Consider the following 46,641-nt stretch of genomic DNA (forward strand, 5'->3'; position numbering starts at 1 on the left):
ACGCTGTGAAACGCCAGCAAGCCCTTCAGGTCATGCTCCATCAACGCATACATGACGCCCAACAGCGCCGACACCGTGCCGGCGATCAGAATCGTCACGCCCCACCACCAGGGGAATTCTCCTCCCATGAAATCGAAGTAGACCCGGATCAACCCATAGATGGCAGTTTTGATCATGACGCCGGACATCACCCCCGAGATGTGAGAGGGTGCAGCGGGATGCGCGTAGGGCAGCCAGACATGCAGCGGCACAATACCGGCCTTCGCGCCGAATCCGATCAAGGCTGCGAAGAAGGCCATCGATCGTACTCCGTCCGGAATCGCCCGGGCCGGGTGGCGAAACGCCTCGAACGAGAAGGACGCAGCTTCTCGCGCAAAGATTAAAAAGGTCAGCATGATGAAGGCGGTGCCGACGTGCGTCATGATCAAATAGAACAGCCCGGCCTCGCGGACGCCAGGCTTCTCATGCTCGGTGACCACCAAGAGGTAGGACAACAGGGACATGATTTCCCAGAGAATCAGGAAGAAGAACCCGTTGTCGGCCAGGACCACCAACGTCATGGACAGCAAGAAGCCGTTGAGGAGGGAGCCCAACACTCCCACCGAGATCCGGCCGGAGAACTCTTCCATGTAGCCGAAGGCATAGATCGACGCGGGAAGTGCCACCAGTGAAATCGTGAGGACGAAGAAGGCCGCGAGCGGATCGAGACGCAACGCACAGGTCAGATGTGGAATGTTGGAGGAGAGCGACAAGGACAGAGGGGCCGTGGCCAAGAGTCCGGCCAGGCCCAGAGCAATGCCCATCACGCTCGCAGCGGCCGCGAAGCCATGAGCGAGAAGATTCTGACGATGCGGAACGGTGGTGCAGAGGGGCAGCAGCCCCCCCAGGAGGTAACAGGCGAGAAGAACGGTCAAGAGGGCGGTCATCACGACACTACCCTCTCCTCACGCGCAGCATCGCGATGCTCACCACTCACTCAAGAGACAACTCTTGCGTTTGTCAAAGTACGAGAGAAATCCGGCGTCTTATTTATTCATCTACCACCTTCCGTCGTTCGACGCAACTCGCGGCCAACAGCAGGGTCCGCGCGATCATTCGCACGCATCACGCGTTGTAGGAGAATGAGCAGAGGCAGGAGCACGGAATGAAACGGGACAGGATCGAGACAGCAGCCTCGCTATTGCGGCGCCTCGCCCAGCACGCACCACAAGCGCCTGGTGCCGGACTTCTGGTCAGTGACGGCCTGGCCGGAAAAGAAACTCTGTTGCCAGGCGACGATGTCGTCTTTGGGATGGGCTGTGGCGGTCCAGTAGATACCGGAGCGGATATTCCGAAACGGATGCCCCGGGGGAAGGGAAGGATCCTGCTGATCAGGATCGACCAGCGTCTGGATTTCCTCGATGCTCGGCGCTCGCCAGCCTTTGCGCCCGCCAACGGTTTTCGTTGCGCATCGTGCGACGGAGCGATCCCAGACATCGAAGACGTAATCCGGTTCACGCTCCCAGACCAAACCGGTCTTCTGGTCTTTCACCACGTCGCCCTCGAACTGCAAGACGAACCGTGACGCCCCCTCTTCCGCCAGCACGGCACCGGACGAAGAGCCGACCAGCAGCAGGATCGACACCATCATGGGATAGCGACAGACACGCATCAGGGCGCCAGTGTGCCTCATGTGCCAAACCTTTGCAACGGGTTCGGAGCCAATGATCGCCTGAGGAGGGATACACCTACCAATCAAGCCGCCGATACTGCCGGTGCAAGAGCCAGCCTCCCCACAGCAACGAGGCCAGCATCAACAGCGTCCCGATGCCATAGGAGAGATGCGCCAGGCGATGGTCGTAGTCGAGCCATCCCAACATGGTCAGCAAATTGTTCCAATCATGCGCGTCGACTTCCTTGCCGGTAAACCCGCCCAGCAGGATGAGATCCATCGCCCGGGCATCGTTGATATACGGCGCCACGTCCATGAAGTTTTCCGCCGTCCACCAGAGCGCCACCGAACCACCGAACGGATCACGCGTCTTGATGAGGAATGTGCCTAGACAGATCACCGGCATGAGAATCTGGCCAAGACTGCCGCCAAGGATGGTCATGAATCGTCCGAAGGGCATGAAGATCAGGTGCCCGGCCTCATGAAACGGCAGGTTGATCAGGTGGAGGAAGGATTCGCCGGTGTAATTGGTGTCGAGCGGCGTGGTGATCAACCGCCAGCCCCACCAGGCCAGTAACAGGAATACCAGCGCCCGGCCTGCGAAGTGGAAGGGATTCACCGACTCTTCGGTGACGAGCAGCCATTCCTCAAGCAGCCGTGCCCCGACCGATTCTCGAACCTGCGGACGCGGCACCGCAACCGGACGTGGGGAGCGGTGCATTTTGGCGAAAATGATGCCGCAGCGGGCGCAGTCCACCCGCTCCTCGTCCTGTTCCCATCCGCATTTCACGCAATGCATGGGTCAGCGCAGAATAAACGGCTCCCAGGTGAACGTCAGCACAAAGATGAGCACGGCAATCCATCCAATGAACAGGCGCAGGCCGCCCAGCTCACGACCTGGATTCCGCACGGGTGGATGCGCCAGACCCATCAGGCCGGCAAGCCCCACCCACAAGAACCATCCCTTCCACCCCAGCCAGCCGAACAGCATCAGGATCGGTACGAGGGCGACGGCCACGCTACGTTGTCGCTCACCCAGAAGAGCATAGGCGACATGTCCGCCGTCTAGTTGCCCGATCGGCAAGAGATTGAGCGACGTAATGAAGAGCCCGAACCAGGCAGCAAACCCGATGGGATGGAGGATCACATCTGCGTTCGGCGACAACGGTCCGATGACGATCCAGGAAGCAAACTGCAGCAACAATGGCTCCCCGAGGTGCATGCCGTAGCTGCCTTGGATCGGCACCACGGTTGAAAGCCGAAGCCCGATCACCAAAGCAACCACCGCCACGACAAACCCAGCGATCGGACCGGCCACTCCGATATCAAACAGCGCCCGCCGATCGGTCAACGGCGCGCGCATGCGGATAATCGCCCCGAAGGTCCCCACAAAATGCGGCAGCCCCGGCACGAACAGGGGCAACGAGGTCGCCACCCCATGCAGACGCGACAGGACATAGTGACCCAATTCATGCGTGACGAGAATGCCCAGCAATGTCGCGGCAAAGGGAATGCCCTTCCATAACGAACCGGGGTCGTCGACAAGAAAATTCCACGGCCCCACCAGAGGATTGGTGTTCGTTTGGTAGGCGCCGGCCCAGAGAACGGTAAACACGGTCAGCGTGAACAGAATCGCCGGAAGCACGAAGGCGGAAAAGGGCGGGCGCTCATCCTCCTCCCACTCCTCATCCTCCTCCTGATCACGCTCGACAGGAATCAGATCATCCTGTACAGGCGGCCGCCCCGCGTCATCACGATCCATGTGCACGCTCCGGCCTCACAAGACACACCCAACGGTTCGTTCGAAAGCGAGAACATATTCGCCGGAGGTTCCGGCTTCTGCGCACAAGACCGGCGGCATGATTCGGCATCCGTCTGCCAGGTTGCGGGAAAACTCACGTCTTGCATCATAACGCGCGCTGGGCTCCACGTGCCGTCCCGCGTCTACACACACTGCCGGATGCGCAAAAAGGCCGGCCAGCCAGACGGTAGCGAGATCCGCCACGCGAAGAAGAATGCACGTCACGTCTGCGGACGCCACCGACGGACTTTTTCCGCACCCTGTTACGTGGAAAAGGGATTGTGCAGCAGTTCTTCCCTCACCGTCGTGGCCGGCCCATGTCCTGGAAAGAGCACCGTGTCCGGAGCCAGGGTCAGCACGCGCTCGCGGACCGATTGTAAATGAGTCTGATATAAGCCCGCCGGATTGGATCGGCCGATGGAGCCGGCGAACAGCGTATCGCCTACGAAGCAGATCGGGAAGCCGTTCTGGTCGATCTGATAACAGATCCCGCCAGGCGTATGGCCGGGGGTCGGCACGAACCGAAGGGTAAGTGCGCCGACCTGCAGTGCCCCACCTTGCTGCGGCACGTGCAACGACTCCGGTGCCGGACGCCAACTCAGAAGATCGAGATCCTCAGCCCCGAGATAGACCGGCACGGGATGGGCTTTCAGAATCGCTTCGATGCCGTCGGCATGGTCGGAATGTCCGTGCGTCAGGCAAATCGCCCGCAGCCGCAGCCTTCGTTCGGCCAGCGTCTTCAACATGGCCTCGGCGTTGTATGCGGTATCCACGATCACCGCTTCGCCACGATCATGAATGATATAGCCCTTCACTTCATATCCGCCGATCGACCCCAACAGAGTTTCCACATGGGATATCGACGAAGGCCTTGCCTGAGGCATCCATCCGTCAACCGCCTGCGTGAGTGGTTCGGCCCTCAGTCCAAGCGCCCTGGCAACCGCGCGCACCTGTTCGCAGCTCCGCGGCGATTGCCCCCGCTCCAGCCCACTCAGTTCGACTTCAGACAGGCCGCTCGCACGCGCCACCTCGGCCACCGACCGCTGTTGCCCGTTGCGCGCCTTCTTCAGAATATCGCTCAGTTCGTCTTCAAGCGGCATTGTCACCAATCCCCATCGGATAGCCAAAATTCCTGAACTGCAGACTGACTCTTCCGAACAGCGCGCATCGAGTAAATGTCTCTTCTCTACTCATCTGGCAAGCAGGTTGAGATGGCTCTACTGCGCGCGTCCAACGAGGGCCTTCCGAGGCCGCGCGTTGCGCGAGCAAAGAGCCACTCGACTGTTTGCCCTTTCCCCTAACTCTCCGGGGCCAGCGTAATTTCCTGCACTTCGCCGAAACTCGCCAGCACTTTCGAGAGGGCGTCGCCGGAGCCGACCGCGAGAATCCGCAACCGCTCAGGATTAAAGTGCGCCTTGGCCGCCCGTTGGATATCGTCCTTCGTCAGATTGACGACTTTGTCGCGGATCTGTTGGAGCCAGTCTTTCGGCAACCCGTCGTACTCCAGATCCATCAACCGCCCCACGATGCTGGACGCACTCGTGAACGAGAAGACGAACGAGTTGACGTAGGCCTCCTTGGCCTCCTCCAGTTCGCTGTCCGTCACCGGCTCATTACGCATACGCTCCATGTTCGCCACGAACCGGTTCACGACCTCCTGCGTCGAGGCCAGCTTGGTCTCGGCGCGCATCAGCCACACGCCCTCATCATAGACACTGGCCCGCAGGCCGCTACCCACCGAATAGGCCAGCCCACGCTTGGTGCGCACGTCATTGAAGAGCCGGCTGCGGAACGAACTCCCGCCCAGAATATCGTTGGCGATGGCCACCGCCACATAGTCCGGATCGGTTTCTTTCACGGTCAGGTGCCCCACGCGCAAATGGGTCTGCGACGTGTCCTTACTGATGAACCGCACGAGGCCGGTCTTGCGATCAGACTCCGCCACCGGAGGGATCTTTACCTCGGGCACGGTTCCCTTCGCCCAATCACCAAACGTCTCGCGCAACAGCGCCAACATCTCGCCCTTGTCGAAGTCGCCGGTCACGCCCAACATGATGCCGTTGGGGTGCACGGTCTGCCGATGAAAGGCCACGAGATCCTCGCGAGTCATGGATTCGATGGACCGCACGGAAGTTTCGCGCGCGCTTGGGTGAGCCGCGCCATAGAGCAACTTGGCAAATTCACGCCCGACGATGGAGCCCGGACTGTCCTGCCGACGGCGAATGCCCTCCAGCGCTTGCAACTTCGCCAACTCCACACGACCCTGCTCAAACGCCGGACGCCGCAACAGATCGGCGAAAATGTGCAGGCCGCGTTTCAGATCTTTCTTCAAGACGTCGAGGGAGGCAGAACCGGACTCTTTGGAAAATCCGATCGAGATCGTGGCCGCCAACTGCTCGAGCTCTTCATCGACTTCATCGGGCGACATCCCCGCCGAGCCGCCTGTCCGCATCACGGCGCCGGTCATTCCTGCCAGACCGACTTTGTCCGCCGGGTCCAGCCAGCTGCCCGTCTTGAGCGTGGCATTGATCGTGACCAGCGGGAGTTCATGATCTTCGAGGAGGTAGACCACCATGCCGTTGTCAAGCACGAGGCGTTCCGCATCCGGTGGATTGAACTCCACCGTCGGGAATCGCATCGTGCGCGGATTGTCCGTCGCCAGGTCCCCCGCCCATCCCACCGTCACGTGCATCAGGAGTATGAGCACCACGGCACACCACGCCATCCGTCCCCTCGGTTTCCTCATGAGAATTCCTCTCTCCGCTTCACGCTTCACGAGATACGCTTCACGAACAACGCGCCTCATCGAGCCACCTCACCCGCAGCGGCCATCTTCTTGTCTGCCGACTTTTTCACCAACACTCCCACCGTACGGTTAGCTTTCGTCAGGTACTGGGATGCCACTCGCTGCACATCGGCCGGAGTCACCGCCGCGATCCGATCACGCGCGCTCAGCACATAGCGCCAGGTGCCGGCCACCGTTTGATAAAACGCCAGCTGCGACGCGAGCCCGCTGTTCGAGCGCAATGACCGCACCAGATCCGCATCCAATCCGTTGAGCACACGTTCGAACTCCTTGGTCGAAATCGGCTCTGATTTCAGCCGATCAAGTTCGTCATAGATAGCCGCCTCTACTTCTGCAGTGGTATGGGGAGCCAGCGGCGTCGCCGCAATCACGAACAAATTGGGAGCACGCACCCCGGGATAGTTGGTATCCGACAACACCGATGCAGCCAGTCGCTTGTCCCGCACCAGCGTCCCATACAGTCGCGAGGTGACGCCTTCGGTCAGCACTTCGTCGATCACGTCAAACACGAAATCGTCCGGATGCCCGATGGTCGGCTTGTGGTAACCGATGGCCAGCGCCGGTTCCGCGTCGAACTCGATTTCGACCCGCCGTTCTCCGCGTTGCGGCGGCTCTTCCGTCACCAGCGACGGAATGGGCGGCGCAGCCGGAATTTTCCCGAACGTCTGTTCGATTAGCGCGATGACCTCCTTCGGCTTGATATCGCCGACAATGGCCACCGTCGCATTGTTCGGTCCGTAGTAGGTCTTGAAGAAGGCCTCCGTCGCAGCAGGCGTGAGCGCCATGATGTCCGACCCCCAGCCGATCGTGGGCACACCGTACTGATGCGCCTGGAACGCGGTGGACGTGAACGTTTCATAGAGCAGACCGTTGGGACTGTCGTCCGTCCGAAGCCGGCGCTCTTCCATGACCACTCCCCGTTCCTTGTAAAACTCGCGCAACACGGGATGCGCCATCCGGTCGGACTCCAGCGCGGCCCAGAGCGGGAGCCGATTGGCGGGTAAGCTGATCACGTACCGGGTAATGTCCTTGCCGGTCGAGGCATTCAGTCCGACCCCGCCGTGGCGTTGATACAACAGCGCCATCTCGTTGCCCACCACGAACTCGCCGGCTTTGTCCTGCAGTTCCTTAAACCGCCGCTGCAGCTGCTGCACCTCCTGGGAGGGAACGTAGGGCTTCCCTTCCATCTCCGCGCGCGTCGATTCCGCTCGCTCCCGCCCGTCCAATTCGTTCCCGACCAACGTCAGGTCGTCGAGCACCGCCTGTTCCCGCTCATAATCTCGGGTGCCGACCGTGCGCGTGCCTTTGAAGGCCATGTGTTCGTACAGATGCGCCAAACCGGTCAGGCCGACCTGTTCATTCACACCACCGACGCCGAAGGTCATGTTGATGCTGACGATCGGGGCTTGATGCCGTTCGACCATCAGCACGGTCATGCCGTTGGCCAGTTTGTGCTCGATGACCCGGTCGGCCAGACTCGGCGAGTTCGCATAAACCGGGACGGCCGCCGTCACCAGGCCGGCGAGGATCAGAACACCCATGGTGCACGCACGCTCGAGGCTGATCATATGAAGAGCTCCATCAATTCTTCCGGTCGTTCAATAAACCAATCAGGCTGGCAGGCCGCCATTCGTTGGCGGTTGCCCATGCCGTACCCCACTGCACAGACCCGAATGCCCGCATTGTGCCCACCGTTGATATCGTTCGTGCTGTCGCCGATGAGGACCGTGCGATCCTTCTCGACGCCGAGTTGTTCCATCACATGCACCAACATGCCCGGCTCGGGCTTCAGGCCGAATCCGTTGTCGCCGCCGACCACGTAGACGAAATGTGCCGGGGCCAATCCATTCAAAATCACGTTGGTATATTCGATCGACTTATTCGTCGCCACGGCCTTGGGCTTGGCGGAGAAATGCGTCAGGACCTTGTCGATACCAGGATAAAACACCGTGCGGTCGAGACAATGGGCCAGATAATGTCCGCGAAAGACCCGCAGCGCTTCATCGTATAAATCGGTCTTGCCCTCGCCCACCGCCAAGCGCAAGAGCTTCTTCACGCCGTCGCCGACGAACCCGAAAATTTCCTCCTGCGGGCGCTCGGGCACGCCCAAATCGCGCAGCGTCAAATTGACGCTCTCGGCAATGTCCCACTTCGACTCGATGAGGGTCCCGTCGAGGTCGAAGATGAGCAAATCGACTTCCGCTTTCTTCGTCATTCCTTCGCCTTTCGCAACTCCGCCTGCAACGCGGCCAGGGACGCCTGCCTCGTCCCGTCTTTTTCATCCAGCATGGCCTGCCGCACCACGTTCAGCATCCGTTTCTGGCCGACGTGCGGAGGCAGGATCGGCTCCATGATTTTCCATCGCCCATTCTGAACCTTGAGCCGGACACGAGCCTGCTCCGTGCCGGGCTCCGGCACGAAACCGGCCGTATCTAAATACATGACGCCCAGCACGTGAAACTCCACGGGCACGACGACTTCCAACCGGTTCACGATCTCCCACTGCCGGAAATCATCCGGGACCCTAAAACCGTTGATGACGATGACCTTGCCCCACGCCGGCTCTTCCTTCCAATCAACATACCCCGCCACCGACTCAAAAGAAGCGGCATCGAGCCGAACGCCTTTATTGTCCAGCGCGAAATATTTCTCGACGACTTTGGCCGGCGAGTGCGACACCGCATTGGTTTGCGCCAGGCTGGGCGAGGTGCAGGCCGCCAGCCAAACCAGTCCCGCCATTAATCCGATGATCCGCCGTCGCATCCCTGTCATGCCCTATCCTACCTCATGCAGCTTCATAAGATTCGTTCCGCCGGGCTGCCCGACTCTGGTCCCGGACAGAATGACAATACGCTGCCCCAGCTCCACCAGGCCTTCTGCCTTCAATCGACGCTCCGCTTCGTTGACCCGCTCGTCGGTGGTCGAAATCTGCGCCATCGTGTGAGGCAGCACTCCCCAGTATAAGGCCATTTGCCTCCGAACCGACGCGAAGGGTGTAAAACTAATGATCGGGGCGGCCGGACGGTGCTTCGACACCAGCCTGGCCGTCATGCCGCGCACGCTGAATGCGACGATGGCACTCGCACCGGTCGCGGCCGCCGCCGATGAAGCGGACAGACAGACGGCCTCCTCGAAACTCAGACGTCGATCGTCAGCCGCGGCCCTCCTGACGAAGGCCGGCCCCGTTTCGACTTCCGCCGCCCGGACGATTCGATCCATCACTTGCACCACTTCAACCGGATAGTGCCCGACAGCCGTTTCCGCCGAGAGCATCACGGCATCGGTCCCGTCAAACACAGCATTGGCCACGTCCGAGGCCTCCGCCCGTGTGGGCCGCGTATGTTGCGTCATCGATTCCAACATTTGCGTCGCGGTGATAACCAGACGCCGATGGCGGTTGGCGGTCGCGATGATGCGCTTCTGCAACACCGGCACCGCCTCAGGCCCCAGCTCAACTCCCAGATCGCCTCGCGCCACCATCACCCCGTCGGCATGCGTCAGAATCGCGTCCAAATCCGTCACGGCTTCCTGCCGCTCGATTTTCGCAATGACCGGCACATCGCCGCCACATTCGGCGATCAACCGCTTCGCGGCAATGACATCCTCCGCCCCGCGCACGAACGAAAGCGCGATATAGTCCACACCCTGCGCCACACCGAACCGCAGATCGTCCCGATCCTTGTCCGTCAAGGTCGGGGCGCTGACCACGGTACCGGGCAGATTCATGCCCTTATGGGAGGTCACGCGACCACCCACCACGACGGTACATTCCACCATACCATCAACGACACGATCGGCCGTCAACTCCACGAGCCCGTCATCGATGAGTATTTTGGCCCCTGGCCGAATGTCTCTGGTCAGTGCCTGATAGGTGACCGGGATCTCCTGCATGGTATCGGAAGGATGCACCGTCCTGGCGCCGATCTGTCCGCCGGATCGCAAGGCCATCGTTCGCAACCGCACCCGGCCACCGGCCGCCAACTCCAAGGCGCCGTCGATGTCGCCGACGCGAATGCGCGGGCCCTGCAGGTCTTGAATGATCGCGACGGCGACGCCCTGACGGTCGGCCGACTCACGAACGACTTTGATGGCCTGCCCATGAGAGGCATGGGTGCCATGGGAAAAGTTCAAGCGAGCCGCGTTCATCCCGCTCTGGATGAGCTGATCGAGCACGCCCGCGCCATCGCTCGCCGGGCCGATGGTGCAGACGATTTTCGCTTTCCGCATGGTGCTGAGCTTCTATCTTGACAAGATTGTCCGGACACACCATCTTGTACGTAGACGGTGAGACCCGATGCGCGTGTGATTCGATCGGGTCATTCTAACAAACCCGTCCCCATGCCGCAAAAGAACATCGCCCTGCCGGCCGGAGAAGAGACGCGCCGAACGGTATGAGCTGATCAGACCAACTCGAACCCCACGAGGCCTGCCATGAGCGGAGCGGAGAAGCCATCCACCGATCAGTTGGATTTCGTCACGATGGACGGTTTGCTGGCCTATGGCGAATCACTCGCCCGGCGCGTCTCGAGCGGGCGATTCCAGTTGCCGCCGCCCCCTCCTCCGTCCACCGACAGACCGGAGCGCGCACAGGCCGCACTCGACCGCATCAGAACCTTCGTCCAGCGGACGCAATCCGGCTTGCCCAGCGCCGAAGCCTATCGCGCCGCGCGGCAGGAACTGCTGACCGAAGCCTGCGACGGGGACCCGGTGGTGTTCTTTGCTGCGTGGAACCTCTTGCTCGCGCGCGGCGAACTCGCGCCGTTGTATCGGGCGCCGATCGGCACCACGCAAAAGCCCACCCATCGCCGCCCAGTGGCAATCGTCCCGCGAACCCAACTGACCCCGCAGCTCGCCGAAGGGCGAATCGTACTCGATTTGGGCGACGACCGCTTCTGGCTGCTGCCGCGCGACCTCGGCGACCGCACATTGTTTCTCACGATGCGGCACGGGGTGTCAGAGGTGGAGAGCAAGACGCATCGCGTCGGCCGGCGACTGGCGAACGTGCTGGATCCCGCACGCGGCGTGCCCAGAGCCGATGCCGTCGGTGCGGCCCTGGCCCGCATGGTGGGCGTGGTCGGCCAGCAATTGGGATACCTGCAGCTGCGCAACTATCTGGATCCTCGTACCTTCCTGCATCTCATCAGCCATAGCCCGAATACCGAACAACTCTGCCGGCGCATCACCCAGGCGCTCCTACCGGACCGGGCAGACGCCGTGCATCCCCATGTCGAGTCGACCTTGGAATCGCAGGATTTCGGCTGGGTCACGGGCATGGAGAAACAGGCAGAACTCGACGCGGCTGCGCAGGCGTTCGGGGTGGATACGAAAACCGCCAAGCGACTGATCAAACATCCCTTCTACTGTTACCCCGGTGGGCATTCATTTTTTGACCTCTACGTCGATGTGATCGACGGGTTGCACCGGTTGGGCCGTGCGCACCCCGGAGAAGTGCTCTGTCTGTACACCCATAGTTCGACCTTACGCGCCCTGCGCATCTATCTCGATCCACGCCCCTTCCGCGAGGCCTTTTCCGAGTTCGGCGAATATAAGGAGGGCCAGGATAATGTGGTGTTGCTCACATTGGAGAACGGCAAACTGTCCGGCTACTCCACCGCCGTGGGATTGATTGAAAGCGATCGGGTCGCCCGGGAAGCCTGGGTGACCGTAGAACGGGAACGCAGCCAGCGCGTCACGCTCAAGCCGGGACGGATCAAGCGCCTCCTGGCCCTGGTGTCCGGTGGCGATTTCGGCGGCGGCGGCGCAGCCCTGAAGGAACTGCGCGTCACCGGGAATCGTTTCGGGTTGGACGTGTTGTTCGTCCGGCATGGATTCCTCGGTCTGGCCAACAACTGGATCGATGCCGTCACCGAAGAAGATACGCGGGGCATGAGCAGCCATGCCAGCAGCCCCATCGGCAGCAGCCGTTTCGAAGACTTCAAGGACGAACAGGTGCAGCGCGCGGCCATGCGCTCTCTCGCGCCCTATCTCGAGGACTCCGCGCTGGTCGTCCTGGGAGGCGACGGAAGCTTGCGGGGGGCGCGGGCCATCCATGAAACCTACGGCGTGCAGGTGGTAGGCATTCCCGGCACCATCGACAACAATATCGCCGGCACGACCTCGTTGGGATTCCATTCGGCTGTCGCGCTCGCGAATCAATCCATCGAATCACTGAAGGCTACCAGCGCCGCCATGGGGAGCATCTTTTTTGTCGAAGTCATGGGCGCCGGATCCGGACACCTGGCGCTGGCCTGTGCCTATCAAGCCAGGGCGGAGGGCATCCTGGTGAATGAGCATCCGGACCCAGACGCGTACATCGAGGACGTGGTGCTCGGTACCCTCACACGCACATTAGGGGTGCCCAATAAGAGCCACATCTTCATCGTGGCGGAACGCACCCCTCACCGTCATCACAAGGAGGGCGGAGTCCACGGACTGGTCGATTATGTGGCCCACACCATTGCCTCCTGGCCGCCGCGCAGAGAACCCTCAGGTCAGTATTCGCTCGCCTCGGCGACGAAGGCCACGATTCTCGGACACACCTTGCGAGGCGCGCCACCAACGCCGGAAGACAAAATGATCGCACAACACCTGGCCTATGAAACGGTCCGCCGTCTCGTGGAACAGCCGGACAGCATCGTCGGGTGCATGGTCGCCTATCATGATCCCCACCGGATGGAAACGATTCCACTGCATGCTGTATCGCCCAAACCGTTCGACTGGGAATTGTTTACACGCATGCATGGAGCCGAGTTGCCGCACCAATCGGTCTAACGCGACTCGCACCGCTCTGAAGGGCCGGCCCACGGCGTTGACCCCTCCCATGTGACATGTTAGGGTCTGACTCTGTTGATGCCACCGGTTGCGAATGGCCATGTCTCTTCGGCGTCTCACAGGTCTTCTGCTTTGGCTCTGCGCGGCCGTCGTGCTGCACCTGGGAGCCTCCGTCGCCGGTGAACCACACAGCACCCTGCAGGAGGCGCCGCCCTCCACACTCGCACCCGTTTCCGACCAGGCACTCATCACTCAGGGTGGATCCGTTCGCGCCGGGCCCTCGGCCACACGCCAAGACGTTCGAGACACCATCCCGCCGGCCGCCCGGGAAACGCTCAAAGCGATCGAGGGACGACGTGGGGAGCCGTTGCCGGGGTATGTGGGAGGGCGCACGTTCCAAAATCGCGAGCGTGTTCTACCCCGCGGCCACTATCGTGAATATGACGTCCATCCGAAAGTGCCGGGGAAAAATCGCGGGGCCGAACGGATCGTCATCGACCAACGTAGCGGCAAGGCCTATTACACCGCCGATCACTATCGCTCTTTTGTGCCGATGAATTGAGGAGATATGTCGATTACCGCACTCCAGTCGATCAAAAAGCCCTGGGCGCATCTCCTGGTGCACGCCGAAGGAGAGGCCCTCGATAAACTGCTCTCTGTCCCGTCACATTTTGTCACCAAAATCATCTCCGGCAAGAAATGCAAAACCAAGGCGGGACTGCTGGACGAGTTCAGCCGGGTCTTCTCCTTTCCGGACTATTTCGGCCACAACTGGGATGCGCTCGAAGAATGTCTGGCCGACCTCGACTGGGTACCGGCCAAGGGCTATCTCATCCTGGTGACGGATGCCGATCAGGTGCTGACGAAACCGGACGAGGAGGACGATTTTGAAACGTTTGTCGAGATTCTGAGCGAGGCCGGAGAAGCCTGGAGTCTGAAAGAATCCGATGATGCCACCGGCAACGGCCTGCCATTCCATGCGGTGCTGGCCGTGTCCGAGCGGCATAAACGAAGCCGCCACAATTGGTTCGCCCCACCGTTGGCCATGGAACGGAAGTCGGCCAAACCCGCAGGAACCAAGGGAGCCAAACCAAGCGGTCGGTAGACCGCACAAACGCACGCGTATCGAAGGAGGTTACAATGGGACTGCTCGATCAACTCGGCCAGGCTGCAGCAGGTATGATGGGACAAGGAAAAGACCAGAATCCGTTGATGCAAGCCGTGGTCGGCCTGCTGGGGCAACAGAGCGCCGTCGGCGGACTGAGCGGGCTCATTGCGGCCTTCCAGAAGAACGGGCTGGGCGACATCGTCAATTCGTGGGTCAGCACGGGAAAGAACCTGCCGATCTCTCCGCAACAAATCCAGCAGGGTTTGGGTGGGGACCTCCTAAAGCAACTGGCCGCTCAAGCGGGGGTAAGTTCGGATGCGGCCGGCAACCAGCTTGCGAACCTGCTTCCCGGCCTTATCGACAAGCTGACCCCGGACGGCAAACTGCCTGATTCACACCTGATTGAACAGGGACTGAATTTGTTACGGGGAAAACTTGGCTAGTCTGAGACTGAGGGAGGGTTGCCGCCCAAGATCATCCGAGCGGCCCTGAGTTAACAGAGGGAGAACAACCGTCCTCTCATTCGTTGACCGTAGCGGATCAGCCCCCAACACAGGTCGTGCACCCGAGACAGGAACCACACCTTGGGCGTGACCACCTGATTCACACTCGCACTCAGCGACGTGAAGTGGTCGCCACAAAGCCCATGCGTTTCACTGGGATCGTCGAACGGCCATTTCTCCCGCAGGAAGGCCGGTCTCCCGTCTCGGACACACCAGGCGCAGAGCACTTTCACGTTGTCACCCCATTCCTTGCCGCTGGAGAATCGTCTCTGGGGGCGCAAGACGCGCACCAGCCGGAGGCGACGCATCGGCCTATAGTCTTTTCATGGGGTTAGACGAGCCTGATTGGGAAAACTCGTCGTGGCAGAGCGAAAAATGGCGTGGCATTCCTGCACTGACTGACAGTTTTTGTCGCTGGAGGGGAAGCCCATGGGGGCAGCATTCATAACAAGGCAGGGGAAGAGACATATCTGCGGCGAGTGAGGACTGGCTCGGAGCGGGGCAGTATGCCCTCTTCATAGCTGGGAACCAGCGGGTCTCTCCCCGCCCCCATTTGTTGGAGGTGGTCGGAACAGATTCCGTGGGTTTCCCGATCATCGGTCAACGGAGCCTTTTCTCGTACCAACGCGGGCCGGCCCTCGTGTTCACACCATGAACAGATCACTCGCATTGTGTTCTCCTACGCAGTGGTACCCAGTGATCAGCAAGACTTGCGCCATTGGGATGGCTCGGTTTAAGCCGCTATTTTTCTTGATGAAACAGGCCAATATCGACCATCAAGCCTTTGGCGGTGTATCTCTTCGGATACCATGTCGTATCCAATCGTTGCGGCATCTAGGTTGATATGTCCACAGCAAGGCCGCGCTGGAATTGACCGTTTTGAATTTCTCATGGTAGGTTGCGCGCCTACTCACCCCCCGATGAAAGAGGCCCATGAAAACACTACGCTCAGAGCAGCTCTTCGCAGAGGCACAGCAGGTTATTCCCGGTGGCGTGAATAGTCCGGTTCGCGCGTTTCGCTCGGTGGGCGGGCAACCTCGATTCATTGAGCACGCCAAGGGCGCACGCCTCTATGATGTCGACGGAAACAGCTACCTTGATTACGTCCTCTCTTGGGGACCGATGATCCTCGGTCATGCACCGGCCACGGTGACGAAAGCCATTCAGCTGGCCGCCACGAAGGGCACCAGCTACGGCGCCCCCACCGAATTGGAAATCCGGCTGGCCACCATGATTCGCGAAGCCCTCCCTTCCATGGAGCAGGTGCGGCTCGTGAGCTCAGGCACCGAGGCGGTGATGAGCGCGATCCGGGTCGCCCGCGCCTATACCAAACGCGACGGCATCCTGAAGTTCGAAGGCTGCTACCACGGGCACAGCGACTACCTCCTGGCGAAGGCCGGCTCAGGGCTCACCACCCTCGGCATTCCCGACTGTCCCGGCGTGCCGGAAGATTTCACGAAACACACGTTGACCGCCCCCTATAACGACCTCGCGGCCACGGAAAAATTGATCAAGAAACACTATCGGCAACTCGCCTGCATCATCGTCGAGCCGATCGCCGGGAACATGGGCGTCATCCCCCCTTCGCCTGAGTTCTTAGAAGGCCTGCGCAAACTCACCGATGCCCACGGCATGCTCCTGATTTTTGACGAAGTCATCTCAGGGTTCCGTGTTCAATACGGAGGAGCGCAGACGCTCTACGGAATCAAGCCGGATCTGACGATTTTGGGCAAGATCATCGGTGGGGGATTACCGGTCGGAGCCTACGGCGGAGCGAAGGACATTATGAAGATGATTGCGCCCTCGGGCCCTGTGTACCAAGCCGGCACCTTGTCAGGCAACCCCTTGGCCGTCACCGCCGGCATCGAGACACTCAAGCGCCTCAGCAAACCGGGAACCTATGATCAGTTGGAACAGCGATCGGCCGCGCTAGCCGATGGCCTGGGAGAGGCCGCGCGGAAAGCCGGCGTGGCCCTGGCGCAGACCCGCATCGCATCCATGATGTGTGCATTCTTTACGCAGGGACCGGTCGTGGATTGGGCAACAGCCAAGAAATCGGATACAAAAGCCTACGCCAAGTTCTTTCACCAGATGCTGGAGGCGGGAGTCTATCTAGCCCCGTCGCAGTTTGAAGCCGCCTTTATGTCCTTGGCCCACACGCCCCGGGACATCGATCGCACGATCAACGCCGCGCACACGGCATTCAAGAACCTCTGACCTGAGATACAACGGCGGGCGCCGCTCGTCTTTCCCGAAGAATCGTTCCTGGATGCATTTCGTATCAAAACTGATACGAAATGCATCCATTCAGATACAGATCGCGCTCTATTCCCATCATACTCACCCTGCGACTTCAGGGTGATCAAAACAGTTTCCCAGCAAGGCCGCAGCGAACGAGACCCCGAGGCGACATCACATTCTTACCCACCTCCCGAGCCTGCCGAGCCAGGCTCTTGTCCCATGGCGGTACGTTGAGGGGCCAAGCGATGCGAGTACGATGCTGGGGACCGTTTTCAGCATCCTGGGCTATTCGTCGTCGTCCTCGTCGTCCATTTCCAACGCTTCCTGCCGCTTCTGTTCTTCCATGGCGTTGTGCAGGAGCATGCGGACAAACATCGAATAGAGCGAGCCTTTTTCCAACGTCCCGCCGGGTGGAATGGCGATCTTCCCTTCCTTGATCATGCGATCCATCCAGGCCTTCTGATCCGGCGCGATCAAGATGGGCACCTCGACCAGTCCAACCTTTCCAAACATATCCATGAGTTACTCTCCCGTGGTTCGTGTGTCCTTAAAGAGAAGAGCGAATGGCATACGCTCCGCATCCGAGCGGGCATTTGAGCACGCGGTTTTTCGGCTTGTCAACCGAGAGGCCGTTACCATCTGACCCTGGCATGGAGCATGCTCTATCTGGTCTGGAACAACGGAGGACTCTCAGCATGCTGCACCACTTTGTGCCCGACTCCCGCTTTTTGAGCCGGTTGACTCTCCTGTTGCTCGTCGCCTCACCCACCTCAACCGCATTCGCCTTGGAGGAAGAACGCCGCTCGACGCTGCATACCTATACCCCTGCCATCAGAAACGATCCAAGCCCATTCCACTGCACTGACTGCTGGGACCTGAAACCGGATCAACGCTCGTCGCTTCCTCAGCATCAGGCCCAACGATCTCGACGCGGGCATCATGATCGAGGCCTTCGCCCGCACAAAAACCCGTTCGCGAAAAAGTCACATTCGTTCAGTCGAGGATTGAGATCGCTTCCGCGGCATGCCTTGTCGATGGGTGGATTCGAGCGAACCGTGGAACCCTGGCAAGTCCGCACCGTCGACGGCGACACGATCCGCTACGGCACCGATCGTATCCGCATTCGCGGCTACAACGCGCCGGAACTGTCGGAACCGGGCGGACGAGACGCCGCCATTCGGCTGGAGCAGCTGATGCAGGAGAGCACGATCAGCATTGTCCCTCACGGCCACGACGTCTACGGCCGCACCCTGGCCGATGTCTTTGTGAACGGACAAAACGTGGCGGACGTGATGACGGGGGAAGGATTTGGGAAAAAAGGCTAGCAATGGATCACATCTGAAACGCCAAGCAGCACCTATGCCATCGCCCTGGCCCCTTTCTCCCACTGGTAGCTTTGCCTATTGGTGGCAAAGATTCGGTGCAGCACTCGGAGCCGGTGGGCTCATCTATACGGCTCGTGCAGCATATCTCGCTCAGCCCTGCTCTCCACCAAGCGAACTGATGGTCCTGACAGTCCTATGGGGTGTATTACCTCCTCTTTGGAGTTGACCGAGTTCTTCTTCATCTATCCCAGGCATCACTCCACAGAATAATTTGAGCTGCTCAAGCATGGAGCCAAGCCTCATTGGCGATCTGGGCTCCAGTCGCGATCGCCCTTGCTGCCTACTCAACGAATGACTATTTTAAGGTCCCCGGAAGCCCAAAGACATGTGTGTACCAGAAGCGGTAGCCTGGACCCGCGCTAGAATTCGGTTACAAAAACTCACACGTTTAAACATGCGTTCGAGCGGCTGCGGAAGGCGAACAGTATAGCCGTCGATCCCATGAACAGGCCATGCACGTGTTGCAATCGTGTAGAATCCGATTGTCGTCGATAAGAGGCCGACGCGCGAAGAGGAACAAACTCGCTGAAACACGCCACCTCTACTTCCGCGATATCTCGCCATGAAGACGCAATACTATACGGCCACCAGCCTCGACGGGTTCATTGCCACCGAAGACAACTCGCTAGAGTGGCTGTTTCCACTCGGCGACGTGAACGAGACGAGTTATCCCTCATTCATTGCGGATGTCGGAGCCTTGGCCATGGGATCAGCGACCTACGAATGGATGTTGCGTCATACCGACAACATTGCCGCCCAGACCGGCTCGCCATGGCCCTATTCCCAGCCGACATGGGTATTCTCCACCCGTGCACTTCCTCTCGTGCCGAAGGCCGACGTTCGCCTGGCTCGAGGAGATGTTCGACCCATTCATGCTGAAATGAGACAGGCTGCGGGCTCAAAGAATATCTGGATTGTGGGTGGTGGAGATCTCGCCGGGCAATTTTACGATGCCGGGCTACTGGACGAAGTGATCGTTCAAGTCGGTTCTGTCACACTGGGACGCGGCAAACCACTCTTTCCACGCCGCGTCACGAATCCGCCCCTCCGATTAGTATCCGTGCACAAGATCGGACCGGGCTTCGCCGAGTTGCGATATGAGATGCCGAAAGACACGCAAGCCGGTTCGACCTAGTGGTTCCACAGGCCTAGTGACGCTATTCAGTCACGCAGCAACTGCCCCCCAGGCGATGACTATCATCACTCTCATGACTTTTACCTGGAGACAGACATGAACGCGAAGGAGATTGCGAAATTGGCGCAGGCTACCCTCAATGGATCGATGCCCTTTCCTGAGATCGTCGGCAAACTAATCGCCAATGATGTCGAGTACTATCATGTGGACTATGCCCTCGGATCCTTTTCATTCTACAGCGCCACGGGAGCAGTCGTGACCGCACCCCTTGTCTTCGAAGGCCTGCCGCCAATCGCAGAGCACTTCGATGCGGCCGCACTTAAAGCCGCCATTCTCGACAGCCAGCAGCATGGGCAAAAATTTCGCGCTTTTTGTGAGCGCGCCGTCAAGGCAGGAGTGCAGAGTTACTTTGCGTTTCTTCGAGGCAAGCGCGTCATTTATTTCGGCCGCCAAGGCGATCAGCATACCGAGTGGTTTCCAGGCGCGAGGCCAAGCGAGGTAAGCCAGTGATCAAGTCGTCACCACTCTCCCAGGCCCCTATCCCAATGCTTATGAGACTTATGGTGTCATATCTGGTTCTCATCGCATTGCTCCTGGGAGTTGCTGATGCGGAAGCCGCCAGGAAACGCCCTCATGCCGTCCATCGTACCGGTATCGAGCCGCTCAAAAACGGCGAGTGTCCCGACGAACATCCGATCAAAGGCAATTTCACACCCCATAGCGGCGAACGTTGCATCTATCACATGATCGGACAGCGCTTGTATCTTCGCACCAAAGCCGAGCGTTGTTATGCAACCGAAGCCGAAGCAGTAGAGGACGGCTGCCGACGGTCGAAGGTCTGAGATGGGTGAAGAGCGGGGCAGGGTCAGGTATCGGCCACATATGGTCGGACCCGGTGCCGCGTGCGAGTAGCGTCTTTTAATCGCCCGCTCTGCCCCAACAGCTCCAATATGACTTAACGTAAGGTGGGCACACTGGCATGCTCTATCCCACTGAACTTTTCACTCCCCGTCTTATTATCCGACAGTGGCGACCATCCGATTTGGAACCCTTCGCGGCAATGAATGCCGACGCCGAGGTCATGCGTTACTACCCGGAGACCTGGACGAGGGAACAAAGCGATGCGTTTGCTCAACGAGTCATGCGGCTGATCGAGACGCGTGGCTGGGGTTTCTGGGCTGTCGAAGAACGAGCGTCGAACCAGTTCATCGGCTTCGTCGGCTTACATGTTCCATCGGATGATCTACCGTTCTCCCCCTGCGTAGAAGTCGGCTGGCGCCTCGCCAAACATGACTGGGGCTTGGGTTATGCCACGGAGGCCGCACAACGAGCCGTCGCATTCGCCTTTCAGCAACTTCACCTGATGGAACTCGTGGCCTTTACCGCCATCGCCAATCGGAAATCGCGTGCCGTGATGAAGCGTCTCGGGATGCGGCTTGACTCCGAATTCGATCATCCGCAGGTACCTGTCGAATCCGAGCTGCGCCGGCATGTGCTCTATCGCCTTCGCCCGCCGGTGTAACACATCATCTGTCCTTCGGATGGCACACAGTTCGAATTCATCGTACAATCCACCTCCATGAAAACGCCCTTGCTTCGTCTTTGTCCGACAGTTTGTACCCTGTGGCTGCTCACGGCTTGCGTCTCGACTCCTCCACCGGGCGAGATGAAACAGATCGCTGAGCGGAATCGCTGGGAGTTGGCGCACTGGGGTGATCGCTCAGTTCCCTACGGCGATGATGCACAGCCAGTGATCCTTTCGTTCAAGGATGGGCGAGTGTCAGGCCACGCGGGGTGCAATCGGTATGCGGCAGCCATTTCATTTGGCCCTCAAGCCGGCGAGGTCACCGTGTCACGTGGTATGACGACACGCATGGCCTGCGAAACCCGCCGTATGGAGTTTGAAGCGGCATTCATTAAGGCGTTTGAGGCCTCACGACGGTACCGGCTGGATGGCGAACGTCTCTCGTTTGAGAGCGAGGTCGCTCCACCGCTGGAGTTTTACCGCCGGCCATTGGCATGCCGGGAATCGCCTTTTTCTGCCTGCGGCGAGACACACGATCTCCCCGCGCCGCACTGACGCAACCGCTCCCTCGTAGAGGCAACGGCGCGGCCGCTTTTCACTGGCTCTTGCCCGATGAGAAGGTTGTCATCATCGACGGCGACGTCACGACCTGCGCCAACTGAAGGGTTGATCCAACACAGGTCCTTTTGTAAGACTTGCCGTACCATCCAGGAGGATCGTGATGTTCCACGTAGCCTGCCCTGCCTCTTTCCGGCTCGCCTGCTCGTTTGCCCTGTTGCTGCTCTCGCTTGACCCAACCGTTGCCGCTGCGGAACAGCTCAAAGCTGAAGTGCCTGCCCCACAGCGCCAGGCCTGGTGGACAGAACGACATGAACGGACCGTCTCCCGCATCCGCCAGGGTCAGGTCGATCTCTTGTTTATCGGAGATTCGATCACACAGGGCTGGGAGGAGGATGGGCGCCCGTTGTGGGACCAATACTATGCCGGTCGGCGGGCGGTGAACCTCGGCTATAACAGCGACCAGACAGAGAATGTCCTGTGGCGGCTCCAGCACGGGGAGTTGGAGGGGATCTCGCCGAAACTGGCCGTGGTGATGATCGGGACGAACAACAGCGCCATGCGCGAGGACCCTCCCGAGAATACCGCCGCCGGCATTCGGGCCATTCTCACCACCTTGCGAACTCGCTTGCCGGGGACAAAGATCCTGCTCCTGGCGATTTTCCCTCGAGGCCTGACAAATGACGACCCACTTCGCCGCGTCAACGAGGCCGTGAATGAACGGCTGCCGGCCATGGCCGATCAACGCCAGATCTTTTTTCTGAACCTGAACCGCCGCTTTCTCGATGGCGAGGGGCGCTTGTCTGCGGAGATCATGTCCGACGCGCTGCATCCCAGTGAACACGGCTATCAAGTTTGGGCCGAGGGGATGGAGGAAATGGTCACACGCCTCATGAACGAATGAAGACAGCCCTGTAGTCCGCACCCCAGGGCCTGATGTTCACTGAACAGATAGCCATCGATCTGGACGACAACCAGATCGAGCAGTTATGCAATCCCTTGAACTACTCCGCGTAGCTGTTAGCGAGCGGATGCGAACAGCGCGAGGCTGGAGAAACCGGCACAGCGCAGGGTTCTGAAGGCTGGTTTCCGGGGAACGTGGACGGCATATTCCGAGACGTTTCGACGCAGCGCAAGAGAACACTCGTCAGCGTCTCCCACCTATTCAACATTAATCGCATCCGTCTCGTCGTCCGCTGGTCACGATCCCGTCTTTGTCTGCGAAAAATATCAGCCGACAATTCACCCCGCCGTACAATGGCAAGGTGTTGTACTCATCAGCCTGTCCAGGCATGCGGTCGATCGTCATGTCCCACACCATTTCGACGGTGCCGTCTTCTGCTTCTTTCGGATGCAGATTCGGTGGCCCAAGCTCTAAATACAGATCTTCCTTGTGCTTGCCGATCCACCGCGAAATCACATCGTCCCAGGTTTGATAGATTCCTGCGACACCAGGATCTGAGCTGGTCTTGCAGGCACTGACGAGAGGCAGCCACAGGAGGATGGCGAGGAGGGAAAGAGATCTCATCACTGAACAACCAGAGGCTAGGGCTTTTTGTTTTTCTTGTCCTTGGGATTGTCTGAGAAGAGCAACCAGGCCAGCACGACGAAACCGATCGCTACGCCCGTGACCGCCAACCATGTGCCGAGTTTATCCATTAGCTCCTCGTGTGTGGAGGTCCTTGTAACGCAGCCAGGGTGGGTTTGTCGAGCCGCGTCACCTTCAATTGCTCGTCTACCGTCACGAGCTTGGCCGAGCCCTCCACCACAATACGCCCGCTCGTCCGCTCCCGCAACACGTGCGCGAAGGTGAACGACGCCTGACTCGAGTCTACCAACGTCGTGTCGATCACTAAGGTGTCGCCGTACCGCCCGGGCGACCGATAGTCCAATTCGGCATGCACCACAACGAACTGCGTCCCCTGGTCGCGCAACCCCGCAACCGACAGTCCGCGCTCCTCAAGATAGTGCGTCCTGGCCCGTTCAAAATATTTGAGGTAGTTCGCGTAGTACACCACCCCGCCGCAATCGGTGTCCTCGTAGTAGATGCGAATGTCCATCGTCGTTCGTATCTCGTCAGAACCGCTTGATCAGACTTCTGACCTTCTTGGACTCATGGTCAAGTTGCTCCAAACACTCGTCTCGCTGATCGACCGTGATGAATGCGAGGTCGTGAGCGATTTCAACGTGGGTTTCGAATTCAGCACAAGACCCAAGCGCGACATCCGGACATCTGGCCCAACGAGATACGCGTTACGAACGGCGGTCGTCTAGAGACTGAGGACGGGAAACTTCGGCAGCGAGGACTCGCTCACGCCCGTGAGCTTCATCACCACATCGGACAATTGCTGCACCCGTTCGCCTTTGATCGCCTCGAACCCATGACCCAGCACGGCGTGGTTCGCCGCATCGAGCAACGGTTTCATCCGCGGCCAGTCGCGGAGAAACGCCTGCCCCATCTGGTCGCCGAGTCCGGCCAGGGCGCGCCACTGACTCTGGAGCGGCAACTTGTATTTGCCATCGACATCCTCCAGGTAACAGGTCCGGCAGGTCTCCCGCATTGATTCAGGCAATTGCTCCAGCTGCACGTCCCAGCTCTTAATTTTGTACTGCTTGAATAACTGCCGTTGCGCGCAGGCCTCCAACGCGCGGACCAACGCCACCATGGCACGTTCATGATCATGATCCACGTGCGCGCGGCGATGAGCATGGGCCAAGAGGTCGAGCACGACACCTTCCTTGACTTCGGCAGGATCGAGCACCAGCCTCTCTAAAAATCCGCTGTTGGCCTTGATCAAGGGCAACAGTCCTTTCAACCCCGGGGGCCCGCCCCAGATCGACGCCATGTCGAGCGCCTTCACGGAGGTCTTCAGCTTGTCCCAAGCCTGCCGATAGTGAAACTGCTCCCAGAGGCCGTATCCCAGCGCGAGTTCACCCAGCGCGCGATAGAGCGGCTTCTGCCCGCCGCTCACTCGAGCTTCCAACGCATGAAACAGAGTTGCGGCAGCCCTGAACGAGCCTTGGTTGAATGCGTCACTGGCCTCACGGCGAACAACGACCGCCGATTCATCCCAGGGATTGCCCTGAACCCAGCGTTTGGTGAGTCCGTCGATGATGATCGCTTCGCTCTCTTCAGACCCTGCCGCATCAACCAGACTGATGATTCTGGATGTCCAGGGTTGGCTCACTGTCGCGAGCGCGGCGGCCATGGCGGGAGTCGCCCCGGTCAAATCGACGACCACTTCACCCGCGTGTACCGCCCAGGTGCGCAGGAGATCATGAATGGTTCGTGATAACGCCTGATGGCAGGCGATGATGTCCGCCGCATCGGGCGTGACGACCCAATCCCAGCGCTTCGGCATTTGCTGCACGAGCGGCTGCACGGCTTCTTCGACCTGCGTCTTCGCCGATTCCGGCACAAAGAAACACAGCAGTTCCGGCTGCAAGCGGTTGATGACATAGGCCGCGAGCGGCGGCGCATCGGTGAAGGCGAGGATGAGGGCTTTCACGGGAGTATCGGGAGGCATAGTCGGCGGACTATACCATATCCCGCCGTTTCAACGAACGAGGGCTTGCTCACAATTCTTGATGGTGAGGGACAAATGGTTTGTTCGTTGAGGGCAATGACTCGTTCGCTAATGGACGCACGGCGGCAGGAATCCTCTCCGTGGACTGCTTCACCGAGCGCCGCCCCTGTTTCACTGGCAAAGACACCATCCAGTAGTGATTTCTCGCTCCCTCCGTTGAGCGGGATCGTCCGCCGCTCGCTGTTCTTGGACTCGAACCCTTGCGCATGATCTAGCGGGCAATCGCACGACCGATGGTTGCGATCGGGAGCTGTGGCAACGACAAAACGAATGAGCAGAGAGTTTGTACGGGACAGTTGACTTGCCGAATGGAATAGTTGTAGTATGCAAACAATGATGCGGAACGAAGACCAAAAGATCGATGCCAGGCTGAACCGGCTCGCGAGAGCACTGCAGGTGTTTATTGGGGAGATTATGGATGCTCCTATGGACACAGCAGATCATCCTCTGCCCGATATCGAGCTTTCGCCACGTGAGATCAAGGCATTGCTTCTGTTGGGCGATAAAGGAGAGCTGATTATGACCGATCTCGCCACTGCCTTGTCAGCTCCGCTCAGCACCGTGACGAGAATCATCGATCGGCTTGAAAACAAACAGATGGTCGAGCGATTTCGTTCTTTGGAGGACCGGCGGATCGTGATCGTCAAGGAATCTGAGAAAGGCAAGGTGCTGCGCGAGCATTTCCGCCGCAGTCAGCTCGATATAGCCGCTCGGATGCTACAGCCGCTTAGCAATGGCGAACGCGAGATTCTGATCGAATTGCTGGAGAAGCTGACGACGGGCCGACGCCCGCACTAGGGATACTCGCAAACGAGTTCCCTGGTATGCTGAAATCTTGGCTAATAGTTGCACAATGCAATATTTTACCATGCGTAATGAGGTTGTGGTGACATGAACCGCATCGCCCTGCACATGTTGATGGGAGATACCGGCAAATACCTCGGCATTGTCGCCGGCGTCATGTTCGCCTCGTTGCTCCTGGTTCAGCAACTGGCGATGTTTGTCGGAATCATGACTCAAATGTACTCGGGAATTAACGCCGTCAACGCCGAGATCTGGGTCATGGACCCGAAGGTGCGCTTCATCGATGACTCCCAACCGATGACGGATGGGCAGATCGGTCGAGTACGAAGCGTGGAAGGCGTCGCGTGGGCCGTCACCCTCTACAAGGGCTCTGTCCAGGCCAAACTCGAAGACGGCACAAACACCGCGATCGTCCTGTACGGGATTGATGATACGACATTGATTGGTGGCCCCGCAGTGATGACAGCGGGCACGCTCTCGGATGTTCGCCAAAGCGAGGCCGTGGTTGTCGATGCCATCAGCGCCGGTGACAAACTGGCGCATGTGAATCCGGATGGAACCCGAACGCCCTTGAAGCTGGGCGACACGCTGGAACTGAACGATCACCGTGTCGTGGTGGTCGGATTCTGCGAAGTGTCACGTGGCTTTCAATCACAGCCCGTGGTGTATACGACGTACACGCGGGCGTTGTCGATGGTTCCCTCGCAACGTAAAAACCTGTCGTTTATCCTGGCTGCGCCGCAGCAGGGACAATCCGCTGAGAAGGTGGCAGCGCGAATCGGACGGATTACGAGGCTGGCGGCCTACACCTCGCAGCAGTTCATCGAGAAGACGCTGCGGTACTACATCACCGAAACCAGTATTGTGATCAATTTCGGCCTCTCCGTGTTCATCGCCTTCCTAATGGGGACGCTCATCGCCGGCCAAACGTTCTACAACTTCACGATGGACAACCTGCGGCACTTCGGCGCGTTGAAGGCGATGGGCGCCGGAAATCGAACCCTGCTCTCCATGATTTTGACGCAGGCGGCGCTGGTCGGGTTCCTCGGGTATGGCACCGGAACGGGGCTGGCATCCCTCCTAGGCTGGGCCACGCAGGACAGCATGATCACTTTCACATTGCCATGGCAGGTGCTGGCGGCGGCGGGCCTAGCAGTAGTCGGCATTGTTGCGATTTCTTCCGTGATCAGTTTGAGGAAAGTCATGAAGCTCGAACCGGGCATCGTGTTCAGAGGCTGACCCATGGATGCGACAACAACCACACATGCCGTCGAGTGTCACGCGATCAAAAAGGTATTTGGCAGTGGAGCCAGCGAGGTGCGTGCGCTTCGCGGCATCGACCTCACGATTCAGCAGGGCGAAGTGATGATGCTGGTCGGGCCGTCCGGCTGTGGGAAGACGACGCTGATTTCCACGATCGCTGGTGTGCTGGACCCAAGCGAGGGCGAGTGCCTGGTGTTCGGGCAGAACCTCCACCACATGACCGAGGAGGATCGGACGCAGTATCGCGGTCAGCATATCGGCTTTGTGTTTCAGCAATTCAATCTGATCGGATCACTCCCGCTCCGCGAAAATGTCGCGATCCCGCTTCTGATCAACGATATCGGATACGCGGAAGCTCTTCGAAAAGCCGACGAGGCGCTCGAAAAAGTCGGGCTGGGCGATCGCACGATGTCCCGCCCATCGGACATCTCGGGAGGCCAGCAGCAGCGCGTCGCCATCGCCCGCGCAATCGTCCATTCTCCGAACCTGCTGGTGTGTGATGAACCAACCAGCTCGCTGGACCACGTCACCGGGCAACGCATCGTCGAGTTGCTGCGCTCGTTGGCGGCAAGTGAGGGTCGGGCGCTGATCATTGTCACGCACGACACCCGCATCTACCACTTTGCGGATCGGATCGCCCGGATCGACGACGGACAGGTTCAGCAGATCTTTCACTCGTATCAAGACATGGTGGACGCAGAAAGGACGCTGCAATGACTCGCCAATACCTCTTACCGGTCATAGCTGTTTTGGGCGTCGGATTCGGACTGTATATGGTGGCGGCGACGACCAAGCCGCCGCAGCAGTCCAAGCCCGTCGCCGAACCGTCGAAGGCGCCCTTTGCGGCCTACGTTTTCGGTGCGGGATTGATCGAGGCGTCGACCGAGAACGTCAAAGTGGGCAGCCCGACCGGGGGACTGGTCACGACCGTTTATGTGAAGGTCGGCGACCAGGTGAAGAAAGGACAACCGCTGTGGCAACTCGAAGACGGCCCGAAGCGTGCCGAACTGGCCCGTTACGAGGCCGCCGGGGCATCGGCCGAGGCGACGTTGGATAAACTGCGGAAAGGGAATCGGCTCGAAGATATCCGGAAACAGGAGCAGCAACTCGCTCAGGTCAACATCCAACTGGACGATGCGCGGGCGCAGTTAGTGTTGCGCGAAGGGGCGGCCACGGAGGATTTGCGCGCGATCAGCCAAGACGAAGTCAACCAGGCACGCCATGCCGTGCGGCAACGTGAGGCCGCGGTGGCCTATCAGCAAGCTGAGCTGGACCGGCTGAAAACCGGTACGTGGACAGCCGAACTTCGGGTGCAGCAAGCCGCGGTCCGAGAGGTCCGAGCTCAGATTCTTCAGACCAAAGTCGACGTAGAGCGGCTGACCGTCCGTTCACCTCTTGCCGGGGAAGTGCTGCAAGTGAAGATTCATGCCGGGGAATATGCTCCGGCCGCTCAAACCGACGACGCCCTGATGCTCGTGGGCAATAACGAGCTGTTGAACGTTCGCGTGGACGTGGATGAGCAAGATGCCTGGCGCGTGGATCATGCACAGCCTGCGGTCGCCTATCCACGAGGACGAAGTGACCTCAACATTCCGCTCACGTTCGTGCGCGTCGAGCCATACGTCGTTCCGAAGAAATCGCTGACCGGAGCATCCACCGAACGCGTGGACACGCGCGTCTTGCAGGTTGTCTACAGCTTTCGTCAGCGTCATGATTTCTCACTGTACGTCGGCCAACAGATGGATGTGTACATCCAGGCGCAGCCTCTACCGGATCCGGGAGCCCAGGCTCCCCCGGAAGAACGATCACAAGGGGGCAACTCATGAGGACCCACGTACTCACAGCCGTCCTCGTGTCTACGGTGTTGCGTGGATGCGCGGTCGGGCCGGATTATCGTGAACCCGTCGTCAACGCGCCCGCGGCCTTCGTGGAAGCTCCCCGGCAGAACGTCGCCAATGACACGACAGCGCTTGCCGAATGGTGGACGACCTTCCCCGATGAGGAACTCACGTCACTGGTGCAACGAACCATCGCCAATAACTTGGACGTTCAGATAGCGGAGGGCCGGCTCCAGGAAGCGCGCGCGTCTCTTCGCTATACCAGTGCGAATACGCAACTTCCGACCGTGAATCTAGAAGGGAAATATTCGCGCAATAAGATCAGCACCGAGAATCCCGCGATCCCAAAACTCGGTGCCGGGACCCTGATTCCGACGTCCTACAGCTACTTTCAGTCCTTTTTTGACGCCAGTTATGAACTCGATTTGTTCGGCGGCGTGCGACGACAAGTGGAAGCATCCGCGGCGGATGCTCAGTCCTATGAGGACAGCTTACGAAATACGCTCGTCAGCACCATCGCCGAGGTCGCCAAGGATTATCTCCAACTTCGGCAATACCAGGAGCAGTTAGCTGTCGCAAGCGCCACTGAAACGTCACGACGTGACACGTTGAAGATCACGCAGGTCCGCTATAAGGCCGGTCTCGCCACTGATTTGGATGTCGCAAACGCAGCAGCCAGTCTCGCGTCAACCCACGCGTCCATCCCAACCCTCCAAAGCAGCGCCGGCCGGATGATTCGCGCGATCGCCGTGCTTCTGGGCCAGAATCCAGACGACCTCACCGAGGAACTACAGGCGACTCATCGCATCCCGGCCGCGCCGCCTGAAATTCCCGTTGGCCTCCCCTCCGATCTCTTGCGACGCCGTCCTGATATACGGCAAGCAGAGCGCACTTTGGCGGCAGCCACCGCGCGTGTCGGCGTGCAGGTGGCGAAGCTGTTCCCATCCATTAGCTTGACGGCCCAGTACGGAATCCAAGCCGGCAATGTGCTCAGCCTGACGCAGGCGGCCGCCGGCTTCTATACCCTGGGGCCGCAAATCAAATGGGGTCTTCTGAACTATCCAGCCACGAAGGCGAGTATTCGCACATATGAAGCACGGCGCGACCAGCAATATCTGACGTATCAGAAGACCGTCCTCACTGCCTTTCAGGACGTTGAGAATGCGCTGAGCGCCTATGGCAAAGAAAAAGAAGCGTACTCCGCATTGGAGGAAGAAGTCAGGCAATATGACAAAGCCGCAAGCATCGCGATGACCCGATATACCCAAGGCTTGAGCAACTTTCTTGATGTCCTGGACGCACAACGGTCGTTGTATACCGCGCAGGACGCGCTGGTCCAAAGCCGAGCCGCGCTCGCTATTGATCTCATCGCGCTGTACAAGGCGCTCGGCGGCGGTTGGGAACACAATGACCTGGTCGCCCACGCCGTTCAACGGACCAACGTGAAGGAGTGAACGGAGGTCGACGAGTAGATCGGCAGCGGGAGCGACCGTGATATTCCTTAGTTGCGAGATTATCTGATAGCCTACTGCGTAGAGGAGAAATTCCAAAATGATCATCAGAACAGGTCTCACACGTACCGTTTCACTGTATGGTCTCTGGTTAGCCTGGGTGGTATTTCCGGTAGACAAAGCCGTGAGCCAGATCGCGGTTCAGTCCCGCGACATCGTGAACGTACAGTTCCCGGGACCGCCTCAGCCACCGCCGCCAAGACCAGGCGCTCCACCGGTCCCGGCCCCAGGCATCATGCCTGCTCCACCGCCTCCCACATCATCTGGGCCGCCACCGGCTGGTGTGGCGCCAGGCGCCATCCCAACTCCGGCTCCAGGGCTTGCACCTGCCTCGCCAATTCAGCCGCAAACACCCGCACCGGTGCCTCCAGCTCAACCGTCATCACCTTAGATGAGTTAGAATGGCGCCTTTCGTGAATGGTATCCGCTGCCTTCAGCTGAAAGCAGCGGACCCCTGATTGTGATCGTCACAGTGGTAGGCAATCTACGGCGCGAGTCCGATCTGTTTCATGAAGGCGAGATTGTCCCACATCAGCCACTCTTCATCCATAACGCCATCAGTCCAATGTCCAATGGTGACCATCGAGAGCTTGAACGACCGACCGGTCGGAGGAATCATCTTGCCTTCACCAATCGGCATCGGTTTCGTAAACGTGCCCTCCATGACGCCCGTCACCGCCGTCCATTCACCGGAGGCGATTCGAATCGGATGCTCCTTGATCCGCGTATCCGGCGCAAAAACGAACATGCCTTTGAGATCATCAATGTGCGCGTCGATTCCCTTCGTCGTGCGCCCGTCCGGCCAATGCACGACGATGTCTTTCCCATGACTTCGTCCCAACTGCTCCCACTTCTGCCCGCTGTAGACGTTGAAATCCAGATCGTCGAAATTCTCAAGGTTCGCCTGTTCTACCTGATGAACCTGTTTGATTTTGACGATTCGCTTATCGCTCGCGCAGCTCACCACCGTACCGCTCAATATCAATACGGACAGCCCTATCAGAATCCTTCTCATCATGACGCCCCTCTCTTTCATCGCGTTGTACGTCACTCACGCGGTTGACGTTCCACTCCATCAATGACCTTCATCTTCACAAAACAGGGACCGATTCAGCGGTCGAACTCGAATACATCATGTGCGTCAGTCACGACCCGCATACCGGTGATACCGGCTGATTGGATATCTCCGCTCACCAAGTGAAGACGGTCACCCACAACCGCACCGGCCAGTCCATGCCGAGGCATCGGCATCATCGGAAGATTAGTCCAGGTGTTGGTCGCCGGGTCGTACGCTTCCAGCGCACGGAATGCTGCCATCAAATGGCTGTCTTGGTGCTCGCCCCCAGCCACATAGATTTGCCCACTATAGACTGCCCAGGCACCGCCGCTTCGCTCGGTCGGCATGCGAGCTTTCACCAAGCCCCATTGGTCGGTCGCAGGGTCGTATTCCTCAACCACGTTGGTGTTGCTCGCGGTAAAGATAAAGGCACTCCCCAGCCGGCCACCGATGACATAGATTTTATTGTTCACCATGCCAATGGCAGCGTGGTTCCGTGCCGTCGGCATTGAGGACCTGGCAGACCAACGGTTGGTCTGTGGATCATATTCTTCCACGGTATCGACCGACCGATGAGGACGTGTCGGGTATAGAGCAGTTTCACTCGAACCAGGATGCAGGGCTGCCCCGCCGATCACATACATCTTCCCGTTCACCGTAGCCGCCACGGCAGAACCACGTTTTGACGGCATGGGGGTCAACGCCTTCCACGTGTCCTGCGCCGGATCGTATTCCCATGCGTGATTGATCGGCACCCACGCCTGCGGCCCGGAGTCAGGAGGGACAAAACCGCCGAACGCATACAGCTTTCCGTTCAGTTCCGTGAAGGCCACATGGTGCGCCGGCAAAGCCATCGGCTTTTTTTTAGTCCACTTGTCGGCTACCGGATCGTATTCATACACAAGTCCTTGAGGAATCCAGCCTGGCCCGAGGCCGCCGAATACATACAACTTCCCGCTGACTGAAGCCCCAACCAACTCCTCGGACGGCTCAGGAAATAGAGCCCCCTTGATCCATTTGCCCTCTGCTTGTGCTCCCGACGGTGCGATGATCATCAGAACACCAACTATGACCATAGCCATTAAGCCTTGCATACCGAGTCTCCTTTCGTGAGCGGATGCTTGAGTGAGTGACTGGCTAAAGGTTCAATTGCTCTCTGACTACATGGCAAGAGTCATTCCGCTTTCTGCGATTCAGCTGGATAGGCAACAACCAACTGAATGAAAAGAGCATTTAGATAATGCTCGTGCAGCTACGACGATGTTGGCGAAGAGGATGCCGCCACAGTGACGTGAGATCAGCAGATGACGAAGCGGGTCGTCACTCGAGAGGACGGGCAATGCCGAGTTTCTGCATCTTGGACTGAAGGGTCGTTCGCTTGAGGCCCAACCTGACCGCAGCTCCTCTCGGACCCCCGATCACCCATTTCGCTTCGCGTAGAGTGCGCACAATTTGTTCACGTTCAACCTCTTCCAGCGTGATCACCCCGGAAGCGAGATGGTTGTTCACCGGCTGGAGCTCACTGATCGGCACCTGCAAATCCGTTCCTTGTGTGAGAATGACGGACCGCTCGATCAGATTTTCCAACTCCCGGATGTTGCCCGGCCAAGGGTAATGGGACAACACCTCGAGCGTCTCGGCAGGCACGGCCTGGATATTCTTTTTCATGCGCCCCGCATAGTGCTGTGTGAAATAGCGGACGAGGGTGGGAATGTCTTCTTGCCGATCGCGTAAGGGAGGCACGGTGACCGGAAAGACATTCAGTCGATAGTAGAGGTCGCTGCGAAATTGTTTGGCCTCCGCCAGACTCTTGAGATCGCGGTTGGTCGCGGCAATCAGTCGCACGTTCACTCGGATCGTCTTCGTACTACCCAACCGCTCAAACTCCTGTTCTTGCAATACCCGTAGCAGCTTGGACTGTAGCTCTAACGGGATTTCCCCGACCTCATCAAGAAAGATCGTGCCCTTATCGGCCAACTCGAACCTTCCGACCTTCTGCGAAATCGCTCCCGTGAACGCACCTCGTTCATGCCCGAACAATTCGCTCTCTAACAACCCCATGGGAATGGCGGCACAATTCAGTTTGACGAAGGTGCGCTCGCTTCGGCCACTGAGGCGATGGATGGCCCGAGCGATGAGCTCCTTTCCGGTGCCGGTTTCGCCTTGAATCAAGACCGTCGAATCAGTCGGAGCCACAACCTCCACTTGTTTGAGGACCTGTTTGAGGGCATCGCTGTCACCGATGATATCCTCGAACCCATGTTCCAGACGGAGCTCCTCTTCCAGATAGAGCTTCTCCTTCGCCAGTTTGTCTCTGAGTTGGGCAATTTCTTGAAAGGCCAGCGCATTCTCCACAGCGACGGCGACCGGATTCGCCACCTGTTGCAGAAACTCCAGATCGGCTTCGCTATAGGCCTCTTTCTCCAAACTCACAAACCCCATGGCACCCAACCGGCGTGCTGCCGTGGTCAGCGGCACGAAGCAACAGGAGCGGGAGTGGTCTTCCCGCATACAGCGCATGACCTTGGGCCATCGCGTTTCCTCGGCGACATCCGGCACCAGTAACGGCTGTTGAGTGTGCCACACTACTCCGGCCGGGGTTTCATCAATAGGCTCCTCATGCCCGCCGACCAGATCGGCCGGTACATTCGCCTGAACGGTATGCAACCGCATGATGTTCTTGATTGGATCATGCAAGGAGAGCCCAACGAAATTGACTCGCACGACACGAGGAAGACGCTGCGCAAGCTCCCGAAAGAGCTCATCGAGATCTCGATGAACAGAAATGGCCTGCGCCACTTCCAGCAAGGCTTGATAGCGCTCTAGGAGGGTTTCGCAAGGAGAGATGGGCGATCGGTCCATAGCTTTCACAAGTATGGACCATCGCCCGATGCCAGCTCAAGGGGTTGATCAATCGACCTACCTATCGCCGTCTGTGTGTCGTCAGAGCGACTGATGTGTGCCATCGCAGTAGGGCGGCGTTTTGGTGTGCTTACACTGGCACAACGCCACTTCTTTCGTTTCGTCGACCGTAAATTCCAGCGGCTCGAACCCGGTTCCTTCGTGCGACCCATCACAGAACGGTTGGTCCCTCGATCGTCCGCACGCGCACCAGTAATACGTGCCTGCCTCCAAGGTCAGGACTGACGGTTCCTTCGCTGCAATGCGTGGTTGTCCCATGCGTGCACCTCCCTCTGAATAGTTGAGACCGGCTTGCGCGGCTGAGTATACCGCTTCACCACAGACTTCGCACCTCCTCCGCACTGCCCATTTAATCGCTTTTTCCCCTGAGCCTGGCCCTATCCTGCTGCAGGGTCGTGTCTCAAATTGATAGTCATGATCGATCCTCAGGGGCAACACAACAAACAATTTACGAGGCGGCAATATTCTCCCTCTAATTTGTGGTATTTACATTGCTCCGACTTGTACGAATCAGCCATGCGCATGGTTGATTGGCCAAGAGACGTTGCTAAAGAGGAGATTCTGTGCAGCCTGATCCCGTATTCTTTCAAGATCTTGCCATCGTATTCCTTGCAGCTGTCGCAGGTGGCGTGCTCGCTCGACTTACCGGACAGCCATTGATCCTTGGTTATGTGCTGGGCGGAATCGCCATCGGTCCGTTTACCCCGGGACCTACGATCTCGGAATCTCACACGTTTGATCTCTTCGCGGAAATCGGCGTCATTCTCTTGATGTTCTCGATCGGACTTGAGTTTTCCGTGAAGGACCTGATGCGCGTTAAATGGGTTGCTCTCGCCGGTGGACCGCTGGGGATTCTCATGGCCATGGGGTTGGCCGTCGTAACAGGGAACTTGATCGGGTGGTCTATGACCCAAAGCATCGTGATCGGAGCGGTCATTTCCATCGCGAGCACAATGGTACTTGCCCGCATGCTCTTCGATCGGGGCGAACTTCGTTCAAAGCACGGACGGGTGATGATCGGCATCGCGCTGGTCGAAGATGTCGCAGTCGTAGCCATGACCGTGCTCATGCCGGCTCTCGGAGAGTTCGACTCGGGACGATTGCTCGTGATCGGTCAAGCCTTGGCAAAAGCACTGTTGATTCTCGTGCCGGTTGGATACTTGGGCGCCAAAGTCATCCCGCCGATCATGACACACATCGCCAGGACGCAAAACCATGAACTGTTCTTGCTCGTCACCCTAGCCATCAGCCTTGGAACCGCCGCCGTCACGCAGTTGATCGGACTCTCCCTCGCGTTGGGGGCCTTCCTGGCCGGCCTCATTATCAGCGCATCCGAGTATGGGCACGAGACCTTGGCCCGGCTCCTCTCGCTCCGTGACGCGTTCGTTGCGCTCTTCTTCGTGACCATCGGCATCCTGATCGACCCTCGCGTGATCATCGACAATCTTTCTCTCCTTGCCACGATGATCGGCTTGATCGTAATCGGGATGTTCATGATTTGGACTACCGTCGTGCGGCTGTTCGGCTACTCTTGGACCACGGCATTCCTGGTGGGGGTCGGCCTCACTCAAATCGGTGAATTTTCGTTTGTCCTTGTGCAGGTCGCCAAAGCGGAAGGCCACGTCGACAGCGCAGTATACAACGCGACGCTTGCCGCCTCTGTCATTACCATTCTCATGAATGCGGCTCTTGTGAGGTATGTGCCTGGTTGGTTCGTCCGGCGGCGACTCGACCATGACAAGCACGACATGGTACCAGGACATCCGGAAGGCGAACCGCTCCAGCAGCATGTCGTGGTGTGTGGATTTGGACGAGTAGGGAGCTCGCTCGGAAGAGCGTTGGAAGTTTTCAATCTGCCTTATGTCGTCATCGACCGAAATCCGGACACGATTCGCCGACTACAAGGTCGGGGCGTTCCTTGCCTCTATGGCGACGCCTCGCACCGCGAATTGCTGGTGAAGGCCGGAACGGCAGACGCCTCTCTGATTATTGTGGCTTTGCCTGAAATTGAATCCGCTGCCCTCGCAGTCGGTCGCATGCGCAGTCTCAATCCCAACGTTCCGATTTTGGCCCGTGCACATGGATCGGCAGAGGCGGAACGACTCAGTGCCCTTGGAGTAACAGAGGTCATCCAACCGGACGTCGAAACGTCGGCGACACTTATCCGACATGCCTTGGCCTGGTTCGGGGTGCCGAAGGATCGCGTTCTGGACTATGTGGAGCAATACAGACAGTCCATGGAAACAAAGCGGCAGACGAAGTAACCGAGCAGAATGCCCATGACCCAACACAGCGCACCCACACAATACGGTACTGCGTCTTGTAGACCCCGTGGGCCGCTCGGTGCAGTTTCACGCATGCCGGTCTACCGGAAGCCGCAGGACCCTGCTCACCCCCCGCCGTGACAGACGGCCTATTCATGTTTTCACTCCCGTACCGCTACGGCCCATATCGGAGTTGGAGGTCTATGCCAGTCGTGCCCTCTTGCAGAGAGATGCGACTCACAACAACCACATCCTCTTCAACTAGGACCGCGGAGTTTTCGGACGAAGTCAATGTATGAGAACAAGAGCCCTTGAAGCCGAGAGAACTGGTTAGGATCTCCCAGATTACCGTTATCATCAAAGGCCTGATGCGCGCGAGGCACACCCATCATCTCGGGATACACATGGGCTCCGATGACCTCAAACGGCACACGTGTATGCCACAGGCTGCGCACGGCGCCGAGCCCACCGGGCGACGCTCCGATCAATAAAATGGGTTTTCCTTCAAGCGGGGTCGGCTCGGCTCGAGACGCCCAATCGATCGCGTTTTTCAACGTGCCTGGAATGCTTCCATTATACTCGGGGGTGGAGACGACCACACCATCGGCACTCTGAGTACGTCTGATCAATTCAAGACCGCCGGCCGGAATGCCCTCTCGCGATTCAAGATCACCATCATACATCGGCATCTCAAATTCACGAAAATCGGCAAGGTCGACGTCCACATCCGGCACGCTGCGCAAAATATTCGCCGCCTGCCCGATCAACTTTCGGTTGAATGACGCGACGCGCAGAGAGGCCGCAAAGGCCAGTATCTTCATTGTCGGATCCTTTCGATTTCGTTCTACCGTTCAACACACAGTTCCGATGTAGGGATCGATTCCTACGCCGCCAGGCCCCCTTACCTGATCTGAACCCTCCGGCCATCATCCGTCGTCACGCTTCATCGCCCGATTCTGTCTGTGCTTTTTCCCAGAGACGAAATCCTCCGGTGAAGGCATGCTTGTTGTTGCCGAGATGCACGTCTTTCGGCAGTCGCTTGAGTCGTTTAGCATTGCCGCCGCCCAGCACGACGTACTCGACCTGCAGCGCGCGACGAAGGGCTTGCGTCACCTGCCCTACTTGTCGCCGCCATTTTTTCTTGCCGCAGCGCTTCAGCCCGCGCAATCCTACATAGTGTTCATAGGTGCGGCCTTTGCTGTAGGGGAGGTGCGCCAACTCCATCGGAGCGAGTACCCCATCGATCACCAAGGCTGATCCCAAACCAGTGCCGAGACCGAGGAACAACATACGCCCGCCTTGGTAGCTGCCGAGCGCCTGCATCGCCGCATCATTGATGACCCTGACTGGTTTGCCGAACGCTTTCTGAAAATCGATCTCGACCCATCCTTTGCCGAGATGTTCTGGCTCGGCCGCCGGGCGACCGTTCCAAACAGGGCCAGGATATCCAATCGACACCGCATCGTAGGCCCAATCGACCGTGGCACGTTTCACGGCATCGACCATGTCTTTTGCCATCATCGTTGGGCCGGAAGGGATTTTGCGAGGCGTCGAACGTCCAGTTGCCAGCACTTTCACATTGGTTCCGCCCACGTCGATCACAAGGACCTTGCGGTGGTTAGGCGAAGACCCGCTGTCTTGTCTCATTCAATGAGCCTCCATTCTCGACGGTCAAAAAAGGGCGGAGATAGCTGGCTCCGCGGTCGACCGGTCGTTTCCATCGTTGTTATAAAACCTGTCGCGTTGCCACCTGCAGCTCTCCCTTCAAATCAAGCACGTCGTATCGCGTGACCGCACCTTCGCGCCAGAACCGAAGATCAAGCGTAGCCTTGCCGACGCGCAGCTGACGGACCGTGAGGTCCGGCAACCAGGGCGGCAGCAGAGGATTGATATACAGCATTTTCTTCGTTGCCTCGGCGTCCAACCCTAAAATGGCGCGCAGGAAATGAAACACGCTCCCTGCCGCCCAGGCCTGCGGTACGTTCGCTCCCAAATATTGCACCGGGAACGTCCCCGGCTCTCGTTCCGTACCGGCATAGAGTTCCGGTAGACGGTTGAGGAGAAAGTAGCGCCCGGCCTCGCTGATATCGCGGGCAATCATGGCCGCTTCTTCGGCAAACCCATAGCGTTTGAAGCCCATGGCGATGATGCCGTTGTCGTGCGGCCATACCGACCCGTTTTGATAAGAGAACGGGTTATAGGCGGGGTTTCGCTCGGACAGGGTTCGGATGCCCCATCCACTCCACATATCCGGTTCGCGCAACCGCCGCACCACTCGCTCGGCCCGGTCCGGACGGACGATGCCGCTCCAGAGGAGATGACCGGTATTGGACGCGATCGTTTTCACTGGTTTCTTTTCCCCATCCAAGGCATAGGCATAGAAACCGAGATCTTCGCACCAGAACCGCTCTTCAAACCGTTGCTGAAGATCCATAGCCTCTTGTCGGAGTGTCGCCGCCCACGCGGGGTCGCCCAAATACTCCGCCGCCTCGGCGGCCCGTCGCTTCGCGTCGAAGGCATACCCTTGCAACTCGCAGAGGGCCTTCGGCCCTCGCACCAACGAGCCGTCCGCGTAGACGACCGCATCGCCGGCGTCCTTCCATCCCATGTTTTCGTAACCCTTGGCTGAGCGAGTTTGGTACTCCTGAAATCCGTCGCCGTCGCGATCTCCATATTGGTCGATCCAACGCAGGCATCGCTTGACGATCGGAACATAACGAGAAAGGAGCGCATCGTCGCCCAGCCACTTCCAGGCTTCATGCCACGCGATGATATAGAGGATGGTCGCATCGGCGGTCCCGTAGTAGGGCGTATGCGGAATGCGCTTGAAATGCGCCAACTCACCGACCCGTAGCTCGTGAGGCATTTTCCCGGGTTCCGCATCGCGATCTGCATCCATATCGGAGGCCTGAAGCTCAGCCAATCGCCTGAGCGTGCCTCGGGCGAAACCCGGATAGACCGTCATGTTCTGCAGGCTGACGATCAAACTGTCACGGCCGAAGACGCTGACGAACCAAGGGACCCCGGCGGCGGCCAGCAGATCTTCCGAATGTTCCTCGTCGACGGCAAGACGTAACGCGGCCATATCCTCAACCGACTGCCGATACAGCCGATAGAATTCTTCATTCGACGTGGTGATCTGCGTCGTGACCTGCTTCCACTGCGCCAGGCGTTCGGCGGTCCCGGAGTCCTCATGCGCGTGTGCACACTCGCTGGGCGCCCGGCGGACAATCTCGCCTTCCTGAATGTCATATTTACAGCAGGCATGCCAGGTCTCACCCGGCGACAGATCGACTGAAAAGTTGATCCGACCGTTGCCGTAGAGCGCCTTCGAGTCGCAGTGCTCCAGGAGCACCGTCAGGGCCCGTCGAAAGTCGCCGTGCGTATAGCGGGTGATCACCTGTTGATCATCATCCACCCACTTGGTTTCAATATGACCCCGGCGCGTGAGCTCCTTGGCCCTGACTTCAAAGATGTCGGCGAAGTCCGCGCGGATCAGAAGTTCGAGATTGAAGCGAACACGCGTGGTGCTGTAGTTGCGAATATCGATGTCCTCGTGAAGCGCCTCTCCGATGGAGCGGCCCAGCACGAGTCCGAGCGTTCCGGCCGGAATCGTTCCATGCTCCGTTTCGACCTTTGGATTGACGAGGTAGGTGCGCGAGGCATAGTAGGCGATGGCGCCGGAATTGAGCAGAACCCATCGCTTCCCGTCTATGTACAATTGAGACCGGTTGAGGTATCGCGTGTCCCGCGAATAGAACCCCTGGTCGGAGGCCCCCGTGATGGAGCCGTCAAGCTCGGACACCAAGAACGAATGTCCGTGGTTGATTGTCATAACGGGAGGGCCGACCGTGACTTTCGGCGCCATATACTCTACCTCCGGGTTGAGGAGCGACCTTTACTCCGAATAGTCTCGCTTGATTCCGTGGACTCTCCTTTTTCGACCGACTCCCCCGCAAGCTCATAAACCAATACCTTCAGCCAAACCGGTACGCGCGCGGACTTGCATGACAGAGGCAAGTCCTCTTATTGCCCCGATCCGTATAAAACTATAACTTCAACGCCTTGATTGGCGACACCACCGCCGCCGGATTGTTCTTCCATATCGACTCATCAGCGTCAACATACAGTTCCACTTCATTCCCATCGGGATCTTTCAGGTAAAGGCTCTGACTCACGGTGTGATCGCTCATGCCATCTATTGCAATCCCCGCTTGATCCAACTCGTGCTTGGCCTGTCGCAACTCGTCGAGACTGTCCCCGACCTTGATTCCGATATGGTAGAGCCCACGGCGAGGGCCCGGAGGAGGCCCTGGCGCATCCCCGACTTGGATGAGCAATAACTCGTGGTGCGTACGACCGGATGTCAGTGCAGCGGCAGCCCCGTTAAAGATCCGGCCTACTTCCTTAAACCCTAATAAATCTCGGTAGAAGCCGAGCGAACGTTCCAGATTCTTCACATAGAAGACCACATGACCAAGATAATGAGCTTTCATCTTTTTACCTCAATTATCCAAGTGGAATAAGAGCATCGTTTGTCTGCCTTGCTTCATCGGACACAAGAAACAGCGCCATTTCGGCGGCTGAATTCATGTTCATCGTCAACATTCCCTGCCACAGCGACAGATCTGCTTCGACGACACGCCCCAGCGTAAGTCCTCTCACGAGATCGATCAGTGCATTGATCGGGCCGACCCTGTCCATTGTCTTTTCGAGCAGGCGTCGAACAGCTGACTCATCCGTGACACCGGCTGTCGCAACCTGACCCTCTGGATCTCGGACATTCCTCGCGCAGTGCTTGCCGCATTCCGCCATACCAACCATGCAGACCCGTATCCATTCAGATCGGACGAGTGACTCACTCTTCTTCTCCCGTGATGTGATTCCATTCACGGTGCTCCAGTGTCATGACGAGGCATCTCTTGGAGATTCGGCCGACAACTCACGAATGAGAACGCATCCGTCGTTCACCAAGTCCAAGGCGCAAGGCCTCGACGTCCAACTCATGTTCCAATCGGTGCAGAACCTCGTCGCTGATCGTGCCATCATCACGGAGTCGGATCAACGCCGACCGTTCGGCTGCCAAGGTCTCTTCTCTGAGCCGAAGAAGAGCCTCACCCGTTTCCTGCTTACAGTCAGGATCAACATCGGCATCCGAGGCAAAGCGCCGCCGGCGCCGATCATAGTGTGTGTGCAATTGCTCGACATGATCTGGGTTGGGCCATTCCTCTGCACGCAACTCGCCCAATCGATTCAACGCTTCCTTCGCTGCGTGTTCGCGGGCCTGCATCTCTTCCCGCTCTCCCTCCGACCCTCCACGTACTCCCAGAATCCGTATCAACGGAGCCAGGGTCAACCCCTGCAACACCAACGTGGCACAAATCACCGAAAAACTGAGCAGGATAATTTCTTCGCGAAATGGAAAGGGATGGCCGGCGTGGGTCGACACCGGCAGAGCCATGGCACCAGCTAACGTGACAATCCCACGCATGCCGGTCCATCCCACCAAAAATAGATGCCGCCAGGACGGTCGTGGATCCCGCGCACGAAGCGCGGGGCTGAAACAGCGGGAGATCACGGCGGCCATTGGTACCCAGCCCAACCGCACGAGAATAGCCGTCACGCTGATCAATACTCCCCCCACAAGGAGCGACCCAACATGGTCCGGAGGAATGGCAGCCTGCAGCGCTCCCAACTGCAAACCGATGAGGATGAAAATCACGCCGTTTAAAAGAAACACGACTAAATCCCATACGGCGCGCCCCTGGATCCTGGTCGTGGGTGCCACCACGCTGCTGAAATGCTGTCGCAGATACAGACCACCCGCCACACATGAGAGGACGGCCGAAGCATGCAACGATTCTCCTGTGACCCACGCCACATAAGGAGCCAGCAATGTTACCGCGATTTCGGTGAAACTCTCGCCAATCACATGGAGTGCCCATCGCGTCAGCCACCCAACCAAAATCCCGATGGCAACGCCCACCACGACGGCGTAGACAAACTGAACCACGGTCTCGCCCAATGCAAAGCTGCCGCTGACCACCGCGGCCACGGCGGCTCGATAGAGGACTAAGGCCGTCGCGTCATTGACAAGGCTTTCACCTTCCAAAATCGTCACGATCCGCCGCGGCATGCTGAGTCGTTTGCCGATGGCCGTCGCCGACACGGCATCGGGAGGAGAAACAATGGCACCAAGCACGATGGCTTCCGCCCATCCGAACCCCAGGAAGGCATGCGCCGTCGTCGCGACGGCGGCGGTCGTGACGAGGACGAGACCCACGGCCAACAACGAGATCGGACGCAGGTTGTCCCGAAAGTCGCGTAGCGAGGTAAAGTAGGCGGCTGCCCACAAGATCGGCGGCAGGAAAACCAAAAAGACCAAATCAGGATTCAACGTGACGGTCGGCAAACCCGGCACCATGCCCAACACAAGCCCGCCGATGACGAGCAGAATCGGATAGGGGATCAAGATTCTGTGTGCCACAGTCATGAGTGCCAACACGACTGCAAGCAGCAGAATGATAAGTTCAAGCTGGTGGAGGCTGTCCATGTCACGGTCTTATAGTTAATGGAGACAGGTCAAAGCTCCAATGTCCGCTTGGCCATATGGTCTTCGAGATAGAAAGTTTTCATGTCCGTACCTCATGAGAAACATTCCACCTGCTGATGACCCGTGTTTCTCGTTCATACCCAAGCACACTCATTGAAGCAGTCCCGAGAACAAACAGCCGCCCAGCTTCCGGCGGAAGACCAAGCCAACAGGCAGTCAAAATCCTCAGAAGATGCGCATGCCCGAACAGCGCCACATCACCGCCGACCGTCAATGCCCGCTCGATGACTCGTTGGGCGCGACGACCGACTTGCTCGATCGACTCGCCGTTTACAACCGACGCCGTCCAGATCGACCAGTCAGGATGTTCCAACCGGATGTCCGGTGTCGTCTTTCCTTCGTAGATACCGTAATCCCATTCGAGGAGATCATCGGTCAGGTTCGCCGCATCTCCGTAACCGGCCAGTCGGCACGTCTCACGAGCGCGGCGCAGCGGGCTGCAGAGCACCAGGGCAAACTGCCGCCCGGCCAACGATCGACCGACGGCAATAGCCTGTCCCTCACCCGTCGGAGTCAGCGGGACGTCGGTTCGACCCGTATGCCGCTTGGCGGTACTCCATTCCGTTTCGCCGTGCCGGATCAGCCATAGCTCTTGGCGATGCTCGCTCACGTCTTTTCGACAGCCGGCTTACTTGCTGCCCCATGTTCATCCCCGGATCTCACATCAAACGCCAGAATGTGATACGGCTTCCCTGAAAAAGTAAATTCCCCGACATGCGCCATTCCAAGTCCATCCACGTGGACACGGAGAGAATGTGGGTTATCATCGGCGACGAAGGCGACCCCGATGTCATACCGTCCGACGACTTCCTGCTGCAGTGTTTCATACAGTCCACGGAGAATTCCCCGCCCGCGGTAAGACCGATCGATGCAAACCGGCCCATAAATGAAGACACGGGAGGCCGCGAGGACTCGTCCACGATGGTCGATCGCATCGAACCGCCGCATCATGGCGGCAAGGAGGGGAAATGGTCGATTGAATTCACAGCAAGAGGCGCAGAGGTAACCGGCCAGGCGGCCTTCGCTGACGGCGACGATAATCCCGACCTGGCTTGCGATCTCATCGAGTTGCCGGCGTGTAAACTCCACCGACAAAAATCCATCCCGGCGTTCCACATCATCCAGGTTACCGACGAAGTTCGCCGCCTGCACATCGAGAATGGCGGGGATATCCTCAGGCTTTGCCCGTCTGAATTCCATAGTCTCTACCCATTCGAGCGTGCGCCGATCCATTCTCCCCTATCGACTTCCTCCGGCTGATCCGGCATTCAATGTCCGGTCGAGATTGAAGGCGGCGCTGATCAATGCCAAGTGAGTGAACGCTTGAGGGAAATTGCCGAGGGCTTCCCCGCTGGTTCCGATCTCTTCAGCGTACAGCCCGACATGGTTGGCATACCCCAACATCCGCTCGAACAGGAAACGCGCCTCTTCAAGTTTTGCACGATCAACGCGTCCTGCCCGGGCAAGGGCTTCCACCAACCAGAATGTGCACATGTTGAACGTGCCCTCTTTCCCATGCAGGCCGTCTTCTCCTGTTTCGCTGTCATACCGATACACCAACCCATCGGACATCAGCCCCCCGGACCTCGGCGAGCGAGTAATGGCCGCCAACGTCTCGAGCATCCGCGGATCGTTCGGAGAAATAAAAAACACGAGCGGCATGATCAGACTCGCGGCATCCAATGAATCACTCTCGTAATGCTGAACGAAGGCTCGACGCTTCTCGTTCCATCCTCGTTGCATGATCTCATCGTAAATCTGATCGCGCACACGCACCCACCGCGTACGATCAGCAGGGAATGACCGCTTGTCGGCCAAGCGAAGCCCACGATCCATCGCCACCCAGCACATCAACTTGGAATAGACGAACTGCCGACGGCCGCCTCTGGTTTCCCAGATTCCCTCATCCGGCTGCTGCCAGTGATCGCACAACCAGTCGAGCCGATGCCTGATTCTCGTCCACGTGTCGTGGCTGATCGGCATCACATGCTTGTTGTACAGGTAGACCGCATCCAGCAATTCGCCGTAGATATCCAGTTGTACCTGGTTATAGGCGCCGTTCCCGATACGTACCGGCTTCGCGCCACGGTATCCTTCCAGATGATCGAGTGTCTGTTCCGTCAACTCGTGACGTCCGTCGATTCCGTACATGACCTGCAGCGAACCGCCGGCCTCTACCTCCTTGGCACGCGCCGCCAACCATTTCAAAAATTGGTCCGCTTCCTCCGTGAATCCGATTTTCAGGAACCCATAGACAGTGAAGGCCGCATCGCGAATCCAGGTATATCGATAGTCCCAATTGCGGACGCCTTCTGGGGTTTCCGGCAAACTACAGGTCGGCGCAGCGACAATGGCGCCCGTCGGCTCAAACGTCAAAAGCTTCAAACAGAGCGCAGAGCGATGCACCATCTCCCGCCATCGACCGGTATACGTGCATCGAGAGAGCCAGTGCCGCCAATATGTCACGGTACGCTCAAACAATTCATCGGCTTCACCCGAGGACGGCCACGCCCCACAGTGTTCATCCGCTTCAAGAGACCGAAGGACGAACACCGCCGATTGTCCTTCTTGCAGAGCAAAAATCGAGCGGACTCCTCGATCGTCTGGGGTGAGCGTGATATCCGTCGCCAACCCTAGGTTGAGATCCGCCGAATGAAAACTGGCGCCTTGTTTGGTCACGCGTGTGTGATGCGGTGTACGCGCGTAGTTGAAGGCCGGATGGCAGCGGACCTGAAACTCCATACTCCCTTGCATCACACGAACTCGGCGAATGAGTTGATGATGCCACGGGGAATCCGCAGGAAGACCGACCGGCATAAAATCCAGGATCTCGGCGATGCCGTTCGTGGCATGAAAGCGCGTCACGAGCACGTTGGTATCAGGCCAGTAAAGTTGTTTGAGAGAAATGTCGGCGCCGACGGCGGTAATTTCGAATCGGCCGCCCTTTTCATCGTCGAGAATGGCTGCAAACACACTGGGAGAATCGAAATGGGGGAAACACAGCCAGTCGATCGATCCGTTCAAGCCGACCAATGCCGCCGTGCGCATGTTGCCGATGATGCCGTAATTTTGGATCGGCTGGTAACTCATCGCTCCGTTGCTTTCTCCCGCCAAGAAATGTCCGGACCGATCGGTGGACGGGTCAGATCAAACGCCTCTCGGATCTGTCGCTGCCCCCGAACTCCATCGTGATCCACATGTCTCATTCTACTTCGATCGTGACTGTCGCTTCGGCAACCAATCCGCTATGATCGTGATTCGCGGCCACGATCTTGATCTCGTGTGGACCTCTCGCTAG

47 protein-coding genes and 1 pseudogene (1 of these 48 cut by a window edge) are annotated in these 46,641 nt (G+C 58.6%); 18 read left to right on the plus strand and 30 right to left on the minus strand.

The annotated features are described in order from the left end of the window. The 10 genes from hyfB to pyk all read right to left on the minus strand — a co-directional run. On the minus strand, positions 1-929 hold the start of the coding sequence (hyfB, locus tag JNL86_15665) for a hydrogenase 4 subunit B (GenBank protein ID MBL8044346.1). 1,099 nt of this gene lie to the left of the window's left edge; only the first 929 of its 2,028 coding nucleotides appear in the window; the start codon lies at positions 927-929; its stop codon lies beyond the left edge, outside the window. 248 nt (positions 930-1,177) lie between these two features. Continuing rightward, positions 1,178-1,672, minus strand: coding sequence for a DUF1566 domain-containing protein (locus JNL86_15670; GenBank protein ID MBL8044347.1), 495 nt, complete (start codon positions 1,670-1,672; stop codon positions 1,178-1,180). Positions 1,673-1,727: 55 nt separating this feature from the next. Next, positions 1,728-2,450 (minus strand): hypothetical protein, encoded by a 723-nt coding sequence (locus tag JNL86_15675; GenBank protein ID MBL8044348.1) that lies wholly within the window; start codon positions 2,448-2,450, stop codon positions 1,728-1,730. Between the two features lie 3 nt (positions 2,451-2,453). Further along, the gene (locus JNL86_15680) at positions 2,454-3,413 is read right to left on the minus strand and encodes a site-2 protease family protein (GenBank protein MBL8044349.1); all 960 of its coding nucleotides are present in this window, start codon (positions 3,411-3,413) and stop codon (positions 2,454-2,456) included. Positions 3,414-3,715: 302 nt separating this feature from the next. Beyond that, entirely contained in the window at positions 3,716-4,552 is an 837-nt protein-coding gene (locus JNL86_15685; GenBank protein MBL8044350.1) for an MBL fold metallo-hydrolase, read from the minus strand. A gap of 197 nt (positions 4,553-4,749) precedes the next feature. Then, positions 4,750-6,198, minus strand: coding sequence for an insulinase family protein (locus tag JNL86_15690; GenBank protein ID MBL8044351.1), 1,449 nt, complete (start codon positions 6,196-6,198; stop codon positions 4,750-4,752). Positions 6,199-6,254: 56 nt separating this feature from the next. Further along, entirely contained in the window at positions 6,255-7,826 is a 1,572-nt protein-coding gene (locus tag JNL86_15695; protein ID MBL8044352.1) for an insulinase family protein, read from the minus strand. Beyond that, positions 7,823-8,473, minus strand: a complete 651-nt coding sequence (locus JNL86_15700) for an HAD-IA family hydrolase (GenBank protein ID MBL8044353.1) — start codon at positions 8,471-8,473, stop codon at positions 7,823-7,825. The genes JNL86_15695 and JNL86_15700 overlap by 4 nt, the downstream gene beginning before the upstream one ends. Beyond that, the gene (locus tag JNL86_15705) at positions 8,470-9,030 is read right to left on the minus strand and encodes a hypothetical protein (protein ID MBL8044354.1); all 561 of its coding nucleotides are present in this window, start codon (positions 9,028-9,030) and stop codon (positions 8,470-8,472) included. The genes JNL86_15700 and JNL86_15705 overlap by 4 nt, the downstream gene beginning before the upstream one ends. Positions 9,031-9,033: 3 nt before the next feature. Beyond that, positions 9,034-10,485, minus strand: coding sequence for a pyruvate kinase (gene pyk, locus JNL86_15710; protein MBL8044355.1), 1,452 nt, complete (start codon positions 10,483-10,485; stop codon positions 9,034-9,036). Between the two features lie 204 nt (positions 10,486-10,689). Here pyk and JNL86_15715 point away from each other — a divergent pair, with 204 nt between their 5' ends. The 4 genes from JNL86_15715 (at position 10,690) to JNL86_15730 (ending at position 14,580) form a co-directional block, all read left to right on the plus strand. Then, positions 10,690-13,029 (plus strand): 6-phosphofructokinase, encoded by a 2,340-nt coding sequence (locus JNL86_15715; GenBank protein MBL8044356.1) that lies wholly within the window; start codon positions 10,690-10,692, stop codon positions 13,027-13,029. Between the two features lie 100 nt (positions 13,030-13,129). Beyond that, positions 13,130-13,591: a hypothetical protein gene (locus JNL86_15720; protein MBL8044357.1), complete on the plus strand. Its 462-nt coding sequence runs from the start codon at positions 13,130-13,132 to the stop codon at positions 13,589-13,591. A 6-nt stretch (positions 13,592-13,597) separates the two neighbouring features. Further along, a complete protein-coding gene (locus tag JNL86_15725) occupies positions 13,598-14,134 on the plus strand; it encodes a barstar family protein (protein MBL8044358.1) in 537 nt (178 codons plus the stop codon). 35 nt (positions 14,135-14,169) lie between these two features. After that, on the plus strand, positions 14,170-14,580 hold the full coding sequence (locus JNL86_15730; GenBank protein ID MBL8044359.1) for a DUF937 domain-containing protein: 411 nt from the start codon (positions 14,170-14,172) through the stop codon (positions 14,578-14,580). Positions 14,581-14,630: 50 nt separating this feature from the next. Here JNL86_15730 and JNL86_15735 read toward each other — a convergent pair whose 3' ends face one another. Beyond that, on the minus strand, positions 14,631-14,948 hold the full coding sequence (locus JNL86_15735) for a hypothetical protein (GenBank protein MBL8044360.1): 318 nt from the start codon (positions 14,946-14,948) through the stop codon (positions 14,631-14,633). A 625-nt stretch (positions 14,949-15,573) separates the two neighbouring features. Here JNL86_15735 and hemL point away from each other — a divergent pair. Beyond that, positions 15,574-16,857, plus strand: coding sequence for a glutamate-1-semialdehyde 2,1-aminomutase (gene hemL / locus JNL86_15740; protein ID MBL8044361.1), 1,284 nt, complete (start codon positions 15,574-15,576; stop codon positions 16,855-16,857). A 309-nt stretch (positions 16,858-17,166) separates the two neighbouring features. On the opposite strand, the gene JNL86_15745 is transcribed toward hemL, so the two are convergent. Beyond that, positions 17,167-17,400 (minus strand): hypothetical protein, encoded by a 234-nt coding sequence (locus JNL86_15745; protein MBL8044362.1) that lies wholly within the window; start codon positions 17,398-17,400, stop codon positions 17,167-17,169. 176 nt (positions 17,401-17,576) lie between these two features. On the opposite strand from JNL86_15745, the gene JNL86_15750 reads away from it, so the two are divergent. The 7 genes from JNL86_15750 to JNL86_15780 all read left to right on the plus strand — a co-directional run bounded on the left by JNL86_15750 (position 17,577) and on the right by JNL86_15780 (position 22,388). Continuing rightward, positions 17,577-18,206, plus strand: coding sequence for a thermonuclease family protein (locus JNL86_15750; protein MBL8044363.1), 630 nt, complete (start codon positions 17,577-17,579; stop codon positions 18,204-18,206). Positions 18,207-18,828: 622 nt separating this feature from the next. Further along, positions 18,829-19,401: a dihydrofolate reductase family protein gene (locus JNL86_15755; protein MBL8044364.1), complete on the plus strand. Its 573-nt coding sequence runs from the start codon at positions 18,829-18,831 to the stop codon at positions 19,399-19,401. A gap of 96 nt (positions 19,402-19,497) precedes the next feature. Beyond that, complete coding sequence (locus tag JNL86_15760) at positions 19,498-19,911, plus strand: DUF1398 family protein (protein ID MBL8044365.1); 414 nt, start codon at positions 19,498-19,500, stop codon at positions 19,909-19,911. A gap of 50 nt (positions 19,912-19,961) precedes the next feature. Further along, entirely contained in the window at positions 19,962-20,243 is a 282-nt protein-coding gene (locus JNL86_15765) for a hypothetical protein (GenBank protein ID MBL8044366.1), read from the plus strand. Positions 20,244-20,380: 137 nt separating this feature from the next. Next, positions 20,381-20,923 carry a GNAT family N-acetyltransferase gene (locus JNL86_15770; protein ID MBL8044367.1) on the plus strand — a complete coding sequence of 181 codons (543 nt, stop codon included), beginning with the start codon at positions 20,381-20,383 and terminating at the stop codon, positions 20,921-20,923. A gap of 144 nt (positions 20,924-21,067) precedes the next feature. Beyond that, positions 21,068-21,481 carry an META domain-containing protein gene (locus JNL86_15775; GenBank protein MBL8044368.1) on the plus strand — a complete coding sequence of 138 codons (414 nt, stop codon included), beginning with the start codon at positions 21,068-21,070 and terminating at the stop codon, positions 21,479-21,481. 166 nt (positions 21,482-21,647) lie between these two features. Then, on the plus strand, positions 21,648-22,388 hold the full coding sequence (locus JNL86_15780; GenBank protein ID MBL8044369.1) for an acetylglucosamine-6-sulfatase: 741 nt from the start codon (positions 21,648-21,650) through the stop codon (positions 22,386-22,388). 267 nt (positions 22,389-22,655) lie between these two features. Here the strand turns inward: JNL86_15780 and JNL86_15785 are convergent, their stop codons facing one another. From JNL86_15785 to JNL86_15800, 4 genes and pseudogenes are all read right to left on the minus strand, one after another. Next, positions 22,656-23,012 (minus strand): hypothetical protein, encoded by a 357-nt coding sequence (locus JNL86_15785; GenBank protein ID MBL8044370.1) that lies wholly within the window; start codon positions 23,010-23,012, stop codon positions 22,656-22,658. A gap of 130 nt (positions 23,013-23,142) precedes the next feature. Continuing rightward, positions 23,143-23,544 carry a YbgC/FadM family acyl-CoA thioesterase gene (locus JNL86_15790; protein MBL8044371.1) on the minus strand — a complete coding sequence of 134 codons (402 nt, stop codon included), beginning with the start codon at positions 23,542-23,544 and terminating at the stop codon, positions 23,143-23,145. A gap of 16 nt (positions 23,545-23,560) precedes the next feature. Further along, positions 23,561-23,707: pseudogene (locus JNL86_15795) on the minus strand (four helix bundle protein). Between the two features lie 47 nt (positions 23,708-23,754). Next, entirely contained in the window at positions 23,755-24,993 is a 1,239-nt protein-coding gene (locus tag JNL86_15800) for a TIGR02710 family CRISPR-associated protein (GenBank protein MBL8044372.1), read from the minus strand. 411 nt (positions 24,994-25,404) lie between these two features. Between JNL86_15800 and JNL86_15805 the strand changes: the two genes are divergently transcribed. From JNL86_15805 to JNL86_15825, 5 genes are all read left to right on the plus strand, one after another. Continuing rightward, the gene (locus tag JNL86_15805) at positions 25,405-25,869 is read left to right on the plus strand and encodes a MarR family transcriptional regulator (GenBank protein ID MBL8044373.1); all 465 of its coding nucleotides are present in this window, start codon (positions 25,405-25,407) and stop codon (positions 25,867-25,869) included. A gap of 93 nt (positions 25,870-25,962) precedes the next feature. Continuing rightward, on the plus strand, positions 25,963-27,114 hold the full coding sequence (locus JNL86_15810) for an FtsX-like permease family protein (protein ID MBL8044374.1): 1,152 nt from the start codon (positions 25,963-25,965) through the stop codon (positions 27,112-27,114). Between the two features lie 3 nt (positions 27,115-27,117). Then, on the plus strand, positions 27,118-27,855 hold the full coding sequence (locus JNL86_15815) for an ABC transporter ATP-binding protein (protein ID MBL8044375.1): 738 nt from the start codon (positions 27,118-27,120) through the stop codon (positions 27,853-27,855). After that, positions 27,852-28,964, plus strand: coding sequence for a biotin/lipoyl-binding protein (locus JNL86_15820; protein MBL8044376.1), 1,113 nt, complete (start codon positions 27,852-27,854; stop codon positions 28,962-28,964). The genes JNL86_15815 and JNL86_15820 overlap by 4 nt, the downstream gene beginning before the upstream one ends. After that, on the plus strand, positions 28,961-30,430 hold the full coding sequence (locus JNL86_15825) for an efflux transporter outer membrane subunit (protein MBL8044377.1): 1,470 nt from the start codon (positions 28,961-28,963) through the stop codon (positions 30,428-30,430). The genes JNL86_15820 and JNL86_15825 overlap by 4 nt, the downstream gene beginning before the upstream one ends. Before the next feature lie 290 nt (positions 30,431-30,720). Here the strand turns inward: JNL86_15825 and JNL86_15830 are convergent, their stop codons facing one another. The 5 genes from JNL86_15830 to JNL86_15850 form a co-directional block, all read right to left on the minus strand. Further along, the gene (locus JNL86_15830) at positions 30,721-30,870 is read right to left on the minus strand and encodes a hypothetical protein (GenBank protein ID MBL8044378.1); all 150 of its coding nucleotides are present in this window, start codon (positions 30,868-30,870) and stop codon (positions 30,721-30,723) included. A gap of 101 nt (positions 30,871-30,971) precedes the next feature. Beyond that, a complete protein-coding gene (locus JNL86_15835; GenBank protein MBL8044379.1) occupies positions 30,972-31,505 on the minus strand; it encodes an ester cyclase in 534 nt (177 codons plus the stop codon). 92 nt (positions 31,506-31,597) lie between these two features. Continuing rightward, on the minus strand, positions 31,598-32,638 hold the full coding sequence (locus tag JNL86_15840) for a hypothetical protein (protein MBL8044380.1): 1,041 nt from the start codon (positions 32,636-32,638) through the stop codon (positions 31,598-31,600). Between the two features lie 226 nt (positions 32,639-32,864). Continuing rightward, positions 32,865-34,406 carry a sigma 54-interacting transcriptional regulator gene (locus JNL86_15845; protein MBL8044381.1) on the minus strand — a complete coding sequence of 514 codons (1,542 nt, stop codon included), beginning with the start codon at positions 34,404-34,406 and terminating at the stop codon, positions 32,865-32,867. Between the two features lie 81 nt (positions 34,407-34,487). Beyond that, complete coding sequence (locus tag JNL86_15850; protein MBL8044382.1) at positions 34,488-34,724, minus strand: CDGSH iron-sulfur domain-containing protein; 237 nt, start codon at positions 34,722-34,724, stop codon at positions 34,488-34,490. Between the two features lie 305 nt (positions 34,725-35,029). Between JNL86_15850 and JNL86_15855 the strand changes: the two genes are divergently transcribed. Next, positions 35,030-36,730, plus strand: coding sequence for a cation:proton antiporter (locus JNL86_15855; GenBank protein ID MBL8044383.1), 1,701 nt, complete (start codon positions 35,030-35,032; stop codon positions 36,728-36,730). 257 nt (positions 36,731-36,987) lie between these two features. Here the strand turns inward: JNL86_15855 and JNL86_15860 are convergent, their stop codons facing one another. The 9 genes from JNL86_15860 to JNL86_15900 all read right to left on the minus strand — a co-directional run bounded on the left by JNL86_15860 (position 36,988) and on the right by JNL86_15900 (position 46,433). After that, positions 36,988-37,551 (minus strand): NAD(P)H-dependent oxidoreductase, encoded by a 564-nt coding sequence (locus JNL86_15860; protein MBL8044384.1) that lies wholly within the window; start codon positions 37,549-37,551, stop codon positions 36,988-36,990. 115 nt (positions 37,552-37,666) lie between these two features. Continuing rightward, positions 37,667-38,377 carry an ROK family protein gene (locus JNL86_15865; protein ID MBL8044385.1) on the minus strand — a complete coding sequence of 237 codons (711 nt, stop codon included), beginning with the start codon at positions 38,375-38,377 and terminating at the stop codon, positions 37,667-37,669. A 79-nt stretch (positions 38,378-38,456) separates the two neighbouring features. Continuing rightward, a complete protein-coding gene (locus JNL86_15870) occupies positions 38,457-40,598 on the minus strand; it encodes an amylo-alpha-1,6-glucosidase (GenBank protein MBL8044386.1) in 2,142 nt (713 codons plus the stop codon). A 181-nt stretch (positions 40,599-40,779) separates the two neighbouring features. Then, the gene (locus JNL86_15875) at positions 40,780-41,226 is read right to left on the minus strand and encodes a VOC family protein (GenBank protein ID MBL8044387.1); all 447 of its coding nucleotides are present in this window, start codon (positions 41,224-41,226) and stop codon (positions 40,780-40,782) included. A 13-nt stretch (positions 41,227-41,239) separates the two neighbouring features. Next, the gene (locus tag JNL86_15880; GenBank protein ID MBL8044388.1) at positions 41,240-41,554 is read right to left on the minus strand and encodes a hypothetical protein; all 315 of its coding nucleotides are present in this window, start codon (positions 41,552-41,554) and stop codon (positions 41,240-41,242) included. A 118-nt stretch (positions 41,555-41,672) separates the two neighbouring features. Continuing rightward, positions 41,673-43,283 (minus strand): Na+/H+ antiporter, encoded by a 1,611-nt coding sequence (locus JNL86_15885; GenBank protein ID MBL8044389.1) that lies wholly within the window; start codon positions 43,281-43,283, stop codon positions 41,673-41,675. Between the two features lie 79 nt (positions 43,284-43,362). Further along, entirely contained in the window at positions 43,363-43,953 is a 591-nt protein-coding gene (locus JNL86_15890; GenBank protein MBL8044390.1) for a histidine phosphatase family protein, read from the minus strand. After that, positions 43,950-44,543: a GNAT family N-acetyltransferase gene (locus JNL86_15895; protein ID MBL8044391.1), complete on the minus strand. Its 594-nt coding sequence runs from the start codon at positions 44,541-44,543 to the stop codon at positions 43,950-43,952. Before JNL86_15895 ends, JNL86_15890 begins: the two co-directional genes overlap by 4 nt. Positions 44,544-44,582: 39 nt before the next feature. Further along, a complete protein-coding gene (locus tag JNL86_15900; GenBank protein ID MBL8044392.1) occupies positions 44,583-46,433 on the minus strand; it encodes a glycoside hydrolase family 15 protein in 1,851 nt (616 codons plus the stop codon). Between the last annotated feature and the right edge of the window lie 208 nt (positions 46,434-46,641).

Origin of the sequence: Nitrospira sp. (assembly GCA_016788885.1) — a bacterium.
In the GTDB taxonomy this organism is placed as follows: domain Bacteria; phylum Nitrospirota; class Nitrospiria; order Nitrospirales; family Nitrospiraceae; genus Nitrospira_A.

Bases quoted from the DNA above. Each gene is read 5' to 3' on its own strand.
- JNL86_15670 (MBL8044347.1), bottom strand. From the start codon at position 1,672: ATGAGGCACACTGGCGCCCTGATGCGTGTCTGTCGCTATCCCATGATG.
- JNL86_15675 (MBL8044348.1), bottom strand. From the start codon at position 2,450: ATGCATTGCGTGAAATGCGGATGGGAACAGGACGAGGAGCGGGTGGAC.
- JNL86_15680 (MBL8044349.1), bottom strand. From the start codon at position 3,413: ATGGATCGTGATGACGCGGGGCGGCCGCCTGTACAGGATGATCTGATT.
- JNL86_15685 (MBL8044350.1), bottom strand. From the start codon at position 4,552: ATGCCGCTTGAAGACGAACTGAGCGATATTCTGAAGAAGGCGCGCAAC.
- JNL86_15690 (MBL8044351.1), bottom strand. From the start codon at position 6,198: ATGAGGAAACCGAGGGGACGGATGGCGTGGTGTGCCGTGGTGCTCATA.
- JNL86_15695 (MBL8044352.1), bottom strand. From the start codon at position 7,826: ATGATCAGCCTCGAGCGTGCGTGCACCATGGGTGTTCTGATCCTCGCC.
- JNL86_15700 (MBL8044353.1), bottom strand. From the start codon at position 8,473: ATGACGAAGAAAGCGGAAGTCGATTTGCTCATCTTCGACCTCGACGGG.
- JNL86_15705 (MBL8044354.1), bottom strand. From the start codon at position 9,030: ATGACAGGGATGCGACGGCGGATCATCGGATTAATGGCGGGACTGGTT.
- pyk (MBL8044355.1), bottom strand. From the start codon at position 10,485: ATGCGGAAAGCGAAAATCGTCTGCACCATCGGCCCGGCGAGCGATGGC.
- JNL86_15715 (MBL8044356.1), top strand. From the start codon at position 10,690: ATGAGCGGAGCGGAGAAGCCATCCACCGATCAGTTGGATTTCGTCACG.
- JNL86_15720 (MBL8044357.1), top strand. From the start codon at position 13,130: ATGTCTCTTCGGCGTCTCACAGGTCTTCTGCTTTGGCTCTGCGCGGCC.
- JNL86_15725 (MBL8044358.1), top strand. From the start codon at position 13,598: ATGTCGATTACCGCACTCCAGTCGATCAAAAAGCCCTGGGCGCATCTC.
- JNL86_15730 (MBL8044359.1), top strand. From the start codon at position 14,170: ATGGGACTGCTCGATCAACTCGGCCAGGCTGCAGCAGGTATGATGGGA.
- JNL86_15735 (MBL8044360.1), bottom strand. From the start codon at position 14,948: ATGCGTCGCCTCCGGCTGGTGCGCGTCTTGCGCCCCCAGAGACGATTC.
- hemL (MBL8044361.1), top strand. From the start codon at position 15,574: ATGAAAACACTACGCTCAGAGCAGCTCTTCGCAGAGGCACAGCAGGTT.
- JNL86_15745 (MBL8044362.1), bottom strand. From the start codon at position 17,400: ATGGATATGTTTGGAAAGGTTGGACTGGTCGAGGTGCCCATCTTGATC.
- JNL86_15750 (MBL8044363.1), top strand. From the start codon at position 17,577: ATGCTGCACCACTTTGTGCCCGACTCCCGCTTTTTGAGCCGGTTGACT.
- JNL86_15755 (MBL8044364.1), top strand. From the start codon at position 18,829: ATGAAGACGCAATACTATACGGCCACCAGCCTCGACGGGTTCATTGCC.
- JNL86_15760 (MBL8044365.1), top strand. From the start codon at position 19,498: ATGAACGCGAAGGAGATTGCGAAATTGGCGCAGGCTACCCTCAATGGA.
- JNL86_15765 (MBL8044366.1), top strand. From the start codon at position 19,962: ATGGTGTCATATCTGGTTCTCATCGCATTGCTCCTGGGAGTTGCTGAT.
- JNL86_15770 (MBL8044367.1), top strand. From the start codon at position 20,381: ATGCTCTATCCCACTGAACTTTTCACTCCCCGTCTTATTATCCGACAG.
- JNL86_15775 (MBL8044368.1), top strand. From the start codon at position 21,068: ATGAAACAGATCGCTGAGCGGAATCGCTGGGAGTTGGCGCACTGGGGT.
- JNL86_15780 (MBL8044369.1), top strand. From the start codon at position 21,648: ATGTTCCACGTAGCCTGCCCTGCCTCTTTCCGGCTCGCCTGCTCGTTT.
- JNL86_15785 (MBL8044370.1), bottom strand. From the start codon at position 23,012: ATGAGATCTCTTTCCCTCCTCGCCATCCTCCTGTGGCTGCCTCTCGTC.
- JNL86_15790 (MBL8044371.1), bottom strand. From the start codon at position 23,544: ATGGACATTCGCATCTACTACGAGGACACCGATTGCGGCGGGGTGGTG.
- JNL86_15805 (MBL8044373.1), top strand. From the start codon at position 25,405: ATGATGCGGAACGAAGACCAAAAGATCGATGCCAGGCTGAACCGGCTC.
- JNL86_15810 (MBL8044374.1), top strand. From the start codon at position 25,963: ATGAACCGCATCGCCCTGCACATGTTGATGGGAGATACCGGCAAATAC.
- JNL86_15815 (MBL8044375.1), top strand. From the start codon at position 27,118: ATGGATGCGACAACAACCACACATGCCGTCGAGTGTCACGCGATCAAA.
- JNL86_15820 (MBL8044376.1), top strand. From the start codon at position 27,852: ATGACTCGCCAATACCTCTTACCGGTCATAGCTGTTTTGGGCGTCGGA.
- JNL86_15825 (MBL8044377.1), top strand. From the start codon at position 28,961: ATGAGGACCCACGTACTCACAGCCGTCCTCGTGTCTACGGTGTTGCGT.
- JNL86_15830 (MBL8044378.1), bottom strand. From the start codon at position 30,870: ATGACGGTTGAGCTGGAGGCACCGGTGCGGGTGTTTGCGGCTGAATTG.
- JNL86_15835 (MBL8044379.1), bottom strand. From the start codon at position 31,505: ATGATGAGAAGGATTCTGATAGGGCTGTCCGTATTGATATTGAGCGGT.
- JNL86_15840 (MBL8044380.1), bottom strand. From the start codon at position 32,638: ATGCAAGGCTTAATGGCTATGGTCATAGTTGGTGTTCTGATGATCATC.
- JNL86_15845 (MBL8044381.1), bottom strand. From the start codon at position 34,406: ATGGACCGATCGCCCATCTCTCCTTGCGAAACCCTCCTAGAGCGCTAT.
- JNL86_15850 (MBL8044382.1), bottom strand. From the start codon at position 34,724: ATGGGACAACCACGCATTGCAGCGAAGGAACCGTCAGTCCTGACCTTG.
- JNL86_15860 (MBL8044384.1), bottom strand. From the start codon at position 37,551: ATGAAGATACTGGCCTTTGCGGCCTCTCTGCGCGTCGCGTCATTCAAC.
- JNL86_15865 (MBL8044385.1), bottom strand. From the start codon at position 38,377: ATGAGACAAGACAGCGGGTCTTCGCCTAACCACCGCAAGGTCCTTGTG.
- JNL86_15870 (MBL8044386.1), bottom strand. From the start codon at position 40,598: ATGGCGCCGAAAGTCACGGTCGGCCCTCCCGTTATGACAATCAACCAC.
- JNL86_15875 (MBL8044387.1), bottom strand. From the start codon at position 41,226: ATGAAAGCTCATTATCTTGGTCATGTGGTCTTCTATGTGAAGAATCTG.
- JNL86_15880 (MBL8044388.1), bottom strand. From the start codon at position 41,554: ATGGTTGGTATGGCGGAATGCGGCAAGCACTGCGCGAGGAATGTCCGA.
- JNL86_15885 (MBL8044389.1), bottom strand. From the start codon at position 43,283: ATGGACAGCCTCCACCAGCTTGAACTTATCATTCTGCTGCTTGCAGTC.
- JNL86_15895 (MBL8044391.1), bottom strand. From the start codon at position 44,543: ATGGAATTCAGACGGGCAAAGCCTGAGGATATCCCCGCCATTCTCGAT.
- JNL86_15900 (MBL8044392.1), bottom strand. From the start codon at position 46,433: ATGAGTTACCAGCCGATCCAAAATTACGGCATCATCGGCAACATGCGC.